The sequence below is a fragment of the Clostridium sp. Cult3 genome (assembly GCF_021655115.1).
GTDB lineage: Bacteria > Bacillota > Clostridia > Tissierellales > Tepidimicrobiaceae > PPXY01.
Genome location: NZ_PPXY01000043.1, coordinates 1 through 44,725 on the forward strand (window position 1 = coordinate 1; position 44,725 = coordinate 44,725).

General features: G+C 34.4%; 44 protein-coding genes, 1 rRNA gene and 1 pseudogene. 1 reads left to right on the top strand and 45 read right to left on the bottom strand.

Annotated features, from left to right (window positions below; genetic code table 11):
- From C3E88_RS08650 to spoVG, 40 genes and pseudogenes are all read right to left on the bottom strand, one after another.
- Window positions 1-183, bottom strand: a 16S ribosomal RNA gene (locus C3E88_RS08650); the annotation flags it as partial.
- Between the two features lie 224 nt (window positions 184-407).
- Window positions 408-986: a uracil-DNA glycosylase gene (locus C3E88_RS08655; RefSeq protein WP_236909778.1), complete on the bottom strand. Its 579-nt coding sequence runs from the start codon at window positions 984-986 to the stop codon at window positions 408-410.
- 4 nt (window positions 987-990) lie between these two features.
- Window positions 991-1,560, bottom strand: a complete 570-nt coding sequence (locus C3E88_RS08660; RefSeq protein ID WP_236909779.1) for a uracil-DNA glycosylase — start codon at window positions 1,558-1,560, stop codon at window positions 991-993.
- Between the two features lie 124 nt (window positions 1,561-1,684).
- Window positions 1,685-3,169 (bottom strand): lysine--tRNA ligase, encoded by a 1,485-nt coding sequence (gene lysS, locus C3E88_RS08665; protein ID WP_236909780.1) that lies wholly within the window; start codon window positions 3,167-3,169, stop codon window positions 1,685-1,687.
- A gap of 26 nt (window positions 3,170-3,195) precedes the next feature.
- Window positions 3,196-3,672 carry a transcription elongation factor GreA gene (gene greA, locus C3E88_RS08670; RefSeq protein ID WP_236909781.1) on the bottom strand — a complete coding sequence of 159 codons (477 nt, stop codon included), beginning with the start codon at window positions 3,670-3,672 and terminating at the stop codon, window positions 3,196-3,198.
- A 118-nt stretch (window positions 3,673-3,790) separates the two neighbouring features.
- Window positions 3,791-4,618, bottom strand: a complete 828-nt coding sequence (locus C3E88_RS08675; protein WP_236909782.1) for a hypothetical protein — start codon at window positions 4,616-4,618, stop codon at window positions 3,791-3,793.
- A gap of 168 nt (window positions 4,619-4,786) precedes the next feature.
- Entirely contained in the window at window positions 4,787-5,770 is a 984-nt protein-coding gene (dusB, locus tag C3E88_RS08680) for a tRNA dihydrouridine synthase DusB (RefSeq protein ID WP_236909783.1), read from the bottom strand.
- 38 nt (window positions 5,771-5,808) lie between these two features.
- On the bottom strand, window positions 5,809-6,582 hold the full coding sequence (locus tag C3E88_RS08685) for a type III pantothenate kinase (RefSeq protein ID WP_236909784.1): 774 nt from the start codon (window positions 6,580-6,582) through the stop codon (window positions 5,809-5,811).
- Between the two features lie 17 nt (window positions 6,583-6,599).
- Entirely contained in the window at window positions 6,600-6,830 is a 231-nt protein-coding gene (locus C3E88_RS12505; protein WP_442870641.1) for a hypothetical protein, read from the bottom strand.
- Between the two features lie 138 nt (window positions 6,831-6,968).
- Window positions 6,969-7,361: pseudogene (locus C3E88_RS12510) on the bottom strand (ECF transporter S component); the annotation flags it as partial.
- Window positions 7,358-7,483: a hypothetical protein gene (locus C3E88_RS12350; RefSeq protein ID WP_272878515.1), complete on the bottom strand. Its 126-nt coding sequence runs from the start codon at window positions 7,481-7,483 to the stop codon at window positions 7,358-7,360. The pseudogene C3E88_RS12510 and the gene C3E88_RS12350, both read right to left, overlap by 4 nt.
- Before the next feature lie 94 nt (window positions 7,484-7,577).
- The gene (locus C3E88_RS08695; protein ID WP_236909786.1) at window positions 7,578-8,756 is read right to left on the bottom strand and encodes a sodium ion-translocating decarboxylase subunit beta; all 1,179 of its coding nucleotides are present in this window, start codon (window positions 8,754-8,756) and stop codon (window positions 7,578-7,580) included.
- Between the two features lie 23 nt (window positions 8,757-8,779).
- Window positions 8,780-9,172 (bottom strand): DUF2118 domain-containing protein, encoded by a 393-nt coding sequence (locus tag C3E88_RS08700; RefSeq protein ID WP_236909787.1) that lies wholly within the window; start codon window positions 9,170-9,172, stop codon window positions 8,780-8,782.
- A 30-nt stretch (window positions 9,173-9,202) separates the two neighbouring features.
- Window positions 9,203-9,565 carry an OadG family protein gene (locus C3E88_RS08705; RefSeq protein ID WP_236909788.1) on the bottom strand — a complete coding sequence of 121 codons (363 nt, stop codon included), beginning with the start codon at window positions 9,563-9,565 and terminating at the stop codon, window positions 9,203-9,205.
- A 14-nt stretch (window positions 9,566-9,579) separates the two neighbouring features.
- The gene (locus tag C3E88_RS08710) at window positions 9,580-11,124 is read right to left on the bottom strand and encodes an acyl-CoA carboxylase subunit beta (protein WP_236909789.1); all 1,545 of its coding nucleotides are present in this window, start codon (window positions 11,122-11,124) and stop codon (window positions 9,580-9,582) included.
- A gap of 21 nt (window positions 11,125-11,145) precedes the next feature.
- The gene (gene mce, locus C3E88_RS08715) at window positions 11,146-11,547 is read right to left on the bottom strand and encodes a methylmalonyl-CoA epimerase (RefSeq protein ID WP_236909790.1); all 402 of its coding nucleotides are present in this window, start codon (window positions 11,545-11,547) and stop codon (window positions 11,146-11,148) included.
- A gap of 19 nt (window positions 11,548-11,566) precedes the next feature.
- Window positions 11,567-12,502 carry a methylmalonyl Co-A mutase-associated GTPase MeaB gene (meaB, locus tag C3E88_RS08720; protein WP_236909791.1) on the bottom strand — a complete coding sequence of 312 codons (936 nt, stop codon included), beginning with the start codon at window positions 12,500-12,502 and terminating at the stop codon, window positions 11,567-11,569.
- Window positions 12,503-12,519: 17 nt separating this feature from the next.
- Window positions 12,520-12,915, bottom strand: a complete 396-nt coding sequence (locus C3E88_RS08725; protein ID WP_236909792.1) for a cobalamin B12-binding domain-containing protein — start codon at window positions 12,913-12,915, stop codon at window positions 12,520-12,522.
- A 36-nt stretch (window positions 12,916-12,951) separates the two neighbouring features.
- The gene (locus C3E88_RS08730; RefSeq protein ID WP_236909793.1) at window positions 12,952-14,631 is read right to left on the bottom strand and encodes an acyl-CoA mutase large subunit family protein; all 1,680 of its coding nucleotides are present in this window, start codon (window positions 14,629-14,631) and stop codon (window positions 12,952-12,954) included.
- Between the two features lie 189 nt (window positions 14,632-14,820).
- On the bottom strand, window positions 14,821-16,641 hold the full coding sequence (ftsH, locus tag C3E88_RS08735; protein WP_272878516.1) for an ATP-dependent zinc metalloprotease FtsH: 1,821 nt from the start codon (window positions 16,639-16,641) through the stop codon (window positions 14,821-14,823).
- A gap of 92 nt (window positions 16,642-16,733) precedes the next feature.
- The gene (gene hpt, locus C3E88_RS08740; protein WP_236909794.1) at window positions 16,734-17,270 is read right to left on the bottom strand and encodes a hypoxanthine phosphoribosyltransferase; all 537 of its coding nucleotides are present in this window, start codon (window positions 17,268-17,270) and stop codon (window positions 16,734-16,736) included.
- Window positions 17,271-17,272: 2 nt separating this feature from the next.
- Window positions 17,273-18,670, bottom strand: a complete 1,398-nt coding sequence (tilS, locus tag C3E88_RS08745; protein WP_236909795.1) for a tRNA lysidine(34) synthetase TilS — start codon at window positions 18,668-18,670, stop codon at window positions 17,273-17,275.
- 82 nt (window positions 18,671-18,752) lie between these two features.
- On the bottom strand, window positions 18,753-19,610 hold the full coding sequence (locus C3E88_RS08750) for a protein kinase domain-containing protein (protein WP_236909796.1): 858 nt from the start codon (window positions 19,608-19,610) through the stop codon (window positions 18,753-18,755).
- 8 nt (window positions 19,611-19,618) lie between these two features.
- Complete coding sequence (locus tag C3E88_RS08755) at window positions 19,619-20,311, bottom strand: vWA domain-containing protein (protein ID WP_236909797.1); 693 nt, start codon at window positions 20,309-20,311, stop codon at window positions 19,619-19,621.
- A gap of 79 nt (window positions 20,312-20,390) precedes the next feature.
- A complete protein-coding gene (gene spoIIE / locus C3E88_RS08760) occupies window positions 20,391-22,736 on the bottom strand; it encodes a stage II sporulation protein E (RefSeq protein ID WP_236909798.1) in 2,346 nt (781 codons plus the stop codon).
- A 398-nt stretch (window positions 22,737-23,134) separates the two neighbouring features.
- Entirely contained in the window at window positions 23,135-23,548 is a 414-nt protein-coding gene (locus tag C3E88_RS08765) for a S1 RNA-binding domain-containing protein (protein WP_236909799.1), read from the bottom strand.
- Between the two features lie 74 nt (window positions 23,549-23,622).
- Window positions 23,623-23,946 carry an FtsB family cell division protein gene (locus C3E88_RS08770; RefSeq protein WP_236909800.1) on the bottom strand — a complete coding sequence of 108 codons (324 nt, stop codon included), beginning with the start codon at window positions 23,944-23,946 and terminating at the stop codon, window positions 23,623-23,625.
- Window positions 23,947-23,994: 48 nt separating this feature from the next.
- Entirely contained in the window at window positions 23,995-24,471 is a 477-nt protein-coding gene (yabQ, locus tag C3E88_RS08775; protein WP_236909801.1) for a spore cortex biosynthesis protein YabQ, read from the bottom strand.
- A gap of 15 nt (window positions 24,472-24,486) precedes the next feature.
- Window positions 24,487-24,768 (bottom strand): sporulation protein YabP, encoded by a 282-nt coding sequence (gene yabP, locus C3E88_RS08780; RefSeq protein WP_236909802.1) that lies wholly within the window; start codon window positions 24,766-24,768, stop codon window positions 24,487-24,489.
- A gap of 64 nt (window positions 24,769-24,832) precedes the next feature.
- A complete protein-coding gene (locus C3E88_RS08785) occupies window positions 24,833-25,075 on the bottom strand; it encodes an RNA-binding S4 domain-containing protein (RefSeq protein WP_236909803.1) in 243 nt (80 codons plus the stop codon).
- 55 nt (window positions 25,076-25,130) lie between these two features.
- Complete coding sequence (locus C3E88_RS08790; protein ID WP_236909804.1) at window positions 25,131-25,409, bottom strand: HU family DNA-binding protein; 279 nt, start codon at window positions 25,407-25,409, stop codon at window positions 25,131-25,133.
- Window positions 25,410-25,502: 93 nt separating this feature from the next.
- Complete coding sequence (gene mazG, locus C3E88_RS08795) at window positions 25,503-26,978, bottom strand: nucleoside triphosphate pyrophosphohydrolase (RefSeq protein ID WP_236909805.1); 1,476 nt, start codon at window positions 26,976-26,978, stop codon at window positions 25,503-25,505.
- 25 nt (window positions 26,979-27,003) lie between these two features.
- On the bottom strand, window positions 27,004-28,611 hold the full coding sequence (locus tag C3E88_RS08800; RefSeq protein ID WP_236909806.1) for a putative polysaccharide biosynthesis protein: 1,608 nt from the start codon (window positions 28,609-28,611) through the stop codon (window positions 27,004-27,006).
- A 121-nt stretch (window positions 28,612-28,732) separates the two neighbouring features.
- Window positions 28,733-29,284 (bottom strand): stage V sporulation protein T, encoded by a 552-nt coding sequence (spoVT, locus tag C3E88_RS08805; RefSeq protein WP_236909807.1) that lies wholly within the window; start codon window positions 29,282-29,284, stop codon window positions 28,733-28,735.
- Between the two features lie 138 nt (window positions 29,285-29,422).
- Window positions 29,423-30,376, bottom strand: coding sequence for a peptidylprolyl isomerase (locus C3E88_RS08810; RefSeq protein ID WP_236909808.1), 954 nt, complete (start codon window positions 30,374-30,376; stop codon window positions 29,423-29,425).
- Window positions 30,377-30,413: 37 nt separating this feature from the next.
- Window positions 30,414-33,932 (bottom strand): transcription-repair coupling factor, encoded by a 3,519-nt coding sequence (gene mfd, locus C3E88_RS08815; RefSeq protein ID WP_236909809.1) that lies wholly within the window; start codon window positions 33,930-33,932, stop codon window positions 30,414-30,416.
- A 61-nt stretch (window positions 33,933-33,993) separates the two neighbouring features.
- Window positions 33,994-34,551, bottom strand: a complete 558-nt coding sequence (gene pth, locus C3E88_RS08820; RefSeq protein WP_236909810.1) for an aminoacyl-tRNA hydrolase — start codon at window positions 34,549-34,551, stop codon at window positions 33,994-33,996.
- A gap of 16 nt (window positions 34,552-34,567) precedes the next feature.
- Window positions 34,568-35,515 carry a ribose-phosphate diphosphokinase gene (locus C3E88_RS08825; RefSeq protein ID WP_236909811.1) on the bottom strand — a complete coding sequence of 316 codons (948 nt, stop codon included), beginning with the start codon at window positions 35,513-35,515 and terminating at the stop codon, window positions 34,568-34,570.
- Window positions 35,516-35,534: 19 nt separating this feature from the next.
- Entirely contained in the window at window positions 35,535-36,920 is a 1,386-nt protein-coding gene (gene glmU, locus C3E88_RS08830; RefSeq protein ID WP_236909812.1) for a bifunctional UDP-N-acetylglucosamine diphosphorylase/glucosamine-1-phosphate N-acetyltransferase GlmU, read from the bottom strand.
- A gap of 143 nt (window positions 36,921-37,063) precedes the next feature.
- On the bottom strand, window positions 37,064-37,327 hold the full coding sequence (gene spoVG, locus C3E88_RS08835) for a septation regulator SpoVG (RefSeq protein ID WP_236909813.1): 264 nt from the start codon (window positions 37,325-37,327) through the stop codon (window positions 37,064-37,066).
- Between the two features lie 365 nt (window positions 37,328-37,692).
- Here spoVG and murC point away from each other — a divergent pair, with 365 nt between their 5' ends.
- Window positions 37,693-39,093, top strand: coding sequence for a UDP-N-acetylmuramate--L-alanine ligase (murC, locus tag C3E88_RS08840; protein ID WP_236909814.1), 1,401 nt, complete (start codon window positions 37,693-37,695; stop codon window positions 39,091-39,093).
- Window positions 39,094-39,097: 4 nt separating this feature from the next.
- Here the strand turns inward: murC and C3E88_RS08845 are convergent, their stop codons facing one another.
- The 5 genes from C3E88_RS08845 to C3E88_RS08865 all read right to left on the bottom strand — a co-directional run bounded on the left by C3E88_RS08845 (window position 39,098) and on the right by C3E88_RS08865 (window position 44,546).
- The gene (locus C3E88_RS08845; RefSeq protein ID WP_236909815.1) at window positions 39,098-40,087 is read right to left on the bottom strand and encodes an LCP family protein; all 990 of its coding nucleotides are present in this window, start codon (window positions 40,085-40,087) and stop codon (window positions 39,098-39,100) included.
- Between the two features lie 94 nt (window positions 40,088-40,181).
- Window positions 40,182-41,036: a 3-hydroxybutyryl-CoA dehydrogenase gene (locus tag C3E88_RS08850; RefSeq protein WP_336513083.1), complete on the bottom strand. Its 855-nt coding sequence runs from the start codon at window positions 41,034-41,036 to the stop codon at window positions 40,182-40,184.
- Window positions 41,037-41,053: 17 nt separating this feature from the next.
- A complete protein-coding gene (locus C3E88_RS08855) occupies window positions 41,054-41,833 on the bottom strand; it encodes an enoyl-CoA hydratase-related protein (RefSeq protein WP_236909816.1) in 780 nt (259 codons plus the stop codon).
- A gap of 173 nt (window positions 41,834-42,006) precedes the next feature.
- Complete coding sequence (locus C3E88_RS08860; protein WP_236909817.1) at window positions 42,007-43,314, bottom strand: glucose-6-phosphate isomerase; 1,308 nt, start codon at window positions 43,312-43,314, stop codon at window positions 42,007-42,009.
- 107 nt (window positions 43,315-43,421) lie between these two features.
- Window positions 43,422-44,546, bottom strand: a complete 1,125-nt coding sequence (locus tag C3E88_RS08865) for a SpoIIE family protein phosphatase (RefSeq protein ID WP_236909818.1) — start codon at window positions 44,544-44,546, stop codon at window positions 43,422-43,424.
- Window positions 44,547-44,725: the final 179 nt, after the last annotated feature.

Genomic DNA, 44,725 nt, shown 5'->3' on the forward strand with positions numbered 1-44,725 from the left:
TAATCCCGGTTTCCCGAGGCTATCCCCTTGTGGAAGGCAGGTTCCTCACGCGTTACTCACCCATCCGCCGCTAAGAAGTTTATCAATCTACCCGAAGGTATCATGATAAGTTCTTCGCTCGACTTGCATGTGTTAGGCACGCCGCCAGCGTTCGTCCTGAGCCAGGATCAAACTCTCATAAAAAAAGTTTGCCTGTTGTTTTATAAATGTTACTCAAGGTATTTCGCGCTGTTTAGTTTATAAGGTTCATTGTTTTTGTGTCAACCTCTTTACTATATCACATAATATTGTTCTTGTCAACTTTTATTTTTAAATTATTTTTTAATGTATATGTTTGCTGCATCCAATGTTCTTAGGCCGACAATTAAATATGATACACTCTTTATAGAAATAAGTCAACAGTTTTTTTAAAGTTTCTCTATTATTTTTTTTAACTTTAACAAATCATCTAAATATACCTCTTTCAATTGGGGCCTATAGATAACTGCAGCTGGATGATACAGTGGAAATATATCATATTTTATACCTTTTATATCTCTATCCAGCGAATTACCATGGATCTTGCCTATTTTTAAATCTTCGCTAAAAATACATTTTAACGGTGTATTACCAAGAGTAACTATTATTTTGGGACTTACAATATCTATCTCTTCTATAAGATAACTCTTAAAATCTTCTATTTCCTTTAAAGTAGGAGTCCTATTGGATAGTCGTCCCGTCTTAGGATTTGTTCTTGTTGGCCTATATTTTACCGTATTAGTTATATATACATCTTCTCTATTGATGTTCAGAACTTTTATGAATTCCTCAAAATGCTTACCTGCCTGACCTACAAAAGGTTCTCCTAATTCTACCTCTTTAGAGCCAGGGGCTTCCCCAATCAACATAATAGAGCTATTGATATTCCCATAACCCAATACTATCCTTTCCTTTGGGTATTGACTTATAATACTATGATTCAATGATTCAATCCTATCTGTTTTCACCTTATCAACCTTTCATTTCCTTATTTATTTTAGTAAACATATCCCTTATGGATCTGAAATCTTCCCAAGCATCTTTTTTCTTGCTGCTATCTCTTAAAAGGGCTGCAGGGTGATATGTAGCCATTATGTTAAATTTGCCTCTTTTATACCATAAGCCTCTATTTTGAGTAATTCTAAAATCCTTATCAATTATATTTCTAGCTGCTACTGCACCTAAACATATTATAATGTCCGGATCTATTATTTTTACCTGCCATCTTAAAAACTCTATGCAGATTTGACTTTCCTCTTCCAATGGATTTCTATTGTTAGGAGGTCTACATTTAACTATATTTGCTATATATACATCTTCTCTAGAAAAATCAATTGCCTTTAACATCCTATCGAACAGCTCCCCAGCCCTTCCAACAAACGGCCTTCCTGTTTTATCCTCATGGTATCCTGGTCCTTCTCCTATAAATATAATAGTAGCATTCCCATTACCTTCCCCAAATACAACATTAGTTCTAGTATTAGATAGGGGACATCTATAGCATCTATCCACAATTGACTCAAGTTCCTTTAAAGTATACATTTTCACTCACCTAATCATTTAAATTAATTGGAATATAGTATATACGTGTGAACTGATTTTTTTAAATGCCCATCTTTTGTATATTACAAAAAAGCGAGTCAAAGACTCAGCTTTTGACTCACTTTTATTCATCTTCACCTACAGGCTTCATAGTTGGAAACAATATAACATCTCTAATTGTTGGTTGATTAGTTAGTACCATTATCAGCCTATCTATACCTATACCTAAACCACCTGTCGGTGGCAATCCTACTTCTAATGCGTTGACAAAGTCCATATCCATCATATGGGCCTCATGATCTCCTGCTTCTCTCTGCCTTACCTGCTCTGCAAACCTTTCTTTTTGGTCTATTGGATCATTTAATTCACTAAATGCATTGGCAATTTCCCAGGTATTAATAAAAGCTTCAAATCTATTGGTAAGTCTTGGATCCTCTGCATTTCTCTTTGCCAAAGGTGACACTTCTACAGGGTGATGTGTAACAAAGGTTGGTTGAACTAAATGTTCTTCACAAAACTCCTCGAACATTTCACTTATTACATGACCTCTCTTCATATTAGGTTCTATTTCTAAGCCTTTAGACTTAGCCACCTCTATAGCCTCTTCATCTGTATCTATAGATTTAAAATCTATTCCTGTATATTCCTTTATAGCATCTATCATAGTAATTCTCCTCCATGGTGGAGTTAAATCAATTTCTTTTCCTTGATAGTCGATTACAGTTGACCCTAGAGTCTTTTCTGCCACATAGGCTACCATCTCTTCCGTTAATACCATCATATCTTCGTAATCTGCGTAAGCTTGATATAGTTCAATATTGGTAAATTCAGGGTTGTGCTTATAGCTCATCCCTTCATTTCTAAACATTCTGCCCATTTCATATACCTTTTCAAATCCACCAACTATGAGTCTTTTTAAATACAGCTCATTGGCAATCCTTAAGTACATATCTAAATCTAAAGTATTATGATGGGTTATAAAAGGTCTTGCATTAGCCCCTCCGGCAATAGTGTTTAAAATAGGGGTATCTACTTCTAAAAACCCCCTATCATCCAGGTATTCCCTTACTGCCTTGATGATCTTAGACCTAAGTATGAAGGTCTCCTTCACTTCTGGATTTACTATTAAGTCTACGTATCGCTGTCTATATCTTAGATCTTGATCCTTTAAACCATGGAATTTTTCTGGAAGTATCTGTAATGATTTTGTAAGCAAGATTAATTCTTTTGCCCTTACAGAGATCTCTCCAGTTTTAGTCTTAAATACCTCTCCCTTAACACCAATAATATCACCAAGATCTAGTAAATTTAATTGTTCATAGGCTTCCTTACCTATAGCATTCATTTTAACAAAAATTTGTATTCTTCCCTCACTATCCTGAAGGTCCATAAAACTTACCTTACCGTGGCCTCTTCTTGACATTAGTCTTCCTGCAACTGAAACCGTTTGTTCTTCTAATTCATCAAAATTATCCTTAATGGTAGTACTGTGATGAGTATAATCATATTTTTCTATACGAAAAGGGTTCTTCCCCATCTCATTTAATTCCTTTAACTTTTCTCTTCTCATCATAAGCATTTCATTAAGATTTTCTTCCGTTCCTGACATTTATTATTAATACCTCCTCTTAAATCTTATCTAGTGATACTTAAAATTTGATACTTAATAAGTCCATCTGGCACATGGACTTCTACGATTTCTTCTTTTTTCTTGCCTAATAGAGCTCTTCCAACAGGAGATTCATTGGAAATCTTTCCTTCATAAGGATCAGCTTCTGCAGAACCTACTATGGTGTATTCCATTTCTTCGTCATATTCTAAATCCTTTACCATAACCTTTGATCCAATACTTACCACATCGGTAGTAATGTCCTCGTCATCTATTAATTTTGCATTTCTGAGTATCATTTCTAACTTTGCTATTCTTTCCTCTAATTGGGCCTGCTCATTTTTTGCCTGATCATATTCCGAATTTTCGCTTATATCCCCAAAGGCTAGGGCTTGTTTTATCTTTTCTGCAATCTCTTTTCTTTTTACAGTCTTTAATTCATCTAGTTCGTTTTCCAGCTTGTTTAACCCCTCTACCGTTAAGAATACATCCCTCTCAGCCATCTGCCTCTCTCCTTCTATTAAATATTTGGCCTTAATATGCCTTTCAAACGGATAAAAATCAATTTATCATTCATATATGGAGACTATTATAATCAAGGTAAGTGTTATTGTCAAGTACTTACAGTTCCCCCTTTTTTCTTATTTCCTTATCTATCAAATCCTCCATAGCATATATATTATCATTGACTAAAAACCCCTTAGGTTTTATATCCATATGATCATAAAATAATTCATAAAATTTAGAAGAAATCAATTCATTTGTCCATTGGTTATCCATTATATTTAAATCCCTTGACGCAAACATAAAGTCTTCTATCACCACTGAGCTTCTTCTATTTTTTATATTTCTGCTAAATCCTTTCCTCGTACTAAAATCAAATATTATTGCTCCTCTTCTGAATTTATTTACGTTTATTGGATTCTCTTCTTTAAGATTAACTATAATAGAATAGTTTGTCAATATTTTGTCTATGTTTCTAGAACAAAATATCGATAGCCCAGTTCTTTTAAATACAGACTGGGATATATTTTCTATGGCAACTTCATCATCTCCTACTAGGGTTACAAAGCTTATCTCTTTATGCAATGTACATATAAGTTCTTCTATCAGTTTATCCCCATTACCTATTATTAAAACTTCCTTTTTCCTTAGATCTTCTTTTGTTATCCTCTGGATATCTTTTAATACTAAAGGTAAAGTCGTCATCAAGGCAGGTTGGCCATCAAGAATTTTTAGATTAGTACTATATTCTATTAATTCTATTTCCGATCTATTAAATAGTGGTAGCTCCTCCATAATCAAATAATCCATATGATCTTCCTTGATCTTTTCTATGCCATAAATAAAAGTTTCTACTAGCCTCTTACTATCTTCTACATTAGAATTTAGTAGAATCCCACCAACTTTCCCTATTGTTTTCCCATTAATATCATAAAGGATATCCAAAATCTTAGGCTTTACCGTTGGAATTATTTTTTTAGGGATGAATTTAATAATTCCACTATTGTAATAATTAAAATACCTTTCCTTCCCTACTATATAAAGAAACCCAATACAAACCCCCCTTTAAATAAATTTGTAATGTATTATATGAGGGCTAAAGAAAGGGTATTACTAATTTGTTTTAAATTCAAACATATATTGAGCATAATTTGACAGTACTCTTATCATTTCATCTTTAGTATCTATAGTGTTAATCTCGTTTTTTACAGTGTTAGAATTTCGCATGCCTTTTATATACCAGGCTACATGCTTCCGCATCTCCCTTACTCCAACTTTTTCACCTTTCATATCACAAACCATATTTAGATGTTTGATGGCTATATTGATCTTCTCCATCGCATCAGGTACTATGTCTTTTTTTCCTTCTATTAAAAGCCCTACCCTTTTAAATATCCAAGGGTTCCCTAAAGCTCCCCTACCTATGGCCACTCCATCACAACCCGTATATTCCATCATTTTCATTGCATCTATAGGTTCAAATATATCGCCATTTCCTATTACTGGGATGGAAATAGAATCCTTGACCTTTTTAATATAATCCCAATCAGCCTTCCCCGAATAGAACATATCCCTAGTCCTACCATGGACAGTCAAAGCCGAGACACCTTCTTCTTCTGCAATTCTAGCAACCTCTATTCCATTTATGGTATGAACATCCCATCCTATCCTGATCTTTAATGTTACCGGTTTTGTAGATACTTCAACAACTTTCCTCAAAATCTCCCTAACTAAAGGAGGATTTTTTAATAAGGCAGAGCCATCTCCATTTTTAACAATTTTTGGAGCTGGACAGCCCATATTTATATCTAAAATATCTATGTCTTGTCTAGGATTTATATGTTCTTCTACAACCTCAGCCATTATCTTAGGGTCAGAACCAAATATCTGGATAGCTACCGGTCTCTCCTTTAAATCTATATCGGTCAACTCTTCTGTATTTTTATCCCCATAATATAGCCCCTTACTACTTACCATTTCAGTAAACACTAATCCTGCTCCCATCTCCCTACAGATAATTCTAAAGGTTTTATCCGTAACACCTGCCATCGGTGCTAAAAATATATTATTTTGTAATTCTAAATTCCCTATCCTCATAATTTCACCTCTAATATTTAGAAAAAGTAGCCTTTTGGCTACTTATTTCTCCCATATATTATTCTAAGTCCATCTAAGGTTAATAGTTTATCGATTGTATTTATATATCTGCTCTCACTAGCTATTAAAGATGAAAAACCACCGGTTCCAATTACGGTTTTTACTTCCCCTTCTTCCTTCATCTCTTCTTTCATTCTTTCAATGATATAGTCTACAAGTCCAATGTATCCGTAAACTAGTCCTGACTGAATGCTATTAACAGTATTCTTACCTATTACCGTGTCTGGTTTAGATAATTCCACTTTAGGAAGCTTAGCAGTCCTTAAAAATAAAGCTTCACTAGATATTTTAATACCTGGCGTTATGGCACCACCTAAGTAATCTCCACCTTTAGAAATAGCACAGAATGTAATGGCGGTTCCAAAATCCACGATTATGAGAGGTCCACCATACTTTTCATAACCTGCTACAGCATTAACTATTCTATCAGCCCCTACTTCTCTGGGATTGTCATACCTTATATTCATTCCAGTCTTTACTCCTGGCCCTACAACTATAGGTTCCCTATCAAAGTATTTGATACTCATAGCGGATAATGTATGCATCAATGTAGGCACTACTGATGAAATAATTACATCTTCTACATCCTTAGGGCAAAGGCCATGATATTTAAATATTTGTTCAAATAATAGACCATATTCATCGGAAGTTCTATCCTTTTCAGTAGCAATTCTCCAATCATATAGCAGTTTTTTCCCCTTAAATACTCCGAACACAATATTAGTATTCCCTACATCAATTACTAATAACATTATTTCCACCTTCCAATCTATTTTTCTATGCTTTTTATGGCAGCCATTACATTAACAACCACTACAATTGCTACTATCATCTCCGGGATTCCATTAGTTATACCTATGCCAAATACGATCTTCCTGGCCAAATCCGGATCTTGGCCTAATTTAATTACAAACTTTTCTCCATATAAAAAATATATACTCGATAAAACCCCTAATGTATTAGTTAGTGTACCTGCTACTGTAGCAATGGCTATATGCATTGTTTTACCTTTATATTTCTTTTGACTATATAAACCTATTCCTATGGTAAGACCTATCAGTATTATATTTATTATTAAAGACCATATGTTTTGCGTCCCTTTAAACCCCTTGTAAGAGCCATAAACAAGATATATCAGTATAGCTCCTAAAACAATGTTTAAGGTCAAAGCCGATTTATTTGCACCTAATCTATTTAAGGACCTATAAACATAATGGGTAACAATTCCTATTAGAACCCTAGGTAAGACTGAAACCACAGGATCTAAAAATACAAAGGATATTGGTGTTGGGTTAGTTGCGGCTTGAAATATACTAAATAAACCAAATATCAGCCCTACTAACCCTCCTACTAGAGGACCTTCCATTATAGCTCCTATGATTACAGGTATATGCATTATGGTGGCTCTAGTTGGCCCCACAGGAATAAATCCTAAAGGCGTCATCCCTAACACTATGGAGATACCACCTAAAACACCCACAGTAGTCATCTTCCTGATGGTTAATGTATTCTTTTCTTTTATCACAATCATCCCTCCGCTCTAGTTCCATCTTTAATGGATACCAGTCGATATTTTTTACTCTTTGAAAATTTCATGTCCAACTCTTTTAAAAAAGATGATGGCAAGCATATAACTATTATAGTTTTTTTCATCCACATTTTCAACATCAAAAATCCGAGATCCTCCACCGCTGTCTAGTCAATAGTCTATATCAATTGGGCGAAGAATCTCGAACTTATCAACTTATCAGCCAAAGAACATCAACAACAACCCTGCCGCTACCGCTGAACCAATTACTCCTGCTACATTTGGTCCCATGGCGTGCATAAGCAAGAAATTCTTTGGATTTGCTTCTTGACCTACCTTTTGAGATACCCTTGCTGCCATTGGTACTGCTGATACTCCTGCTGAACCTATTAATGGGTTTACCTTTCCTCCTGTGGCTTTGCACATGATCTTTCCAAATATAACTCCAGTGGCTGTTCCTATAGAGAAAGCTATTAGTCCTAATACTATTATCTTTATCGTTCCCCATTGTAAGAAGGTTTCTGCGTTGGCTGTAGCCCCTACTGTTAATCCTAAGAATATGGTTACTATATTCATCAGTTCATTTTGTACCGTTTTACTTAGCCTTTCTACTACTCCTGATTCCCTCATTAGGTTTCCTAACATTAGCATGCCTACTAATGGTCCTGCCGAAGGTAATAGTAGAGTTACTACTACTGTGATCATTATAGGAAATATTATCTTCTCCTTTTTTGATACAGGACGAAGTTGTTCCATTACTATTTTTCTTTCTTCTTCTGTGGTTAAGGCTTTCATTATTGGCGGCTGTATTATTGGTACTAATGCCATGTATGAGTAAGCTGCTACTGCTATGGGCCCTAATAATTCAGGTGCTAGTTTAGATGTTAAATAAAGTGCTGTAGGTCCATCTGCTCCACCTATTATTCCGATACTAGCCGCTTGTGGTCCTGTAAAGCCTAAGGCTATTGCCCCTATGAATGTGAAAAATATTCCAAATTGGGCTGCTGCTCCTAGTAATATACTCCTTGGATTGGCTATTAGGGGTCCAAAGTCCGTCATAGCTCCTACTCCTAGAAATATCAATGGTGGATATATACCTAATTTTACCCCTTGGTATAGATAGTATAGTAATCCCCCTAGTTCTTTTGTTTCCTGTACCAATTCACCTGTTGTAGGATCCTTTACTATTTCAACTACTGGTTCTGCCATAAGGCCTGCTAAGGGAAGGTTTGCAAGTAACATCCCGAAGGCTATGGGGACTAACAAAAGAGGTTCGAATTCCTTTTTAATGGCTAAATATAGGAGAACAAAGGATATTAAAATCATTATGACCTGCCCAACTGTTATTGAGGCAAATCCTGTACTCTGCCCAAAATCCTTTAATATGTCTACGACCATTTAATTTACCTTCCTTTCGTAATCTATTCTATTACTACTAGTTTGTCCCCAGTGTTTACAGATGCACCTTTTGTAGTGCCAATGCTTGTAACCTTTCCATCTGTTGGAGCTAGGATTTCATTTTCCATCTTCATGGCCTCTAATATTAGTAATACATCTCCTGCTTTTACTTCATCTCCTTCATTTACATTTATGCTTAGTATGGTTCCTGGCATAGGTGCTTCTACTACCTCTGCTCCTTCTGTTACTACTACTTCCTTTTTCTCCTCTTTTGGTTTTGGCTGTGCTGCTGGTTTTGGCTGTGCTGCTGGTTTTGGTTGGGGTGTTGGTCTTTTTGAAGTTGTTTCACCATTTGCTATCTCTTCGACTTCAACTTCGTATTCATTTCCATTTACATTTATTAAAAATTTTCTCATGATTTTACCTCCTAATGATTTAGATGTATTTTATAGTTTTTTTGAGATCTCTTCTATTCTTCCCATTTCCGCCCAAATAGGGGAAGGTGTAGAGACCCTTTTTATACTTTTAATATTAATATCAGGGATTGTTACTCCCATACTAGCTGCTATTGCTGCTGCTATGACTGCTACTAGTTCTTCATCGTCTATGTTTTGTTCTTCTTTTGATGACTGTGGTGTCTTTTCTACTGTGTTGGATATGTTCTCTACTTCTGTTTTCTCTTTATCCTTGTTGGTTGCCGCCCTTAATAGGCCTATTAGATAGGATATGGCTATTAATACTATAAATACTATCAACATACTAAATACCGTTATGAGTAAGCTTTGACTTATAGTTATCTTGTCTCCCAAATTTATCACCTCTTTTATACTGGTAAATTACCATGTTTCTTAGAAGGATTACTCTCTCGTTTGCTTTCTAACATGTCAAAGGCTGATATTAATCTTGGTCTTGTAATACTTGGTATTATTACATCGTCTACATATCCTCTTTCTGCTGCTATATATGGATTAGCTACAGTGTCTCTATATTCTTCTATTTTTTGTTGTCTTGTTTCTATTGGGTCTTCTGATTGTTTGATGTCATGTTTAAATATTATATTAGCTGCTCCATCTGGTCCCATTACTGCAATCTCTGCATTGGGCCATGCTAATACTTGATCGGCTCCTAGTTCCTTGTTACACATGGCTATATACGCCCCACCATAGGCTTTTCTTATGATTACCGTTACTTTTGGCACGGTAGCTTCACTGTAGGCATAGAGCATCTTGGCTCCATGGCGTATTATTCCTCCGTATTCCTGATCCGTACCTGGTAAAAACCCTGGTACATCTACTAAGTTTAGTAGTGGTATGTTGAAGGCATCGCATGTTCGTATGAATCTTCCTGCTTTGTCCGAAGCGTTTATGTCTAAGCATCCTGCTAATACCCTTGGTTGATTTGCTACTACCCCTACGGTTTTCCCATTGAGTCTTATGTATCCTGTTATGATGTTTTGTGCAAAGTACTGTTGTACTTCGAAAAATTCCCCATTGTCAGCTAATAATTGTATTATTTCTTTCATATCGTAGGGTTTGTTTGGATTTGTTGGTACTATTTCATTTAATTTTTCCTCTACCCTATTTATCTCATCATCGGTTTCATATACTGGTGGTGTTTCTAGATTGTTAGATGGTAAATAGCTAAGTAGGGTCTTTATCCTTTCTATGGCTTCTTCTTCGGTCTTGTCCATAAAGTGAGCTACTCCAGATGTTTTGTTGTGAGTCCCTGCTCCTCCTAGTTCTTCCTGGGTTACATCTTCTCCTGTTACAGTTTTTATTACTTGGGGTCCAGTTATGAACATTTGACTTGTGTTTTCTACCATGAATATGAAGTCCGTTAGGGCTGGTGAATATACTGCTCCTCCAGCACAAGGCCCCATTATGGCTGTTATCTGTGGTATTACTCCTGAGGCCATGGTGTTTCTATAGAATATTTTCCCATAACCTGATAGGGCATCTACTCCTTCTTGGATTCGCGCTCCACCAGAATCGTTTATTCCTATTATTGGTGCTCCCATCTTTAATGCCATATCTTGTACTTTGACTATTTTGGCTGCATGCATCTCCCCTAGGGAGCCACCTAGGACCGTAAAATCCTGAGCATATACGAATACTAGTCTTCCGTCTACCGTTCCATAGCCAGTTACTACTCCATCCCCTGGGGCTTCGGTGTTTTCCATTCCAAAGTTTGTACAGCGGTGTTTGACAAAAGCATCTATTTCCATGAAACTTCCCTCGTCTAGCAATAGATGGATCCTTTCTCTTGCTGTTAATTTCCCTTTTTGATGCTGTTTTTCAATTCTTTTTTCTCCACCACCAAGTTCTATTTTTTCTTTGGTTTCTAGGAGTCTTTCAATTCTTTCCTTCATTTCCTTCCTCCTCATCTATGATTATTTTCTCTCACAAAGCTCTATCAAAACTCCATAAGTTGACTTTGGATGTAAAAAGGCTATCTTAGCTCCTCCTGCACCATATCTTGGCTTTTCATCTATCATCCTTATACCTTTTTCTTTTAGTTCTTCTATGGCTTTTTCAATATCTTCTACCCTATAGGCTATATGTTGGATTCCTTCTCCTCTTTTTTCTATAAACTTAGCTATAGGCCCATCTTCTTCCGTTGACTCTAATAACTCTACTTCCGTATCGCCTATTGGTAAGAAAGCCACCTTCACCTTTTGTTCTTCTACCACCTCTGTATTAACACACTTAATCCCTAAAACCTCTTCATAAAACTTTAACGCTTCATCTAAATCTTTGACGGCTATACCTATATGGTCAACCTTATTTACCACAAAAATCCCCCCTATTATTCTATTCTTTAATAAGCTTTAACACTTTATCTTTAGCAGAGTAAGGATCTAATTCTTTGTCTACTACTTCCTTCGATAAATTATCTAACATGTTTTCTTCCAATGCTTTATACATTATCAAGCTCATCAATTCTTCTTCTACTAGCTTTAATACTTCAAATTTTGTGTTTCGCCTTCTTCTCTTTAGAATTTTCCCTGTTGTTTCTAAATACTTTTGATGTTCTATTAGCTCTTCTAGCACTTGGTCTATATGCTGATTTTTACTAGCAGATACCTTTAATACTGGAGGCCTATAATCCTCCTTGTCATTTAAATCCAAATTCATTTCTATTTCCAACTGGGTCTTATCTGCTCCACCTAAATCCGCCTTATTTATTGCAAATATATCTGCAATTTCCATTATACCAGCTTTTATCGCCTGTATATCATCTCCTAAATTAGGTACCATAACCATCAATACCGTATCAGCAGTTTTTACTATATCTACTTCCGACTGGCCTACCCCAACGGTTTCAATAAATATATAGTCGGCACCCCATATGTCAAGGGCCATGCAGGCACCCCATGTAGCTTTAGACATACCACCTAGGGATCCTCTAGTTCCCATACTTCTAATGAATACATCTTTATCTACAGATAAATCATTCATACGGATCCTATCCCCTAGAATAGCCCCTCCTGTAAAAGGACTAGTTGGATCTATAGCTATAATTCCAATCTTTTTATCCATCTTTCTAAATTCCTTAGCCAATCTATCCGTAAGGGTTGATTTCCCACTCCCTGGTGGTCCTGTTATCCCTATTACATAGGCGTCTCCTGTATATTTATATAGTCGCTTGATTATATCTGTAGCTTCCTTTTGGTCATTTTCTAACATAGTAATAAGTCGAGCACAGGCTCTTTTATCTCCCCTTAGAAGTCTATCATCTATATTCAATCAATACACCACCTATATTATCTTTTTAGGTTATTCTCAATATACTCTACAACTTCTGTAGTAGGAGTTCCTGGAGTAAATATGGCCTCTACTCCCGATTCTTTTAAGAATGGTATATCCTCATCAGGTATAACTCCTCCGCCAATTATCAGCATATCATCTACTCCCTCTTTCCTCAGCAGATTTACTACTTTTGGGAAAAGATGATTATGTGCCCCAGATAATATACTCATAGCTACTACATCTACGTCTTCCTGTATAGCTGCTTGAACTATTTGCTCTGGCGTCTGCCTTAGGCCTGTATATATTACCTCCATACCTGCATCTCTCAATGATCTTGCAATAACTTTTGCTCCCCTATCATGACCATCTAAGCCTGGTTTTGCAACCAATACCCTTATTGGTTTTTCCATATTATATACCTCCCTCTTATAATCAATGCACAATCATTATAGTATTACCGATTGCTCATATTCACCAAATACTTCCCTTAACACTCCACAAATCTCGCCTAGAGTTGCATAAGTTCTTACAGACTCCAGTATATAAGGCATTAGATTTTCATCCGTTTTAGCAGCAGTTTTTAACGCTTCTAAACTCTCTTCAACTTTTTCATTATTTCTTTCTTTCTTTAATGTTTCAAGCTTTTGTTTTTGTAATCTTTCCACTTCCGGATCTACCCTTAGTATATCTTCATGATGATCTTCGTCTGTTTGGAATTTATTGACTCCTACTACAATCCTATCCTGAGATTCAACTTCCATTTGATAACGATATGCTGAATCTTGGATTTCCTTTTGTATATAACCCTTCTCTATTGCCTTTGGAGCACCTCCAAGTTCATCTATTTTATTAATATATTCCATTGCTTCTGTTTCAATTTTATCCGTTAAGCTTTCTATATAATAGGAACCTGCTAATGGATCAATAGTTTCGGCTACCCCAGATTCGTGAGCTACTATCTGCTGAGTTCTTAAGGCAATTCTTACTGCTTCCTCAGTAGGTAGTGCTAATGCCTCGTCCTTTGAGTTGGTGTGCAGAGACTGAGTTCCGCCAAGTACTGCTGCTAATGCTTGAATGGTTACCCTAATAATATTGTTATCTGGTTGTTGAGCTGTTAAAGTTGAACCTGCCGTTTGAGTATGGAATTTCAACATCATGGATTTTTCCTTCTTAGCATTAAATCTTTCCTTCATAATCCTCGCCCACAACCTTCTAGCCGCTCTATACTTTGCCACTTCTTCTAATAAATCATTGTGGGCGTTGAAGAAGAAAGATAGTCTTGGTGCAAAATCGTCTACATCTAATCCAGCTTCAATAGCTGCATCTACATAGGCAATTCCATCAGCTAAGGTAAAGGCTACTTCTTGAGCTGCTGTAGAGCCTGCTTCTCTTATGTGATATCCACTAATACTTATAGTGTTCCATTTCGGTACCTCTTTAGAACAGTATTCAAATATATTGGTTATAAGTCTCATAGATGGTTCTGGAGGAAATATGTAAGTTCCCCTTGCTATATATTCTTTTAATATATCGTTTTGAATAGTACCCCTTAATTTTTCTTTGGATACTCCTTGCTTTTCTGCTACAGCGATATACATTGCCAATAAAACGCTGGCTGGTGCATTAATAGTCATGGAAGTACTAACTTTATCTAAGGGGATTCCGTCAAATAATATTTCCATATCCTTTAATGAGTCTATGGCTACTCCCACTTTACCTACTTCCCCTTCAGATAAACTGTAATCTGAATCATATCCTATTTGGGTAGGTAAATCGAATGCAACACTAAGACCTGTTTGTCCTTGTTCTAATAAATATTTGTATCTCTTATTGGATTCCTCTGCAGTGGCAAAACCTGCATATTGTCTCATAGTCCATAGTCTACCTCTGTACATGGTAGGCTGAACTCCTCTAGTATATGGATATTGTCCTGGGAATCCTAGTTTTTCTTCATAATCAAAGTTCCTTATATCCTCTGGTGTATATAGCCTATCTACTTCCAAATTGGAGCCGGTTGTAAATTTTTCTTTCCTTTCTGGAAATCTAGTAATAGCCTTTTGTACCTTTTCTTCCGTCCACTTCTCCTCAGCTTTTTTGATTTCCCCAATCTTCTTCTCATCAAACATCTTTCCATCCTCCTTCTATTGGAAAAGTTTAACCACTTCAAATATCTCCATCCACTATATATTATAGTAATAATCCCATAGATTTTGCAACATTAATTTCAATATTTTTTAAAAATGCAATAAATATTGCAAAATTTATAATAATTTCAAAATAAAAAAGGCAGCTAATAATTTTAGCTACCTTAGTTACTATGCACTTGCTCCTAAAAATATTTCTTCAAATTCCTTACCGTCTAAAGTTTCTCTTTCTAAAAGAGCTTCTGCTACTCTATGGAGAATATTTATATTATCTTTTAATAATTGTTCGGCCTTGCTATAAGCTTTGTCTATTAGTCCTCTCATTTCCTTATCTATGGCTGCAGCTACTTCTTCGCTATAATTTCTAGTCCTTCCAAAATCCCTCCCCACGAATACCTCTTCTTCGTCGGTACCATAGGTCATAGGTCCAAGCTTATCACTCATACCATAATGGGTAACCATTCTCCTTGCAAGTTTAGTGGCCCTTTCAATATCGTTTTGGGCCCCTGTGCTTATGTCCTTAAGGACCAAAGCTTCTGCCACCCTACCACCTAATAAACTAACTAGTTCATCTTCCATTTGTCCTTTAGTCATATAATATCTATCTTCCTCAGGTAAATATGCTGTAAAACCACCAGCCATTCCCCTAGGTATAATAGTTACCATATGGACTGGATCTGCATTTGGTAGAAGCCTCGATGTAATAGCATGACCTGCTTCATGATAAGCTGTAAGCCTTCTTTCTTCCTCGCTAATTACTTTAGATTTCTTCTCTGGTCCTGCGACTACTTTGATTGAAGCCTCATCTATAATATCCATTGGTATCTTCTTTAAATTTTTCCTTGCTGTTAACAGTGCTGCCTCATTAGTCAAGTTTTCCAAATCTGCTGGTGAAAAACCAGGAGTTCTCTTTGCTACTACCTTTAAATCTACATCATCGTCTAAAGGCTTGTTTCTAGTATGAACCTTTAGGATTTCTTCCCTAGCTTTTATATCAGGTAGTCCTACATAGATCTGTCTATCAAATCTACCTGGTCTTAATATAGCTGGGTCTAATATATCAGGCCTATTGGTAGCTGCCATGACGATTATTCCTTCATTGGTGCCAAACCCATCCATTTCTACCAAAAGTTGATTTAGAGTCTGTTCCCTTTCATCATGTCCGCCACCTAGTCCTGCTCCTCTTCTTCTCCCTACTGCATCGATCTCATCTATAAATACTATGCAAGGTGCATTCTTTTTAGCCTGTTCAAATAAATCTCTAACACGGCTCGCCCCTACTCCTACAAACATTTCCACAAAATCAGAACCGGATATGCTGAAAAATGGGACCCCAGCTTCTCCTGCTACAGCCTTACTTAAATAGGTTTTTCCTGTTCCTGGAGGTCCTACTAATAGTACCCCTTTAGGAATCCTAGCTCCTATTTCCAAATATTTTCTTGGGCTCTTCAAAAAATCTACTATCTCTTCAAGTTCTTCCTTTTCCTCTTCTAAACCTGCCACATCAGCAAAAGTAACTACATCTCCATCTTCTTCCTTGTGCATTCTGGCCTTGCTTTTCCCGAAAGACATCACCCTGTTACCGCCACCTTGGGATTGTTGCATAAGAACAAACCAAAATACGATAAACATCAATATTACAAAAATCGTAGGTAATGCAGTAATAAACCAAGGTTCTGATGGTTCAGGTTCTGCACTGTAGCTTTTAATCTGTTCAGATTCTACCTTATCTCGTAGATAGTTTTCATAAAAATTATTTTTCATATGCTCAGGTATCAAAAAGGTATATTGAGTCCCATCGACTAGCTTACCTTTTAAAGTATCGCCTACGGTTATAATACTTTCTATATTATTGTTCTCTAGATTATTTAAAAATTCAGTTACATCCATTTCCTTAACCTGCTCTACATCTTTTCCAACCATAGTTACAACAAATATTATTATGATAAGTAGAAGCAAGTAAAGACTTGTGCCTCTAAAGAATCTTCTCAATCCAAGTCCTCCCTTCTGTCTAAAATCAAATCATATTCTAAGATTATAGCATATTTCCCATTAAAGTACAATATAATCCCTTTTATAAACCATTAACTATATACCTCTTCTTTTAATGCTGCAACAAAAGGTAAGTTTCTATATTGCTCAGCATAGTCAAGACCATATCCTACCACGAATTCATCAGGAATTACGAACCCCCTATAGTCTACAGGGACTTCTGCTTTCCTTCTATCAGGTTTATCTAAAAGGGTGCAAATCTTTACAGATTTTGCTCCTCTCTTTTTCAAATTATCCGTTAAATATGACAATGTAAGACCTGTGTCTATTATATCTTCTACAATCAATATATCTTTATCTTCTATGCTGCAATCTAAATCCTTTATTATTCGTACAATTCCTGTTGATGTAGAAGACTTTCCATAGCTGGATACTGCCATAAAATCCATCAATACAGGCATATTGATACTTTTGGCTAGATCTGCCATAAATATTACTGCTCCTTTTAATATACCCACTAACATTAAATTTTTATCCCTATAATCCTCGGTTATTTGTTTTCCCAATTCCTTTACCTTTGCTTCTATTTCTTCTTCAGTTACAAGTATATCCTTTATTATATCTTCCATAGTTAATCCTCCTCAATGCTATTATTAAAACCTACTACCAATACCTTTTTAGTATTAGAGTTTATCTTATATAGTTCACTACTTCTATATCCAACTATCCACAGGATATTTTCATCATCGGTTAATAAAGGTATTTTATCTCTTTCATCCTTTGGAATTTTTTCATCTATGAAATAATCCTTAACCTTTTTACTACCTTTCATACCATATGGTATGAAACGATCTCCAGTTTTCCTGTTTCTTATATACAAATCCCCTTTTATCTTATCATAATCAAAGCATTTGATAAACCTATATTTCTTATCTATGTCTATATTTGTAACAGGAAGCACCTTTGTCTCAAAACTATAACCAATTTCATCTATATATATAGTTCCTTCCACATCTACTCTATATAGAAAATCCTCATTGTCGATGTTTTTCTTCTTTTTTATGATGAAATCATCATAGCTTGTCTTAGCAATAATATCATTTATTAAATCGATACTCTTTCCGGTCCCCCTTTCTAAGAATAATATCAATGTATCAGATATATGCTTCTCTGTAACCCCTTGCAAGTTTCCATTTATATCTAAGATGCATTTTCTTATTATCCTATGTTGAATACTCTGATGTTCCTTAATAAATTGTTTCCCATCTAAAATTATACTATCTTTTAGCTTTTTTTTCATCATTCTATTGTAACTTTTTTGTGTATATTCTTCTAAAAAATCACTATCAATGGAGACAATCCTTGATGTTCTCCATAGTGTTTCGATTATATTTGGATTAAAATTTTCCTCTATATAGGGAATTAGCTCTAATCGTATTTTATTTCTATTATAGATTGGTTCCAAATTGGTTTTATCAAGTCTAGTTTCAATATTTCTATCCAATAGATACCTTTCTATCTCTTCCCTTTCTACACCTAAAATAGGCCTTATTATATCTTCATTTATATAATCCATGCCTTTTAATCCATCTATTCCCGTACCTCTAAAAAATCTCATCAATAAGGTTTCAGCTTGATCATTTTTATTGTGTGCTACTGCAATTTTACCTCCACCTATTTTATCTAGTATCTCGCGGAAAAAATCATATCGTAATTTTCTCCCAGCTTCCTCTGATGAAAGACCTGTCTCTTCTGCATATTCATTCATGTTTACGGTTTTAGAATAACAAGGCAATCCTAATTTCTTGGCTAGATTCTCAACGAATATTTGATCCTTTAATGCTTCTTCCCCTCTTACACCATGATTTAAATGGGCTATATAGATATCAAAGTCCATAACTTCCCTTATGTCCATCAAAACATAAAGTAGTGCCATAGAGTCTGGTCCACCTGAAAGGCCGAGTACTACCTTATCCCCCTTTTCAATTAATTCATATTCCTTAACAACTTTCAATACCTTATCTCTCATAGCTATCACCTATCTTCGTATTTATATGCTATTATATATTGTTTTCTACATAAATATCGTATTTCCTTTAAATATTATACCATCAGTAATAAATATATCTTATACCTATAATAATAACAAAAACAAAACTGACTATACTAGCTATTAGTACATAGTCAATTTTGCTCAAAGTCTTATAGTACCCTTCACCTTTCAGCATTGAGGCAAGGGCATTTTCATACTGATTAAAGGTTTTATACTTCCCCCTTAAAGCTTTATGTAAAAATTGTTTCTCTTCTTTTTTCAAGGGAAAAGTCTGAACCTTAACTCTAACCTGTTCTAAATCGTATACTAGAGGGTTGTATTCCATATTCCCTATCAATGTTATCATAATCATGGTTATGCTAAACAATATACCCATCTCAATATTATAACTAAAATCTACCCTCCAAGAGTTAATATTATATACAGGAGTATATTCCTTGGTTGGTTTTCCCCTTTCCACCAGGCCACCAAAATCGATAAAATATATACGCCCATTATTGGCTAATATTATATTTTCCAATTTTATATCAGTATACTTATACCCTAATCCATCTATTTTCCTAAACATATTTATTAGAATTAGTCCTATTTTTAGTATAGTACTAGGTTTTAAACTATTATCTTCAGCTATCTCCTTTAGATTATTTCCAGGGATGTATTCCATTACAATATAATGGAGTATGTTCCCATTATATTCCCAGTCATCAAATTCATAAACCCTAGGTATAAAGAACATATCCTGCAGTGCTACCATAGCATTATACTCATTGGTAATAGACAGTGTATCTTTAGAAATCTTCATGGCTCTTATGCAGCCCTTTGCATCCTCAACCTTATATACTGTGCCAAAGTTTCCTAAACCAACTAAACTAATTAGTTTATATTTATTCCTACTCCATTTACCCTCTATTTTCATATAATCACCTAAACTATATGATCATATAGGGAATACTCATACCCCTCTCCACCAAAAATCCTTATTGCTCCTTCAATGGCAGGCCCTGTAGGGGTAGTGCCTCCCACTTCTATAGTTTTCATTCTATCCCTTAGTTCATCTATATCTTCGGTAAAATCACATAGTAATTCATAATATCCTGCCCTGCCAGGAAATACGGAAACAGCCATTTGATTTTTTCCCCTTCTTTCCTCTAAAAACAAAAGTAATTCAAATATACTTTTCTTAGCTATATCTATTTTTTTCTTCATACTACCACTAGTATCCATTAGGATTAAACATCTTAAATCTATCTCATCCCCTATTTTATCTATTAACTTTACAAATTTATATCTTTCACTAGGCCGAACTTCCTTTATGTCCATATCTATTATCTCTTTTAACTCATGACTTACCATCTGTTCTATAGTTTCATACATGGATTTGACGGTGACTCTGCTCAGTGTTGCAGAAAGATCCTTTAGACTTGTCAGCTCGCACACGCCCCCACCCCTTTCTGCTATATTCTCCAATTCCATAATTGGAGATTCGTTCTCCTCATTGTCAACAATCCCTATGGTATTAACCTTAATACCTTCCTTTGCTGCTAATTCTGCCATTTCTGATGGATCTGATCCTATATTGGACTGACCATCTGAAATGAGTATTATCTGCTTTAACATATATACCACTCCTATACCTATTTTTTTGGATTATTGACAAATATATAGATTATATACAGAGAGAGTAGATATTTATCCCTTATGGATTCTTCCATACCTTCGTAACCAACACGGTCATATCATCTTTAATCTCATTTTGGCTTACCTTCCGTGCCTCCTCTAGTATCCTGTCTGCAATTGTCCTAGGATTAATGCTATCAATGCTATCAATTACATCCTTCATCCATTGTTCAGCACTCCTAACCTGGCCATTAGCTTCTAATATTCCATCAGACATCATAATTATAATATCTCCATCTTCTAAGTATTTTTCGTATATATTGAAATCTACATCCTTTAATATCCCAACGGGTAGAGATTGAGAGTTGATAATTTCAACATGATCTTTTTTCTTTATAAAAGTAGCTGGTGCACCAGTTTTGATAATCTGAAGTTTCCCTGAATACAAATCCAATAAGGATATATCAAAGGTAGTAAATATCTCATCGCTGGATTTAAGCATAAGGATTGAGTTAATAGTCTTTAAAGCTAGTTCCTTGTCAAATTTAGCCTCTAAAAACCTTTCTAATAGTTTAATAGCAGTACTACTTTCATTACTTGCCTTCCTTCCTACCCCCATCCCATCGCTTAAAGCGATGAAGTAGTTGTTGTCTCCTTCACCAAAAGTATAATTATCCCCCGAAATATTATTGTAGTCATTGGCCTTATTGGCTACTTCTGTAAAAGCGTTATATCGGTTACTTCTAACCAGTTTAAATCTTTGACTTTCCCTTTTTAGTCCATCTAGTGTAAATTCTACCTTTAAGGGGGTGCCTACCGTATCCATGACTATTTTCTTTATATTCTCCTGACTGTTTTTTTCCTTATAAGTCTTGTCCACATCTATATATATTTCAATTCTATCATCCTCTAACTCCACTACTACCACATTTTTTACATCTATCTTTTGGTTCTTTAAGTTTGCATATATTATATCCTCTACATCTTCTTTAAATATCGGATTTACATATATATCCTTAATCATATCTTTTATTATCCCTGCTACCCCTTCTAATTGCTCAGAAACCAATAGTCTATTTTCTAGAATCTTTTTCTCCCACATATTGTTGATTTTAAAAATATCAAAATGCCCCTGTATGACTTTTATCATCTTGTCTTTGTTTATGCAATAATCCTTAATTAATGGAGGTAAATTGTCATCCTTAACAAGTTTATTATCTTCCATTAAGCTTATCATGTTGAACATAGAGTTATAGGTAGCATAAAACCCTTCTTCCCAGCAAAATTTTCTCATTCCACAGTTTGCACATAAAGAATTAGCTATATCATCAATTAATTCATAAACCTCTCCTACACTATAGACCTCCTCGTGCTCTACCGAATCTTTAAAGGTCTCTCCTAATTCTTTAAATACCTTCGATATTTCATTTAATCTGTTAATAGTTATTTCATCTTTCCTATGGGAATAGTTCTTCTCTTTCATCCGTCCTATAGCTATTTCCATATAATCAGAAAAATAAAAGTTTAGTAATCTATATAGAAGAAAAAAAAGGATAGCAGCTAAAGTCAATTCTTTTATTTTAATAAAACTAGTTCCATATCCATTAATATAAAAACTAATAATCCCATTGCCTAACAAAAATCCTAATATAGAGCCTATTCTTCCAAGATCTTTGAAAAGACCAGTTAGTAATCCTGCTAGTCCATAGATAGATAACATAAAGGGCATCTCTGGTTGAGATATGTAGGATATTAAGCCTAAGGTAATCCCTACAGCTCCTCCTATAAAAGCCCCTTCAGAAAAACCAAAGTATATTATTAGTAATATACTCAGAACGACCTTGACAGATATTCCTCCTATGGTAAGGTCGTGAAAACCAGAGATCATTAAAGATAGGGTGATAAGTCCACATATAATACTTTCATTAGAACGACTTTTGCCCACGGATTCTAATGAAAGACTATGACAAAAGATATAAGTCAGAGCAAAGACTATCAATGCCTCAAACAAAATAATAAATATATCATAAACAAATATTTCCTTGAATATAAATATGAATATGAATTTAGTCAACGCAAACAGTATTCCAGATACTATTGAAGATCTTATAATGGATAAATTTTGCATAGCATTAGATTTGTTAAAAAGAAAAGTAATGATGGTAATAGCCAAAAAGTAGTCTATTCCCTTTAATCCATGAATAGTAAACATTCCTAATGCTACAGAACCAAAAATAAATATGTTTAGTTTTCCAAGGATAACATACGCCGTTATAAAAGATACTCCAAAGGGCGTCAGTTTATCCATGATACTAGCTCTCCCTATAAAAAAAGCTAGAACAACATATAGGAGTAGTTTCCTATCGAAGCTAAACATCTTATTAACTCTTTTATCCTTAGGTAGGATAAATTCTGCCTTTAACATTTCCATTCCCCCTATTCCTTGTTTTTATAAATATACTAACAGATCAAGGAATAATATTTTGTCAATACTCCTTGCATGAAATGGAAAAGTTTCTGACACAAAGCCTTTATTTGTACTATTATTTATTCATCTAAAGGAGTAGGTACCTATCCCCTTTTACTTGATAGTATCAATGTTCTAACCATATACAAAGATAATATACATATGATGTATTATTTTGTACCAGATCCATTAGATGGCTATAAACCACGCAATATTAATTTAATATTAGCTATGGATAAAGTTTAAGTAAATTTAATGCATTAAAAAAACCGGAGTAATCCGGTTTTATGAGTCCATCTTTTTAAATTACATCTTGTAATAAATAATCCTTTTAGTTAATTGCATGTAGGAAATATCTAAAAGCCACCTGTACCTCTAGACCTTTGGCCAGGTCCTCTCCTACCTTCTCGCATCTTTAGTTGATCTTGTTTTTCATTACTGTCCTTCAAGAATTGAGAAAGCTTATCTTCAAAAGACATATACTTCTGCTTTTCGTCTGTTTTATTCCAGTCAATTTCAATAGGGTTTGTAGTTTTAGGTTTAGCTTGTCTAATGGAAAGGCTTATCTTGCCATCCTTAGATACTGATAGAATTTTCACTTTCACTTTTTGATCTTTTTTCAAGTAGTCGGTTACTTTTTCTACATAGTCATCAGATATTTCTGAAATATGGACTAGACCACTATCTCCACCGGGCAATTGTACAAATGCACCAAAATTTGTAATACCTGTGACCGTGCCCTCAACTACTTTTCCAACAGTTATGGGCATAAATAAACAATTCCTCCTTATAAAATATATTCTCTATCTAGTATATATGAGAACTCGTCAATTGTCAATAAATTCTACCTCGCTCTAAAGTTCATAAAATGGTATTTATCCTTATTTTTGTCTATATAGATTATTTCTCTAGGCTTGACCATTCGTAAATCTTCCCTAGCAATCTTTTCTATAAACTCTAAGGAATCCTTATCTAAGATCTCTTCGTTTAGCTGTTGGATTTCTTTTTCTAGCTGAACTATTTCCGCTTCTTCTCTTTGTTTTCGCTTAGCCAAATCCTTCATCATTATTCTTTGACTAATTAAAGTCCTTCCAATCATAAATATGAAAAATAATAATATCAGATGTTTAAGTCTAAAACCTTTCTTTCTCTTCTTTCTTTTCTTCATAAAAACCACCACCTACTAGCTCTATTCTACATGAATTCAAAAATTCCTCTATTTTTTTTTAGAAATGATGGTTTTATATTTTTTTATTTCCCCTAAGGCCTCCCTAGGAATCTGTCTTAATCTTTTTAATCGCCGCATTCCTGGAGACAAGGTTTTTTTAATGGATTTAAAGGGAAATGCTATTACCTTAAAAGTTTTTCTTAACAGTAAGCCTAAACTATCTAGTAATCTTTTCAATATAGGGAATAATAATTTACTTAACAGTTTCAAATACATAATACCGCCAGCAAAAAAACCTAAAAATACATATCCTCTTATTTCTCCCCAATTGCTTTCGTGAATAATATAAAAGAATATCAATGTGATTCCTATCCAGAACAAAAAATCCTCTATCAGGGTAGCTATATGCTTAGGCTTGAAATAATATCTGCTTATTCTATATAGATCATATGCAAATCCAGCTATTAGGCCTCCATATATAGAGGTTAAAAATATATAAAATTGCATTTTTATAGTTGTATCCATGCTAAGCTCTCCATATTACTTAAATATTTTCCCAATTAAACTCCCTTTCTGGGATGAATCCTTATCATTATAAATAATTCCGTTTATAATTCCGTCTATTTTTACATTTCCATCGTCTAAGTTCAACTTTCCTACATTAAGACCTTCCCCCTTAATGGTCATTCCTCCTTTTACAGTTATTAAAATAATAGTATTTTCATTAAAACTTTCTACTTGTTCTACCCCCGTTATAGTGACCTTGCTCCGGTTTTCAACAAGGATGTTTTGAGCTTTGAAATCCATCTTTCCTTCTGTCAATTTTCATCACCCCTCCCCTATTAATATTTATGAATATAAAAAGGCTTTTATTACAAAAGCCTTTTTATTCTATAATTTTATATAGCCCTCCTGCATCGTCTTTTCTTACATTGTCTTCTACTTTTAATACCTCTACCTTCATAGTCCTTGTTCCAAAGTCCACCTGTATAATATCGCCTACTTTTACCTCATCGCCAGGTTTTGCTTGTTTTTCATTGATAAGAACCCTACCCTGTTCACAGGCTTCTTTGGCTACCGGTCTTCTTTTGATTATTCTAGAATTCTTTAAAAATTTATCTATCCTCAAAAAACCGCCCCCTAAATGATATATTTAAAAAAAATCAGGTCAATGACCTGATTTTTTATTTATTTACAGCTTCTTTTAATGATTTACCTGCCTTGAACACAGGAGCCTTTGATGCTGGTATTTGGATAACTTCTTCTGGATTTCTTGGGTTTCTACCTTCCCTAGCTTTTCTTTGTCTTACTTCAAAGGTTCCAAATCCAACTAATTGTACTTTTTCTCCACTAGCTAATGTTTCTTGTACCACTTGCATAAACGCATTTAATGCACCTTCTGCATCTTTCTTAGTTAAATTACTCTTTTCTGCCATACTAGCAACTAATTCAGCTTTATTCATTATCAATTCCTCCTCTTATCATATTGTACTTAGGTTCATTTAGCTTATTCTATATTAATTTGTAAAATCCTTCTTATATTGCTATAGTTTTTATCATTTATTAAATCTATGTAGCTTTGCTTCATCCCATAGTATATCCATCTCTTCTAGAGTCATATCCTCAAGCTTCTTCCCAATCCTATCGCTTTTCGCCTCCATTATTGCAAACCTGTCAATAAACTTGTTTATGGTCTTGTTCAATGCTACTTCAGGATTAACCTCTAAAAATCTACATACATTGACTACTGCAAACAATAGATCTCCTAATTCTTCCTCTGTCTTTTCTACATCACCACCTTTAATATAATTGATGGACTCAATAACTTCGTAATATTCTTCCTTCACCTTATCCAAGGCTCCATCTACAGTATCCCAATCAAAACCAACTTCACTAGCTCTTTGTTGAACTTTATAACTCCTCATAAGAGAAGGAAGTTTTGGAATATCCACTAGAGTATCAGTGTAAGTCTTGATATTCCTACCTTTAAACTTTAGTTTATTCCAATTATATACTACTTCATCAGATTTTTCTACTTTTTTTTCATTAAAAACATGAGGATGACGATAAATCAGCTTTTTGTTGAGTTCAGTTGTAATATCATATAGATTGAATTCCCCTTCTTCCAAAGCTATCTGACTATGAAATACTACCTGTAGAAGTAAATCGCCTAGTTCTTCTATTAAATCATCCATATCCTCTCTATCAATAGCATCTACTACTTCGTAGGCTTCCTCGATGACGCATTCCCTAATGGACTTGTGGGTTTGTTCTCTATCCCAAGGGCATCCCCTATCACTTCTCAATAATTCCATTGTATCTATTATATCGACCATGTTGTAGATTTTTTTAGTTATTTTATCCACTTTGGGGATATATATACTCGTTAAGGGTCCAATATTGTCCATTCTATCCAGTTCATAGATGGAAATACTATGAATTTCTTCTTCCCCATCTATGCCAGCACTATTGATTATATATATTTTGTATTCATCACCATATACTTCAGATAATACCAGTTTTATATTAGAGGCGACTCTAGTATTATATACCTGAGTCACTATACAATCAAGATTAATATCAATATCTTTCAATTTAAATTCTGTTCCATCAACAATTTTAAGACCGTCTATAGGATCCCTTCTTACTAGTTCCAAAATAGGTTCTATAAAACTTATTCCTGTCAATAATTCTACCTCTAAACTCTCACTCTCTTTTTGCAACAAGATTTCTACAGTCTTCTCAGCTACCATTGGATTCCCAGGAACTAGATAGTTTATAGTTTTATATTTATCGGCTTTTAAAGCCAAATCTTCTGCAATATATTCATATACACCTAAGAAATCTTCACCTTTTTCATAAGCATAGTCATAGGACTCATAGGGTATACCATTTTGCTTAAAATATTCTACTGTAGGATGTTTCTCCGTCCTTAGGTAATTCCTATCACCGCTTTTAATCCTTTTTAACACACCCATAGTTAGATCATCTGGATTCCCCGGTCCTAGCCCTAAAACGTATATTTTCCCCATATCCATTACTCCTTTATATTTTTATCTATTTCTTTAGCAACTTTAGTCTTACCAATCTACTAGCTATCTTGTCCCCATTGGGAAGTAACTTGAAATCTTCATAGGTTAAAGAGCCTATTGCTACCAGTAGTATAAAGTAAATTATAGCTGCAATGACTATAGCAACTATAGTAGCCAATCTACTACCAATAACATTTATAAAGCCCACATGAATCAGTTTTGCTACCAAGGCCATTATTGCAGATGCAAAGAAGGGCTTAACGAATATATCTACAATATCCAATTTTAGTCTAGTATACTTGCGAACAGCTATTAAGTCAAGTAATGAAGCTATAAAATAGGCTGTTACAGTAGATATAGCTGCACCTTTTACATTGACAGTTCTAATTCCCGTTAAAGTATAGGTTAAAAACACCTTAAAGGCTGCTCCTATAGCTAAGTTGGCTACCGGGACAATTGGTTTCCCTAAACCTTGTAAGATAGCTGTTAAAGATTGAACCAATGTTAAAAATATGACTCCAAAAGAAAGTATAGAAAGTATCCTTCCAGTACTTATTATTTCCTCTGGACTAAGTTTAAAATACAAAAGACCAATGATAGGTTCTGCCAATACAAATAATCCAAAAGCAGCAGGTAACCCAATAAGTAAAGTGATCCTCATTCCAGAGGAAGTGATATTTCTTATATCCCTATAGTCCTTCCTCGTATTAGCCATGGATATGGCGGGAACTAAGGATATAGACAAAGCCGTTGAAAAGATCAAAGGCAAATTTATTAAAGTTTGAGCATGGCCTGTTAACTGTCCATATAGTACATTGGCCTCCTCTTTGCTAAAACCAACTCTTTCCAATCGTTTAAATACCAATAATGTATCTATGGAATTCATTATTGGTACAATAGCTGCCCCAATAGTTATAGGGATGGCTATAATTAGCAAATCCTTTACTATTGTATTTACCTTTTCTTCACTATCAGGACTATTCTTTAATTCCTCTCCTATTTCACCTCTTTTAGAGAAGTATATGATTGTCATAGTAATAGCACCAGCAACAGCCCCTATTGACCCGCCAAAGGATGCACCTCCTGCAGCTATAGGTAAACCCATATCTAACAGATAATAAGTTAATAGTAAGCCAGCAGCAACTCTAAAAAGTTGTTCTACAATTTGTGATAATGCTGTAGGAGTCATGGTCTGCCTGCCTTGAAAATATCCTCTAAAGGCTGACATAATGGGCACAAAAAATAGAGCTGGTACTAGGGCTATTAGAGCATAGTATGCATCTTCATTTCCCCATTTTCCAACTATGGTCCTTGCATTGGTAAATATGAATAGAGAAGTTAATAAACCAGCTATTAGCATCCCTAAGAATGCTACCCTAAATACTTTATGAGCCCCTCTATGGTCTCCCAAAGCTCTCTTTTCTGAAACTAGCTTGGCTATAGCTACTGGAAAGCCAGCTGTAGATATAGTCAATAACAATACATATAAAGGATAAGCAGTTTGGTAATATCCTATACCTTCACTTCCCAATATATTGTTAAGGGGTATTCTATAAAAAGCCCCAAGTATTTTCACGATGCCCCCTGCTATACTTAAAATAGCTGCCCCTTTTAAAAAATTATCTTTACTCATCACTTCTTCCCCCTATATATAGATTAAAACTAAACCCATTATATCAAAAATATACAGTTTATAACACTATATTATACCAATAAAAATTAATATAGCCTACCATCTATTGGTAGGCATACTTCTAACTTTCCATCTGTTTTGATAAAAAGGCAGCTGCAGTTTCTGCTAGTTTTATCTCTATATCTCCCATGTCAGCACCATCATCTTTAGTTACTAAAATTACAGTGCCTATTGGATCTCCTTGCATGACTATAGGGGCTATTACCTGGGCTGTATATTCGTCATCACTGGTGTCCTCATAAAAGATCTTCATAGGTTTCATATTCTCTGCTGTCACATAAGTATTTCTAGACTCCATTATCTTTTCTAACTCTGGACTTATTCTTTTTTGAAGATATTCTTTTTTAGAACCACCTGCAATGGCGATTATAGTATCCCTATCTGAAATAATTGAAATATTATTGGTAGCTTCGTATAAAGACTCACAGTATTCATTGGCAAATTCAGTTAGTTCTCCAATAGGAGAATACTTTTTAAGTATTACTTCTCCTTCTCTATCAGTAAATATCTCTAATGGATCTCCTTCTCTAATTCTCAAGGTTCTTCTAATTTCCTTAGGTATAACCACCCTACCTAGATCATCAATACGTCTAACTATTCCAGTAGCCTTCATTTTTTCCCTCCTTAAGAAATTTTGTTGTGTAATTATTATTTTACTAATAGGAATTATTTATACATATATGGTATATTTAAGTTAAAGTATTTGCATTAATTAGAAAAAACCTTTGTAGAAGTCCACAAAGGTTTTTTGTTATTTATCCTTTTTATCCTTATCATCATCCATATATATTTTCACTTTTGCCTTATCCCTTAAATTAGATATCTTTTCAATATACTTTTGATTTTTTAAAATAGGGATTATATCTTCCTTTAATTCTTCATAACTATCCTTTTTATCCTCTAATAATATGATATGATAACCAAATTCTGATTGAACCAAGTCACTGATTTCTCCTACCTCTAAAGAAAAAGCTACCTCTTCAAATTCTTTTACCATGCTGCCTCTGGTAAAATAACCTAGGTCCCCACCTTGTACTGCAGAATTTGAATCTATAGATTCGGTAGCGGCTAAACTGTGAAAATCCTCACCCTTTCCAAGTTTTTCTAGCACCTTATTGCCATCTTCTTCTGTGGGAACTAAAATATGACTAGCTCTAACCTTTACCAGTGAGTCCTTATTCTTTTCATAATAATCCTCAATTTCCTTTTCTGATAAATCTGTTTTATCTAAAAAATCTTCTTTATGTTTTTCATATAATATTTCTTTTTTTAAATTATCTTCTATAAACTCTGGACTAAAATTATTATTTTCTAGAAACTCCTGGTATTTTTCTTCTCCACCTAAGGCATTGATGTAGTTTTCTACTCGTTCATTTACCTCTTCTTCCGTTACAACAATATTCATATCTTCTATTTCCTTAAAGATCAGCTTTTCTATTATAAGCTTTTCTAGTATGTTTTCTCTCAACAACTCCTCTATAGTCTTATTATCTTCCGTTTCTTGGGCTAATGCATCCTCACCAAATTGTTTTTTATACATGGTTTTAAAAATCTCAAATTCCATATCAAATTCCTCTTGGGTGATTACATCCCCATTCACTTTAGCCACAATGCCCTCTTCTTTTTTACCACATCCTGTAATGACTAAAGACATTATACTAACCATTACCGCAATCATCAAAAATCTCTTTTTTAGCTTTAACAATTATAACATCCTCTCTAATAAGTATACCTAACTAATATTATATCTTATTTGTCTCCTTCTGAAAACCACTAATTTTTTCAATTAATCCTTTTAATTCAGCCAACATATTCCTTCTAAATCTATATCTAAAGGAAGGATTATTGGATAAGTCAAAGGTAAGTCTCCTTCCATACTCTTCAGATAGATAATGAATCAAATCTGGCGATATATAGTCCATGGAACTAAACTCTAATACCAATTCACTCCCTGATTGATAAATATTATTAATATGACAAAGACTTGCATGATTCTTTATATAGGAAATATCTAATAGATTCTCAACTTCTCCAGGTATGTCTCCAAATCTATCTATTAATTCATCTACCAACTCCCTATAATCTTCTTGATTTTCAATGACAGCAATTTTTTTGTATATGTCTATCTTCTGTTCCTCATCTTCTATATAGGTTTGAGGGATATAACCATCTATATCTAAATCGATAGTCGTGTTAACTATATCCTCAATAGTTTCACCTTTTAACCTCTTTATTGTTTCATTTAAAAATTTCACGTAAAGGTCATAGCCTATAGCTTCAATATGGCCATGTTGTTCTACTCCTAGAAGGTTTCCTGCCCCTCTTATTTCTAAATCCCTCATAGCAATCTTAAAGCCAGATCCAAATTCTGTAAAATCCTTTATAGCCCTAAGTCTTTTTTCTGCTACTTCTGTCAAAACCTTGTCTTTTTCATAAGTTAAATACGCATAGGCCACTCTATTGGTCCTACCTACCCTACCTCTCAACTGATATAATTGAGACAAGCCCATCTTATCTGCATTATATATTATTATGGTGTTTACATTGGGTATATCAAGACCTGTTTCGATGATAGTGGTGCTTACTAGAACATTGTACTCCTTAGCAATAAAACCCATCATTATCTTTTCTAATTCTCTTTCACTCATCTGTCCGTGTCCCACTGCTATATTAGCTTCTGGAACCAATTCCCCTAGTTTAATAGCCATTTTATCTATGGTTTCGACCCTGTTGTATACAAAATACACCTGGCCTCCCCGTTCTATTTCCTTCAATATGGCTTCACGTATCATCTGTTCGTTAAACTCCACTACATAGGTCTGTACCGGATATCTTTCTTCTGGAGGTTCATCTATAATACTCATATCCCTAATACCTATAAGAGACATATGAAGGGTTCTAGGTATAGGTGTAGCCGTAAGGGTTAATACATCTACATTTTCTCTTAACTTTTTCAATGTCTCCTTATGCTTAACTCCAAATCTTTGTTCTTCATCCACTACAAGCAAACCTAAATCCTTAAACATCACATCCTTAGATAATAGCCTATGGGTCCCCACTACTATATCCACAGTTCCCTTCCTAAGTCCATCGATGGTGTTTTTTTGATCTAATGCCGTTCTAAACCTACTTAGCATAGCTATCTCCATGGGAAAGGTATCAAACCTTTCCACCATGGTGTTATAGTGCTGTTGAGCTAATATGGTAGTAGGTACCAAAAAAGCCACCTGTTTGCCATCCATCACAGCCTTAAATGCAGCTCTTAAAGCTACCTCTGTCTTCCCATAGCCTACATCTCCGCACAACAATCTATCCATGGGCCTTGGAGCCTCCATATCTCCTTTTATCTCTTCTATACTTCTCATCTGTGCCTCCGTCTCCTCATAGGGAAATAAATCCTCAAATTGTCTTTGCCACGGAGTATCTTTTGAAAAGGAGTATCCCTTTTGGCTTTCCCTTTTAGCATATAGCTCTAACAGATCTTTGGCCATATCTTCCACAGCCTTCTTTGCCCTTTGTTTAGTTCGGACCCATTCTGAGCTACTAAGCTTGTTGATCTTTGGTTTAATGGAATCTGCCCCAATATATTTCTGGATTAAATTCATCTGATCAATAGGCACATATAATTTGTCATTCCCTCTATAGTTAATGGTCAAGTAATCCTTCTTAACTCCTTGGATATTCAATTGCTCAATTCCATCATAACGACCAATACCATGGTTTTCATGGACAACGTAGTCTCCAATATTTAAATCGGAAAAGTTAATGGTGTCTCCTTTAGATTTTTTCCTAGACCTTTTAGCTCTTTCCTTATAGGTGCCATATATCTCCTCTTCAGAGATGATAGCAAATTTTATATTAGAATATTCAAAACCCCTAGTTATCCTCCCCGTCGTTATGAATACCTGACTAGACCTAATATCCCTATTAGAATCTTCTACATAACTACATTCTAAACCTAGATCTATTAAGTTTTCATACAATATTTTAGCCCTTTGTTCCGTGCCAGAAAGGATTATTACCTTGTATCCCCTATATTTATAATGGTCTAGTTCCTCTTTCAATATTTCCATATTATTGTGGAAGGATTGCATAGATTTGGAAGAGAATTTTATTATGGACTTTGGATTAAATAGAGGGTCTTGTTTTAGTAATCCAGTGTTGGTTATACATATCTTACTCTTTATATCCTTAACTAAATCCATATATTCATAAAGAATTTTTTCATGGCTAGACAATACTTCCCCTGCCTCAAGAACATAAGAGTATTTAAGCAAAAACTGTTCCTTGATGTTGTTGGTTCTTTCCTCAACTCTCTTTGGCTCGTCTATCAATACCAAGCTATCTCTATTAAAATAATTTAGTATACTCGATAGATATTCTCTAGGTATATAGGGTGTGATCATATCCATATTGGAGATATGTAATTTTTGGCTGATTTCTTCTATATATCCATAAAATTTGTCTTCTATAGATAGCCTTTCCTTTGATCCTTCCTTTAATCTTCTAGTTCCCCTATTTATATCTTTTTTAATATTGCTAATAATATCATTCCTGTAGTCGTCTAAAATAAATACCTCTTTGATAGGGGCTATGAAAGTGGATTCTACCACTTCTAGCGATCTTTGGGTTCCTATGTCAAAGGATCTGATGGAATCTATCTCATCATCAAACAACTCAATTCTATAAGGGTTTTGAAAATTAGGTGAATAAAAATCCACTATCCCACCTCTTATGCTAAATTGTCCTACACCTTCTACCATAGTTTCCCTTTCATAGCCACAGGATATAAGTCCTTGGATCAACAAATCTAATTCTACTTTATCTCCTTGTTTGATATTTATCATATGTTGCTTAAACAGCCCTGGATCTATAAGCTTGTTTAATATACTTTCTATAGAAGCAATAACTATTATTGATTCTCCTAAAATTAATCTTGTTAGAACCTTTAGCCGTTGATTGTTAACCTCAGTGCTCAAAGCATCTACCTTATAAAATACTATTTCCCTATTAGGAAATAGTTCTACTCTGTTTTCATCAAAATTTTTAATATCCTCATAAATCCTTTTAGCTTTTTTATCATCATAAGTTATAATTAAAACCTGTTTATCTACATGTTGATTTAGAGCATAAACCATATGCCCTAGATTATCATCTATTATGCCATGAGTAGATATGGGAGTTTTTTTGTCTTCAATATCCTTTATTAGTTTTTCATAAGAAGCCAAATTCTTTAGAGGGTCTATAAACATATTTTGCATTTAACCAGCTCCTTAAACATGTACAGTAGCCCAGGATTTACTCCTGGGCTCCCTTCTTTTTTCAGTTAAATTGATTCATCGCTTTATCGATATCATAGGCTATGATAGTCTCTGCTGCCATTGCCGCATCGAGTATAGCATCTTCTATATGAGCTATTTCCTCCTTTGCAAATCTACTTAAGACAAAGTCTGCCAACTCCTGGCCTTCTCTTTTTTTGCCTACACCAATTTTAATTCTAGGAAAATCATGACTGCCTAATTGGTATATTATAGATTTCAATCCGTTGTGACCTCCATCACTACCTCTTTTTCTTACTCTTATGGTACCAAATTCTATATCGATGTCATCGACTATGATTATCATATTCTCTATTGACATTTTATAGTAATTGTATAAATCCAATACTGCCATGCCACTATTGTTCATATAAGTTTGAGGCTTTAGAAGTATGGCCTTTTCTCCTCCAATAATACCTTCTCCATATATGGATTTGAATTTTATTTTATTTAATTTAATATTATTTCTATCTGCTAACAATTCTATAGTGCTAAAACCAACATTATGTCTTGTATCAGCATAGTTTCTACCCGGATTTCCTAAACCTATTACTGCAAACAATTTATCACCTCTTGTACTAATCAAACAATATACTTACTGATTCATTGTCATGGATTCTCCTAATCGCTTCAGCAAATATTGGTGCCACACTTACTATCTCTATCTTGTCAATTCTTTTATCTTCTTCTAAAGGTATAGTATCTGTAATTACAAATTTTTCTATAACAGATTCCTCTATTCTCTTTACTGCTGGACCTGATAGAACTGGATGGGTAGCACAAGCATATACGGTTTTCGCCCCAAAGTTCTTTAGTACTTGAGCCGCCTTAGTAATAGTTCCTGCTGTATCTATTATATCATCTACTATTACAACATTTTTACCTTCAATATCTCCTATCACATTCATCACTTCTGAAACGTTTGCTTTAGGCCTTCTCTTTTCGATAATTGCAATAGGTAAATCTAGTAGATTAGCAAAGTTTCTTGCCCTAGTTACACCGCCTAAATCCGGTGATACTATGACCGTTTCCCTATCTACAATACCCTTAAAATACTCTGCCAAAATAGGCACCCCAGATAGATGATCTACGGGTAAGTCAAAATATCCTTGAATTTGTCCTGCATGTAAATCCATACATACCACTCTATCTATCCCTGCTACCGTCAATAGATCTGCCACTAATTTTGCTGTTATAGGCTCTCTCGCTTTTGTCTTTCTATCCTGCCTTGCATAGCCATAGTAAGGAATTACTGCATTTATCCGACCAGCAGATGCTCTTTTAAAGGCATCTATCAATATTAAAAGTTCCATTAGATTATTATTTACCGGCGTACAGGTAGGCTGAATAATAAATAGATCCGAACCTCTTACAGTTTCGTCTATGTTTACAAATATTTCTCCATCACTAAACTTCCCGACTTCACAACAGCCATAAGGTACTCCCAGCTCCTTACATATGTCTTTTGCCAACTCCTTGTTGGCATTTCCTGAAAACACTTTGATATCGCCTCTACGTAAGTTCATTTTAAACTCCTCCTATAGTTTATTTGTCCTTTTTATAACCTTTTTTGTCTATCCAACCCTCTTTATTTACCTGTCTAGCTCTAGCAATAGATAGACTACCTTCAGATACATCTTCGGTAATAGTCGAACCAGCAGCCACATAGCCCCATGGTTTAACTACTACAGGTGCCACTAGATTGGCATTACTTCCAATAAATGCATTATCCTCCACAGTAGATCTAAACTTCCTACGACCATTATAGTTTACAAATACCACACCACAACCAATGTTCACATTTTTCCCTACATCTGCATCACCTATATAAGCTAGATGTCCAGCTTTAGAATTATCTCCAACTGTAGAATTCTTAACTTCTACAAAATTGCCTATTTTTATATTTTTACCTAAATGGCTATTAGGTCTAAGGTGGGCATAAGGCCCTATGTGACATCCTTCATCTACAGTACTTTCCGTAATAGTAGATGAGTATACTTCAACCCCATATCCTATTTGGCTATTTTCTATCCTGCAGTTTTCTCCTATGATGCACCCTTCTCCTATGGTGGTGTTTCCTAGAAGTACAGTTCCAGGATATATTATGCTATCTTTTCCTATACTAACTCCATCTTCTATATAGGTATTTTCTGGATTGATCAAAGTAGCTCCTTCCATCATATGCCTTCTATTAATTCTTTTCCTCATGATTTGCTCACAATAGGCTAGCTGTACCCTGGAATTTATTCCATATATTTCAGTTGCTTCGTCTATAGTATAAGCCCCTACATTATAACCTTCTTCCTTTAGGATTTTAATCACATCAGTTACATAATATTCACTCTGGGCATTATTATTATCAATTTTACTTAGAGCATATTTAAGTAGTTTCCCATTAAAACAGTATATGCCCGAATTTATTTCTTTTATGTTTAGCTCTTCTTGAGTTGCATCCTTGTGCTCAACTATTCCTAATATACAACCTTGTTTATCTCTAAGGATCCTTCCATATCCTGTAGGATCGTCTAGATTGGCCGTTAAAACAGTACCATCATATCCATGACTCTTGTGGTACGCCATAAGGTCTTCTATAGTATTAGATCTTATCAAAGGAGTATCCCCGTATAATATTACTACATTATCATCATCTTGTATACAATCTATTGCCTGCATAACTGCATAACCAGTACCATAGGGATACCCTTCTCCTATAGGTTGAGTCTTGAATATTATATCTGAGTCCTCAAACTCCTCTTTGACTTTATCTCCACCATGGCCTATTATTATGTAGTTTTTATCTACATGAGCATTCTTACTAGCGCGTATTACATATTCTAATATAGGCTTTCCGCATATCTTATGTAATACTTTGGGCTTATTGGATTTCATCCTGGTTCCTTCTCCTGCTGCCAGTATTATAGAAACATTCATATTAACACCTCGTTTTTTAATTATCTATCCAAATAATATTTTAACCTATTTAGCTTATATGTCCAATGATAAAATAAAACTTTTATTGAAAATATTATTTAGATAGATAATATATAAGTAAAAAAGGACCCCTAGGTCCTTAATTACTCAGTTATTAACACTTTTTCGTATTCTTCTAAAATTGCATCCTGGATCTTTTTTCTGGTTTCGGCATTAATTGGATGAGCGATGTCTCTAAATTCTCCATCTGCCATCTTTCTACTAGGCATTGCTATAAATAAACCATTTTGTCCTTCAATTACCTTTATATCATGGACAACAAACTCATCGTCAAAGGTTACGGATACTATTGCCTTCATCTTGCCTTCTTCAGTAACCTTTCTTATTCTTACGTCAGTTACTTTCACTGATTAATTCACCACCTTCCCTAGAAGTCCAGTTGAAATAATATTATTGAATATTCACTATATTCTCTATGTTTTCCAAAAATCCTTCTTTTTTTAGAAAGTATTTTGTTTTTTTGCTAAATAACTATCATTCTTCATGGAAAATCACTCCTAAATCTTTTACTTCTTAGTTAGATATATACCATATATTGCTATCTTTTTAGAAAAATTCAAATCTATGTCATTGTTGCCTTTTTATTATTATAGTAATATGATATAATCAAGCAGTGACAAAAAAAACTAAATAGAATAAAATAATATTAATATTTAACTTGGTAATAATAGAAAAAGAAACGTTCAATTTGAACCACATAGGAGGTAAGTTTATGTTTACATTTTGCATAAATGACCACAAGTACTCTCACGTGCATTTCATTGGAATTGGTGGAATCAGTATGAGTGGTTTAGCAGAAATTTTAATAACAGAGGGATATAAAGTTTCTGGTTCGGATGCAAACAATAGTTATATTGTAGAAAGATTAAAGAAATTAGGTGCTGATATATACATAAACCATAGTAGAGATAATATTAAGGATGCCGATCTTGTAGTATATACAGATGCCATATCAAATGATAATGAAGAATTGATGAAAGCTTTAAATGATAATATACCTACTGTAGATAGAGCTACATTCTTAGGCGCTCTTATGAAAAATTATACTAATTCCATTGCAGTCTCTGGTACCCATGGTAAGACCACCACTACCAGCATGATGGCTACTATACTAAATCGTTCTACTCTAGACCCTACCATTTTATTGGGGGGACAGTTAAATGAAATAGGTGGAAATGTAAGGCTAGGCTCTAGGGAGCATATATTAACAGAAGCTTGTGAGTATAAAGGCAATATTTTGAAGTATTTCCCTACTATGGCCATTATATTAAATATGGAAGAAGATCATCTAGATTATTTTAGAAATATTGACCATATTGTAGATACATTTATGGACTATAGTAGAAACATTCAAGATAATGGATACTTGATAATTAATGCTGATGATGCAAATGCTGAAAAGATTACTAACAGTACGAATGTAAATATTATAACCTTTGCAATTAATAGCAAAGCAGATTATACTGCAGAAAATATTTCTTTTAGTCCTGAAGGATATCCTAAGTTTATGCTTAATATAAAAGGTGAATCCCTTTATCCAGTACAGCTAAGTGTAATGGGAACCCATAATGTATACAATGCCTTAGCTAGTATTGCTGCTACCCACCTATTAGGTGTACCTATAGAAACCATATTAGATTCTATTAAAAACTATCATGGTGTTCAAAGAAGGCTTGAAGTAAAGGGGATAGTAAATGGAGTAAAAATAATCGATGATTATGCTCATCATCCAACAGAAATCCAAGCTTCATTAGAAGCTTTACAAAATTCAACTAAAGGCAATATTTGGTGTGTTTTTCAGCCTCATACCTACACTAGGACAAAACTACTATTGGATAGCTTTGCTAAATCCTTTTCAAAGGCAGACAAAGTCATAATTCCTGATATATATGCTGCCCGAGAAAAAGATACTGGATTAATCCATTCTACTGATCTAGTAGATGCACTAGTAAAAAAAGGTATAGATGCAAGATATATATCCTCCTTCGAAGATATAGAAAACTACCTATTAGAAAAAGCTAAAAGTGGCGATGTTATTGTTACAATGGGTGCAGGAAATGTATATACCATTGGAGATGCAATGTTGGAAAGTAGCGAGAAGGAAGCAATTTAACCCCCTAATGATTTGGGGGTTTTTTTATATCATAGATATCCTCTAGTAAATCCTTGGTCCTATATGGATCATATATAAAATAAGACAGTAGTTTCCCACCAAAGGGTCTTAATTCTCCTTCTCCTGGCAATGTCACAATTGAAAAATCTTCAGGTTTAATTCCTATGGCCTTAGTAGCATAAGCTAAACCATCAGTAAGCTTTATATCTGTCTTAACATATTCAAATCCCTTTCTAACGACTATTGGTAGCCGATAGGACAGGGACTTTTTTATAAAGGACTGGATAAACTGTTGCTGGGCTTTAATTCGACCTAAATCCCCGTCTATATATCCTTTCTTGTTGTTTCCTTTCCTATATCTTAAAAAATTTAAAGAATCTTTCCCATCTAATACTTGTCTTCCTTCTTTTATATCGATGTTTAAAGGGGGATCTGCAGTAGGATCTCTATACTTCATAGGAAAAGGCACCATAACTTCTACCCCTCCTATTGCATCTACTATATTTTCTACTCCTTCATAATCCATCATTATATAATGATGAATTGGTGCTCCCTCTAGTATATGAGATAGGGCTTTTTTTACACCTCCTATGCCATGATCACCATATATTGCATTTATTTTTCTCTGCTCAGCCCCATCATAACCTTTTCTATGAATATAGGTATCTCGAGGTATAGATATTCCATCCACCTTTTTATTATCTAGATCAACAGAAGCGAATATTATAGAATCCGTCCTTATATCTTCCATACCAAGTATCATTATGTTAACTCTGTTGCTATCTTTAAATGCTTCGTCAAGGGACGTATATCTATCTTCTGTATTATTTGTTTTTTTCGTATCACCACTATCCTTTGGCCTCTGATACCTTGCGCCAGATATTTGAGAATGTATTTGTGATTCGCTAGCTTTTAAATAAGAATAAGAACCTAAAAATATAGCAGTAGAAAAAAACAAAAGGGACACAATAAAGGTACTCCAAAATCGTTTCATCTAATAGCCACCTTCCAAAAAAGATATTTTTATATATTGTGTCCAATATATACTTTTATATAGCAAAATTCCCTAGTTAACTAGGGAATTTCTACTATTTACTATAATCAAAAAATCCTTTTTTGGTCTTTCTACCTAGTAAATCTCCTCTAACCATCTTCCTCAATAGCGGATGAGCTCTATATTTTGAATCTTTAAACTCATCATATAGCACATCCATAATGGCTAAGCAAACGTCTAAGCCTATTAGGTCAGCTAGAGCTAAAGGTCCCATTGGGTGATTTGCACCTAGTTTCATAGCTTCATCAATATCCTCTGCAGTAGCAACTCCATCACCAAGTATACCCACAGCTTCATTGATCATAGGAATGAGTATTCTATTTACCACAAATCCTGGAGCTTCCTCTACTTCCACTGGGGTTTTGCCTAAGGCCTTCGACAACTCTACTATAGTGTCCTTTGTCTCTTCGGAAGTTCCTATTCCTTTTATTACCTCCACCAATTTCATAACTGGAACTGGATTAAAAAAGTGCATACCTATCACCTTATCAGCCCTGTTGGTAACGCTTGCTATTTCGGTAATGGATAAGGATGAAGTATTGGTAGCTAATATTGTATCTCCTTTTAATAGCTCATCTAATCTTTTAAATGTTTCCTTCTTTACATCTATATCTTCAGCTATTGCCTCAACGATTAGATCACAATCCTTTAAATCTTCATACTGGGTTGTTATTTCTACCTTTTTTAGTATAGTTTTCTTGTCTTCTTGGGTAATCCTTTCTTTCTTAACCATCCTATCTAAATTCCTATTCACGGTTTTTAGACTGCCTCTTGGATCAGAGGAATCCACATCTCTAACCCACATTACCACATCATAACCCTTCTGAGCAAATACTTGAACTATCCCTGACGCCATAGTTCCTCTGCCCAATACTCCAATCTTTTTCACATAAACACCCCCAAATTTTATCTTAATTTATAGTTTGGCTTGCGTTTTTCTAAAAACGCCTCCATACCTTCTATTTGATCTTCCGTAGCAAAACATAATCCAAAAAGGTCCTTTTCAATGCTCATTCCTGTTTCAATATCTGTTTCTATTCCCTTATTAATAGCAGTCTTTGCAAATCTCACTGCAATCTGTCCATTGGTTCCAATTTTTTTAGCCATAGCCAAGGCCTCATCCATCAGTTCCTCTTCTGGAACCACTTTGTTTACTAGACCTATTCTACAAGCCTCCTTAGCACCAATCATTTCAGCAGTAAATATTAATTCTTTAGCCTTTCCCATCCCAACAATCCGAGCTAATCTCTGAGTTCCTGCAAAGCCTGGAATGATTCCAAGACCTACCTCTGGTTGTCCAAACTTTGCCTTTTCAGAAGCTATTATAATATCGCAGCACATAGCTAGTTCACAGCCACCACCTAAGGCAAAACCATTTACAGCAGCTATTATAGGTTTTTCCATTAGTTCTATCTTTCTAAAAAGTTTTAACCCTTTGTCTGCAAACCTTCTAGCTGCTAACATATCCATACCCTTCATCTCACCAATATCTGCACCAGCTACAAAAGCTCTCCCTTCCCCTGTTATGATGAGTATATGTACATCTTTATCTTCTATTATCATATCTATAGCCTTGTCCAATTCATCTAACACCTTAGAATTCAATGCATTTAAAGCATCAGATCTACTAATAGATAATATGCCTACATTGTCCTTCCTTTCAAATAACAAGTATTGAAAATTCACCTTCATCCCTCCTTTGAATCCTTTGAATATTCAGATAACCTTAACCATATATTATCAAAATTTTCATAACAATACAATAGTCCTTGTTATTTTATTAACGATTCTAGTTTTGAGTTTTGTTTATTAAATAAATCCTGCTGTAAGTTTACTTACAACAGGATTTATTATGAGATCTAATATCCTGGTTTCCCTAGTAATCTAAACATATTCTTCTTGTATTCTTCAACTCCTGGTTGGTCAAAGGGATTTACTCCCAGCATGTATCCACTGACAGCACAGGATTTTTCAAAAAAGTATATTAGTTTTCCAAAATAGTATTCATTCATCTCAGGTAAACCTATGACTAAGTTTGGTACTTCCCCTTTAGTATGGGCTATCAAGGTGCCCTCAAAAGCTTTTTTGTTTACAAAATCTATACTCTTGCCTGATAAGAAGTTTAAACCATCCAAATTGTCTTTATCATTTTCAATCGCTATATCCCTTTTAGGCCGTTCTACATGTATAGTAGTTTCAAATATATTTCTTTTACCATCTTGTATCAACTGTCCTATAGAATGGAGATCGGTAGTAAAATTAGCCGATGCTGGATATATCCCTTTGCCATCCTTGCCTTCTGATTCTCCATATAGTTGCTTCCACCATTCCATCAAATAATAAAGATAGGGTTCATAGTTTACAAGGATTTCTATTTCTTTCCCCTTATTGTACAATATATTTCTTGTAGCTGCATATTGGTAGCATATATTGTCTTGTAAATTATTTAATGAGTACTCCTCCCTGCCTTCAAATGCCCCTGCCATAATCTGTTCTATATCTATCCCTGAAACGGCTATGGGTAGTAATCCTACTGCTGTAAATATGGAATATCTACCCCCTATATTATCTGGAATTACAAATGTAGTATAGCCTTCTCTTTCAGCTAGCTCTCTCAATGCACCTTTGGATTTATCTGTAGTTACATATATTCTCTCCCTTGATCTTTCCTTTCCATATTTATCTTCCATATAGGATTTAAATAATCTAAAGGCCAAAGCTGGCTCCGTAGTAGTTCCAGATTTGGATATTACATTTAAGCTTACATCCTTACCCTCTAATACATCAAATAAATCAGATATGTAGCTACTACTCATATTATTACCTACATAATATATTTTTGGACCAGTTCTTTTATCGTCAGGTAAACTATTATAAAAACTATGGTTTAAAGCCTCTATACAAGCCCTAGCTCCAAGATAGGAGCCTCCTATCCCTATAATTATGAATACTTGGGAATTTTCCTGAATCTTTTCAGCTGTCTTACGAATCTTCAAAAATTCTTTCCTATCATAATCTTTGGGCAAATCTATCCATCCTGTAAAATCACTACCAGGCCCTTTGTTTTCATGAAGCAGATTGTGAGAAATACCTATTAAAGGCTCCATATACTCCATTTCATGTCCTTCAATAAAACTATTGGAATAGTCAAATGTGATCTTATCCATGATTAAACCTCCATTATATTATTAAATATAGTGTATATTATATCATTAAATGATACTTCTATGCCAAAAAAAGCAAACGCCTCAGAATTTCTCCTGAAGCGTATATATCAGTTTAAGACCTCCATAAGTACCATAGCAAAGTCGTCTTCCTGTTCTCCCCATCTGAAGCCTTCCACTTCTTTGACAATTGCATCTAAAATTCCAGTTTCATTTTTCTTAATCACATCGACTACCCTATTTACACCAAACTCTGTCCCATCTATATTTTTTACTTCTGTTATTCCATCGGTGTAGAATAATATCCTATCTTCCCTATTTAGTTGAATTTCATTTTCCTCATAGTATATTTCATTAAATATTAAGGATATGGGAAATCCCTTTGTCTTTAGCAATGTGATTTGATTAGTATTAAATCTGATAGGAATACAATTGTGACCTGCATTCGAATATTTAAGATGATTATTTTTTGTATTGTATACTGCATAGAAAATGGTAAAATACTTATCTGCACCAAGGTTTAATGTAATAAACCTTTTGTGAAGTTCTGTTAAAGCAGCAGCTGGACTTAATATGTCGTCTTTTATGGCCCGCATAGTTTGTCTAACAAACATAGTCATCATAGAAGCAGTAACTCCATGTCCAACTACATCGCAGATATATATACCTATATTGTCTTCATCTATATAGTATATATCGAACATATCTCCACTTAGCATTTCACAAGGTTTGTAAAGATGATCTATTTTTAGTTTGTCATATATACCCTTTTTTGGTAATATCCTACGTTGAAGCCTTTTTGCAAACAATAAATCCTTGCTCATCTTCTTATTTTTCTCTATAAGCTCCAGTTCCAGCTTACGCTCCCTAGTTACATCTCTAAACACCTCTACTGCAGCTATAGCCTCCCCCTCATAGTCTAAAACAGGAGAACTTTTTACCGAAAAATATTTTCCATTGATAACCTCTTCTTTTTGGATTGTTTCCTTGGTTTCAATGCTCCTTCTTGAAATACAAAAACCACATGGTTTATCTGCACCATGAGCCCTATAACATTTCATACCAACTATACTGTCTCCTAAGGAGTCCTTCATAGATCTGTTTGCATATATGATATTACCATTATAATCTACTACCCTAACCCAATCTGCCATACTTTCAAGCACATGATAATTTAGCATTCCATATTCTTTTGCCCTTGCTTCTAAAGAATTAATATATTCTTTTCTTAGCATAAAATCACCTGATAATAATATTAAATACTTGTTTTTATAATATCATACTAACTTTTAAAACACAAAGTTTTTTTATTATCCGATAGTGTCAAGTAATTGTAGGAAATGAATAGTCGTAATATCCCCATATTTTTTGAATATGACTAATGCAGCCATTCCCCTAAATTATTTTTATAGAT

Excerpts from the sequence above, each read along its gene's own strand:
- C3E88_RS08660 (WP_236909779.1), bottom strand. The coding sequence starts at position 1,560 with ATGTATACTTTAAAGGAACTTGAGTCAATTGTGGATAGATGCTATAGA.
- lysS (WP_236909780.1), bottom strand. The coding sequence starts at position 3,169 with ATGTCAGGAACGGAAGAAAATCTTAATGAAATGCTTATGATGAGAAGA.
- greA (WP_236909781.1), bottom strand. The coding sequence starts at position 3,672 with ATGGCTGAGAGGGATGTATTCTTAACGGTAGAGGGGTTAAACAAGCTG.
- dusB (WP_236909783.1), bottom strand. The coding sequence starts at position 5,770 with ATGAGGATAGGGAATTTAGAATTACAAAATAATATATTTTTAGCACCG.
- C3E88_RS08685 (WP_236909784.1), bottom strand. The coding sequence starts at position 6,582 with ATGTTATTAGTAATTGATGTAGGGAATACTAATATTGTGTTCGGAGTA.
- C3E88_RS12505 (WP_442870641.1), bottom strand. The coding sequence starts at position 6,830 with ATGCATATAGCCATTGCTACAGTAGCAGGTACACTAACTAATACATTA.
- C3E88_RS12350 (WP_272878515.1), bottom strand. The coding sequence starts at position 7,483 with ATGAAAAAAACTATAATAGTTATATGCTTGCCATCATCTTTTTTAAAA.
- C3E88_RS08695 (WP_236909786.1), bottom strand. The coding sequence starts at position 8,756 with ATGGTCGTAGACATATTAAAGGATTTTGGGCAGAGTACAGGATTTGCC.
- C3E88_RS08700 (WP_236909787.1), bottom strand. The coding sequence starts at position 9,172 with ATGAGAAAATTTTTAATAAATGTAAATGGAAATGAATACGAAGTTGAA.
- C3E88_RS08710 (WP_236909789.1), bottom strand. The coding sequence starts at position 11,124 with ATGAAGGAAAGAATTGAAAGACTCCTAGAAACCAAAGAAAAAATAGAA.
- C3E88_RS08725 (WP_236909792.1), bottom strand. The coding sequence starts at position 12,915 with ATGGAAAAACCAATAAGGGTATTGGTTGCAAAACCAGGCTTAGATGGT.
- C3E88_RS08730 (WP_236909793.1), bottom strand. The coding sequence starts at position 14,631 with ATGTTTGATGAGAAGAAGATTGGGGAAATCAAAAAAGCTGAGGAGAAG.
- hpt (WP_236909794.1), bottom strand. The coding sequence starts at position 17,270 with ATGGAAGATATAATAAAGGATATACTTGTAACTGAAGAAGAAATAGAA.
- tilS (WP_236909795.1), bottom strand. The coding sequence starts at position 18,670 with ATGAGAGATAAGGTATTGAAAGTTGTTAAGGAATATGAATTAATTGAA.
- C3E88_RS08750 (WP_236909796.1), bottom strand. The coding sequence starts at position 19,610 with ATGAAAATAGAGGGTAAATGGAGTAGGAATAAATATAAACTAATTAGT.
- C3E88_RS08755 (WP_236909797.1), bottom strand. The coding sequence starts at position 20,311 with ATGTTAAAGCAGATAATACTCATTTCAGATGGTCAGTCCAATATAGGA.
- spoIIE (WP_236909798.1), bottom strand. The coding sequence starts at position 22,736 with ATGTTAAAGGCAGAATTTATCCTACCTAAGGATAAAAGAGTTAATAAG.
- C3E88_RS08765 (WP_236909799.1), bottom strand. The coding sequence starts at position 23,548 with ATGCCCATAACTGTTGGAAAAGTAGTTGAGGGCACGGTCACAGGTATT.
- C3E88_RS08770 (WP_236909800.1), bottom strand. The coding sequence starts at position 23,946 with ATGAAGAAAAGAAAGAAGAGAAAGAAAGGTTTTAGACTTAAACATCTG.
- yabQ (WP_236909801.1), bottom strand. The coding sequence starts at position 24,471 with ATGGATACAACTATAAAAATGCAATTTTATATATTTTTAACCTCTATA.
- C3E88_RS08790 (WP_236909804.1), bottom strand. The coding sequence starts at position 25,409 with ATGAATAAAGCTGAATTAGTTGCTAGTATGGCAGAAAAGAGTAATTTA.
- mazG (WP_236909805.1), bottom strand. The coding sequence starts at position 26,978 with ATGGGGAAAATATACGTTTTAGGGCTAGGACCGGGGAATCCAGATGAT.
- C3E88_RS08800 (WP_236909806.1), bottom strand. The coding sequence starts at position 28,611 with ATGAGTAAAGATAATTTTTTAAAAGGGGCAGCTATTTTAAGTATAGCA.
- spoVT (WP_236909807.1), bottom strand. The coding sequence starts at position 29,284 with ATGAAGGCTACTGGAATAGTTAGACGTATTGATGATCTAGGTAGGGTG.
- mfd (WP_236909809.1), bottom strand. The coding sequence starts at position 33,932 with ATGCAAAATATGTTTATAGACCCTCTAAAGAATTTGGCTTCTTATGAA.
- C3E88_RS08825 (WP_236909811.1), bottom strand. The coding sequence starts at position 35,515 with ATGAACTTACGTAGAGGCGATATCAAAGTGTTTTCAGGAAATGCCAAC.
- glmU (WP_236909812.1), bottom strand. The coding sequence starts at position 36,920 with ATGAATGTTTCTATAATACTGGCAGCAGGAGAAGGAACCAGGATGAAA.
- murC (WP_236909814.1), top strand. The coding sequence starts at position 37,693 with ATGTTTACATTTTGCATAAATGACCACAAGTACTCTCACGTGCATTTC.
- C3E88_RS08845 (WP_236909815.1), bottom strand. The coding sequence starts at position 40,087 with ATGAAACGATTTTGGAGTACCTTTATTGTGTCCCTTTTGTTTTTTTCT.
- C3E88_RS08860 (WP_236909817.1), bottom strand. The coding sequence starts at position 43,314 with ATGGATAAGATCACATTTGACTATTCCAATAGTTTTATTGAAGGACAT.
- C3E88_RS08865 (WP_236909818.1), bottom strand. The coding sequence starts at position 44,546 with ATGCTAAGAAAAGAATATATTAATTCTTTAGAAGCAAGGGCAAAAGAA.